At 73.5% G+C, this 55,803-nt stretch carries 55 protein-coding genes (1 of these 55 only partly in view); 30 read left to right on the top strand and 25 right to left on the bottom strand.

The window, feature by feature from the left end; all coding sequences use genetic code 11:
• Together ACI6PP_RS07205 and ACI6PP_RS07200 are read left to right on the top strand one after the other, a co-directional pair.
• On the top strand, nucleotides 1–616 hold the 3' portion of the coding sequence (locus tag ACI6PP_RS07205; RefSeq protein WP_421110345.1) for a proteasome assembly chaperone family protein. 311 nt of this gene lie to the left of the window's left edge; 616 of the gene's 927 nt are visible here — the last part of the coding sequence; its start codon lies off the left edge, out of view; its stop codon occupies nucleotides 614–616.
• Between the two features lie 42 nt (nucleotides 617–658).
• Nucleotides 659–1,543 carry an acyl-CoA thioesterase gene (locus tag ACI6PP_RS07200; RefSeq protein ID WP_421110343.1) on the top strand — a complete coding sequence of 295 codons (885 nt, stop codon included), beginning with the start codon at nucleotides 659–661 and terminating at the stop codon, nucleotides 1,541–1,543.
• 10 nt (nucleotides 1,544–1,553) lie between these two features.
• Here the strand turns inward: ACI6PP_RS07200 and ACI6PP_RS07195 are convergent, their stop codons facing one another.
• The 3 genes from ACI6PP_RS07195 to ACI6PP_RS07185 form a co-directional block, all read right to left on the bottom strand.
• Nucleotides 1,554–1,868 (bottom strand): hypothetical protein, encoded by a 315-nt coding sequence (locus tag ACI6PP_RS07195; protein WP_421110341.1) that lies wholly within the window; start codon nucleotides 1,866–1,868, stop codon nucleotides 1,554–1,556.
• Nucleotides 1,869–2,010: 142 nt separating this feature from the next.
• Nucleotides 2,011–2,895 carry a MaoC family dehydratase gene (locus tag ACI6PP_RS07190; protein ID WP_421110339.1) on the bottom strand — a complete coding sequence of 295 codons (885 nt, stop codon included), beginning with the start codon at nucleotides 2,893–2,895 and terminating at the stop codon, nucleotides 2,011–2,013.
• Nucleotides 2,895–4,259: a 3-oxoacyl-ACP reductase gene (locus ACI6PP_RS07185; protein ID WP_421110337.1), complete on the bottom strand. Its 1,365-nt coding sequence runs from the start codon at nucleotides 4,257–4,259 to the stop codon at nucleotides 2,895–2,897. Before ACI6PP_RS07185 ends, ACI6PP_RS07190 begins: the two co-directional genes overlap by 1 nt.
• 142 nt (nucleotides 4,260–4,401) lie before the next feature.
• Here ACI6PP_RS07185 and ACI6PP_RS07180 point away from each other — a divergent pair, with 142 nt between their 5' ends.
• Nucleotides 4,402–5,721: an acetyl-CoA C-acetyltransferase gene (locus ACI6PP_RS07180; RefSeq protein WP_421110335.1), complete on the top strand. Its 1,320-nt coding sequence runs from the start codon at nucleotides 4,402–4,404 to the stop codon at nucleotides 5,719–5,721.
• A 95-nt stretch (nucleotides 5,722–5,816) separates the two neighbouring features.
• Here ACI6PP_RS07180 and ACI6PP_RS07175 read toward each other — a convergent pair whose 3' ends face one another.
• Nucleotides 5,817–6,518, bottom strand: coding sequence for a TetR/AcrR family transcriptional regulator (locus ACI6PP_RS07175; protein WP_421110333.1), 702 nt, complete (start codon nucleotides 6,516–6,518; stop codon nucleotides 5,817–5,819).
• 124 nt (nucleotides 6,519–6,642) lie between these two features.
• Here ACI6PP_RS07175 and ACI6PP_RS07170 point away from each other — a divergent pair, with 124 nt between their 5' ends.
• Entirely contained in the window at nucleotides 6,643–7,755 is a 1,113-nt protein-coding gene (locus tag ACI6PP_RS07170) for a DUF1266 domain-containing protein (RefSeq protein WP_421110331.1), read from the top strand.
• Between the two features lie 2 nt (nucleotides 7,756–7,757).
• On the opposite strand, the gene ACI6PP_RS07165 is transcribed toward ACI6PP_RS07170, so the two are convergent.
• Nucleotides 7,758–9,284, bottom strand: a complete 1,527-nt coding sequence (locus ACI6PP_RS07165) for an ATP-dependent DNA ligase (RefSeq protein ID WP_421110329.1) — start codon at nucleotides 9,282–9,284, stop codon at nucleotides 7,758–7,760.
• Between the two features lie 62 nt (nucleotides 9,285–9,346).
• Here ACI6PP_RS07165 and ACI6PP_RS07160 point away from each other — a divergent pair, with 62 nt between their 5' ends.
• Nucleotides 9,347–9,970, top strand: a complete 624-nt coding sequence (locus ACI6PP_RS07160) for a hypothetical protein (RefSeq protein ID WP_421110327.1) — start codon at nucleotides 9,347–9,349, stop codon at nucleotides 9,968–9,970.
• An 18-nt stretch (nucleotides 9,971–9,988) separates the two neighbouring features.
• Here the strand turns inward: ACI6PP_RS07160 and ACI6PP_RS07155 are convergent, their stop codons facing one another.
• Nucleotides 9,989–10,534, bottom strand: a complete 546-nt coding sequence (locus tag ACI6PP_RS07155; RefSeq protein WP_421110325.1) for a hypothetical protein — start codon at nucleotides 10,532–10,534, stop codon at nucleotides 9,989–9,991.
• A gap of 232 nt (nucleotides 10,535–10,766) precedes the next feature.
• Nucleotides 10,767–11,489: a GNAT family N-acetyltransferase gene (locus ACI6PP_RS07150; protein WP_421110323.1), complete on the bottom strand. Its 723-nt coding sequence runs from the start codon at nucleotides 11,487–11,489 to the stop codon at nucleotides 10,767–10,769.
• A 65-nt stretch (nucleotides 11,490–11,554) separates the two neighbouring features.
• Here ACI6PP_RS07150 and uvrB point away from each other — a divergent pair, with 65 nt between their 5' ends.
• The 11 genes from uvrB (at nucleotide 11,555) to ACI6PP_RS07095 (ending at nucleotide 24,921) form a co-directional block, all read left to right on the top strand.
• Entirely contained in the window at nucleotides 11,555–13,642 is a 2,088-nt protein-coding gene (gene uvrB, locus ACI6PP_RS07145; protein ID WP_421110321.1) for an excinuclease ABC subunit UvrB, read from the top strand.
• Nucleotides 13,643–13,689: 47 nt separating this feature from the next.
• A complete protein-coding gene (locus ACI6PP_RS07140) occupies nucleotides 13,690–14,370 on the top strand; it encodes a GntR family transcriptional regulator (protein WP_421110319.1) in 681 nt (226 codons plus the stop codon).
• 84 nt (nucleotides 14,371–14,454) lie between these two features.
• A complete protein-coding gene (locus ACI6PP_RS07135; protein ID WP_421110317.1) occupies nucleotides 14,455–15,675 on the top strand; it encodes a threonine synthase in 1,221 nt (406 codons plus the stop codon).
• A 2-nt stretch (nucleotides 15,676–15,677) separates the two neighbouring features.
• Entirely contained in the window at nucleotides 15,678–17,201 is a 1,524-nt protein-coding gene (locus tag ACI6PP_RS07130; protein WP_421110315.1) for an ABC transporter substrate-binding protein, read from the top strand.
• On the top strand, nucleotides 17,198–18,196 hold the full coding sequence (locus tag ACI6PP_RS07125; RefSeq protein WP_421110313.1) for an ABC transporter permease: 999 nt from the start codon (nucleotides 17,198–17,200) through the stop codon (nucleotides 18,194–18,196). Before ACI6PP_RS07130 ends, ACI6PP_RS07125 begins: the two co-directional genes overlap by 4 nt.
• On the top strand, nucleotides 18,193–19,101 hold the full coding sequence (locus tag ACI6PP_RS07120) for an ABC transporter permease (protein WP_421110311.1): 909 nt from the start codon (nucleotides 18,193–18,195) through the stop codon (nucleotides 19,099–19,101). Before ACI6PP_RS07125 ends, ACI6PP_RS07120 begins: the two co-directional genes overlap by 4 nt.
• Nucleotides 19,094–19,885: an SDR family NAD(P)-dependent oxidoreductase gene (locus ACI6PP_RS07115; protein WP_421110309.1), complete on the top strand. Its 792-nt coding sequence runs from the start codon at nucleotides 19,094–19,096 to the stop codon at nucleotides 19,883–19,885. Before ACI6PP_RS07120 ends, ACI6PP_RS07115 begins: the two co-directional genes overlap by 8 nt.
• On the top strand, nucleotides 19,882–20,736 hold the full coding sequence (locus ACI6PP_RS07110; RefSeq protein ID WP_421110307.1) for a polysaccharide deacetylase family protein: 855 nt from the start codon (nucleotides 19,882–19,884) through the stop codon (nucleotides 20,734–20,736). Before ACI6PP_RS07115 ends, ACI6PP_RS07110 begins: the two co-directional genes overlap by 4 nt.
• A complete protein-coding gene (locus tag ACI6PP_RS07105; RefSeq protein WP_421110305.1) occupies nucleotides 20,733–21,710 on the top strand; it encodes an ABC transporter ATP-binding protein in 978 nt (325 codons plus the stop codon). The genes ACI6PP_RS07110 and ACI6PP_RS07105 overlap by 4 nt, the downstream gene beginning before the upstream one ends.
• Nucleotides 21,707–22,687 (top strand): ABC transporter ATP-binding protein, encoded by a 981-nt coding sequence (locus tag ACI6PP_RS07100; protein WP_421110303.1) that lies wholly within the window; start codon nucleotides 21,707–21,709, stop codon nucleotides 22,685–22,687. The genes ACI6PP_RS07105 and ACI6PP_RS07100 overlap by 4 nt, the downstream gene beginning before the upstream one ends.
• Nucleotides 22,684–24,921 carry a penicillin acylase family protein gene (locus tag ACI6PP_RS07095; protein ID WP_421110301.1) on the top strand — a complete coding sequence of 746 codons (2,238 nt, stop codon included), beginning with the start codon at nucleotides 22,684–22,686 and terminating at the stop codon, nucleotides 24,919–24,921. Before ACI6PP_RS07100 ends, ACI6PP_RS07095 begins: the two co-directional genes overlap by 4 nt.
• 10 nt (nucleotides 24,922–24,931) lie before the next feature.
• On the opposite strand, the gene ACI6PP_RS07090 is transcribed toward ACI6PP_RS07095, so the two are convergent.
• From ACI6PP_RS07090 to sppA, 5 genes are all read right to left on the bottom strand, one after another.
• A complete protein-coding gene (locus ACI6PP_RS07090; RefSeq protein ID WP_421110299.1) occupies nucleotides 24,932–26,737 on the bottom strand; it encodes an IucA/IucC family protein in 1,806 nt (601 codons plus the stop codon).
• Nucleotides 26,734–27,279 (bottom strand): GNAT family N-acetyltransferase, encoded by a 546-nt coding sequence (locus ACI6PP_RS07085; RefSeq protein WP_421110297.1) that lies wholly within the window; start codon nucleotides 27,277–27,279, stop codon nucleotides 26,734–26,736. Before ACI6PP_RS07085 ends, ACI6PP_RS07090 begins: the two co-directional genes overlap by 4 nt.
• Nucleotides 27,276–28,568, bottom strand: coding sequence for a lysine N(6)-hydroxylase/L-ornithine N(5)-oxygenase family protein (locus ACI6PP_RS07080; RefSeq protein WP_421110295.1), 1,293 nt, complete (start codon nucleotides 28,566–28,568; stop codon nucleotides 27,276–27,278). Before ACI6PP_RS07080 ends, ACI6PP_RS07085 begins: the two co-directional genes overlap by 4 nt.
• Entirely contained in the window at nucleotides 28,565–30,025 is a 1,461-nt protein-coding gene (locus ACI6PP_RS07075; RefSeq protein WP_421110294.1) for a pyridoxal phosphate-dependent decarboxylase family protein, read from the bottom strand. The genes ACI6PP_RS07080 and ACI6PP_RS07075 overlap by 4 nt, the downstream gene beginning before the upstream one ends.
• Before the next feature lie 71 nt (nucleotides 30,026–30,096).
• Nucleotides 30,097–31,779 (bottom strand): signal peptide peptidase SppA, encoded by a 1,683-nt coding sequence (gene sppA, locus ACI6PP_RS07070; protein ID WP_421110292.1) that lies wholly within the window; start codon nucleotides 31,777–31,779, stop codon nucleotides 30,097–30,099.
• Nucleotides 31,780–32,081: 302 nt separating this feature from the next.
• On the opposite strand from sppA, the gene ACI6PP_RS07065 reads away from it, so the two are divergent.
• Together ACI6PP_RS07065 and ACI6PP_RS07060 are read left to right on the top strand one after the other, a co-directional pair.
• Nucleotides 32,082–33,563, top strand: a complete 1,482-nt coding sequence (locus ACI6PP_RS07065) for a cryptochrome/photolyase family protein (RefSeq protein WP_421110290.1) — start codon at nucleotides 32,082–32,084, stop codon at nucleotides 33,561–33,563.
• Between the two features lie 203 nt (nucleotides 33,564–33,766).
• On the top strand, nucleotides 33,767–34,864 hold the full coding sequence (locus ACI6PP_RS07060; protein WP_421110289.1) for a TerC family protein: 1,098 nt from the start codon (nucleotides 33,767–33,769) through the stop codon (nucleotides 34,862–34,864).
• Nucleotides 34,865–34,918: 54 nt separating this feature from the next.
• Here ACI6PP_RS07060 and ACI6PP_RS07055 read toward each other — a convergent pair whose 3' ends face one another.
• From ACI6PP_RS07055 to ACI6PP_RS07035, 5 genes are all read right to left on the bottom strand, one after another.
• On the bottom strand, nucleotides 34,919–35,797 hold the full coding sequence (locus ACI6PP_RS07055) for a C40 family peptidase (RefSeq protein ID WP_421110287.1): 879 nt from the start codon (nucleotides 35,795–35,797) through the stop codon (nucleotides 34,919–34,921).
• Nucleotides 35,794–36,867: a mandelate racemase/muconate lactonizing enzyme family protein gene (locus ACI6PP_RS07050; RefSeq protein WP_421110286.1), complete on the bottom strand. Its 1,074-nt coding sequence runs from the start codon at nucleotides 36,865–36,867 to the stop codon at nucleotides 35,794–35,796. The genes ACI6PP_RS07055 and ACI6PP_RS07050 overlap by 4 nt, the downstream gene beginning before the upstream one ends.
• A gap of 22 nt (nucleotides 36,868–36,889) precedes the next feature.
• On the bottom strand, nucleotides 36,890–37,657 hold the full coding sequence (locus tag ACI6PP_RS07045) for a serine hydrolase (RefSeq protein ID WP_421110284.1): 768 nt from the start codon (nucleotides 37,655–37,657) through the stop codon (nucleotides 36,890–36,892).
• A 59-nt stretch (nucleotides 37,658–37,716) separates the two neighbouring features.
• Nucleotides 37,717–39,144, bottom strand: a complete 1,428-nt coding sequence (locus ACI6PP_RS07040) for an APC family permease (RefSeq protein ID WP_421110283.1) — start codon at nucleotides 39,142–39,144, stop codon at nucleotides 37,717–37,719.
• Nucleotides 39,145–39,240: 96 nt separating this feature from the next.
• A complete protein-coding gene (locus tag ACI6PP_RS07035; protein WP_421110281.1) occupies nucleotides 39,241–40,458 on the bottom strand; it encodes an MFS transporter in 1,218 nt (405 codons plus the stop codon).
• A gap of 214 nt (nucleotides 40,459–40,672) precedes the next feature.
• On the opposite strand from ACI6PP_RS07035, the gene ACI6PP_RS07030 reads away from it, so the two are divergent.
• The 4 genes from ACI6PP_RS07030 to ACI6PP_RS07015 all read left to right on the top strand — a co-directional run bounded on the left by ACI6PP_RS07030 (nucleotide 40,673) and on the right by ACI6PP_RS07015 (nucleotide 43,628).
• Nucleotides 40,673–41,503 carry a DUF4397 domain-containing protein gene (locus ACI6PP_RS07030; protein ID WP_421110279.1) on the top strand — a complete coding sequence of 277 codons (831 nt, stop codon included), beginning with the start codon at nucleotides 40,673–40,675 and terminating at the stop codon, nucleotides 41,501–41,503.
• Nucleotides 41,504–41,529: 26 nt separating this feature from the next.
• On the top strand, nucleotides 41,530–42,147 hold the full coding sequence (locus ACI6PP_RS07025; RefSeq protein WP_421110277.1) for a class F sortase: 618 nt from the start codon (nucleotides 41,530–41,532) through the stop codon (nucleotides 42,145–42,147).
• On the top strand, nucleotides 42,144–43,331 hold the full coding sequence (locus ACI6PP_RS07020) for a hypothetical protein (protein WP_421110275.1): 1,188 nt from the start codon (nucleotides 42,144–42,146) through the stop codon (nucleotides 43,329–43,331). The genes ACI6PP_RS07025 and ACI6PP_RS07020 overlap by 4 nt, the downstream gene beginning before the upstream one ends.
• Nucleotides 43,332–43,430: 99 nt before the next feature.
• On the top strand, nucleotides 43,431–43,628 hold the full coding sequence (locus ACI6PP_RS07015) for a BldC family transcriptional regulator (protein ID WP_421110273.1): 198 nt from the start codon (nucleotides 43,431–43,433) through the stop codon (nucleotides 43,626–43,628).
• Between the two features lie 16 nt (nucleotides 43,629–43,644).
• Here ACI6PP_RS07015 and ACI6PP_RS07010 read toward each other — a convergent pair whose 3' ends face one another.
• Nucleotides 43,645–44,325, bottom strand: a complete 681-nt coding sequence (locus ACI6PP_RS07010) for a DUF899 family protein (protein WP_421110271.1) — start codon at nucleotides 44,323–44,325, stop codon at nucleotides 43,645–43,647.
• Between the two features lie 52 nt (nucleotides 44,326–44,377).
• Entirely contained in the window at nucleotides 44,378–45,841 is a 1,464-nt protein-coding gene (locus tag ACI6PP_RS07005; RefSeq protein ID WP_421110269.1) for an MFS transporter, read from the bottom strand.
• 114 nt (nucleotides 45,842–45,955) lie between these two features.
• On the opposite strand from ACI6PP_RS07005, the gene ACI6PP_RS07000 reads away from it, so the two are divergent.
• Entirely contained in the window at nucleotides 45,956–46,408 is a 453-nt protein-coding gene (locus ACI6PP_RS07000) for a MarR family winged helix-turn-helix transcriptional regulator (RefSeq protein ID WP_421110267.1), read from the top strand.
• Nucleotides 46,409–46,434: 26 nt separating this feature from the next.
• Here ACI6PP_RS07000 and ACI6PP_RS06995 read toward each other — a convergent pair whose 3' ends face one another.
• Nucleotides 46,435–46,791, bottom strand: coding sequence for a DUF952 domain-containing protein (locus ACI6PP_RS06995; RefSeq protein WP_421110265.1), 357 nt, complete (start codon nucleotides 46,789–46,791; stop codon nucleotides 46,435–46,437).
• 58 nt (nucleotides 46,792–46,849) lie between these two features.
• Here ACI6PP_RS06995 and ACI6PP_RS06990 point away from each other — a divergent pair, with 58 nt between their 5' ends.
• From ACI6PP_RS06990 to ACI6PP_RS06975, 4 genes are read left to right on the top strand one after another with little or no spacing between them, the layout of a single operon-like run.
• A complete protein-coding gene (locus ACI6PP_RS06990) occupies nucleotides 46,850–47,191 on the top strand; it encodes a DUF1801 domain-containing protein (protein WP_421110263.1) in 342 nt (113 codons plus the stop codon).
• Nucleotides 47,192–47,235: 44 nt separating this feature from the next.
• A complete protein-coding gene (locus ACI6PP_RS06985; RefSeq protein ID WP_421110262.1) occupies nucleotides 47,236–47,739 on the top strand; it encodes a hypothetical protein in 504 nt (167 codons plus the stop codon).
• A gap of 23 nt (nucleotides 47,740–47,762) precedes the next feature.
• Entirely contained in the window at nucleotides 47,763–48,107 is a 345-nt protein-coding gene (locus tag ACI6PP_RS06980; RefSeq protein WP_421110260.1) for a DUF2200 domain-containing protein, read from the top strand.
• On the top strand, nucleotides 48,100–48,951 hold the full coding sequence (locus ACI6PP_RS06975; RefSeq protein WP_421110259.1) for a sulfurtransferase: 852 nt from the start codon (nucleotides 48,100–48,102) through the stop codon (nucleotides 48,949–48,951). Before ACI6PP_RS06980 ends, ACI6PP_RS06975 begins: the two co-directional genes overlap by 8 nt.
• An 18-nt stretch (nucleotides 48,952–48,969) precedes the next feature.
• Here the strand turns inward: ACI6PP_RS06975 and ACI6PP_RS06970 are convergent, their stop codons facing one another.
• The 4 genes from ACI6PP_RS06970 to ACI6PP_RS06955 all read right to left on the bottom strand — a co-directional run bounded on the left by ACI6PP_RS06970 (nucleotide 48,970) and on the right by ACI6PP_RS06955 (nucleotide 52,966).
• The gene (locus tag ACI6PP_RS06970; RefSeq protein ID WP_421110257.1) at nucleotides 48,970–50,544 is read right to left on the bottom strand and encodes a diguanylate cyclase domain-containing protein; all 1,575 of its coding nucleotides are present in this window, start codon (nucleotides 50,542–50,544) and stop codon (nucleotides 48,970–48,972) included.
• Nucleotides 50,545–50,632: 88 nt separating this feature from the next.
• Nucleotides 50,633–51,541, bottom strand: a complete 909-nt coding sequence (locus ACI6PP_RS06965) for an NADP-dependent oxidoreductase (RefSeq protein ID WP_421110255.1) — start codon at nucleotides 51,539–51,541, stop codon at nucleotides 50,633–50,635.
• Nucleotides 51,542–51,630: 89 nt separating this feature from the next.
• A complete protein-coding gene (locus tag ACI6PP_RS06960) occupies nucleotides 51,631–52,347 on the bottom strand; it encodes an SGNH/GDSL hydrolase family protein (protein WP_421110253.1) in 717 nt (238 codons plus the stop codon).
• Nucleotides 52,348–52,351: 4 nt separating this feature from the next.
• Entirely contained in the window at nucleotides 52,352–52,966 is a 615-nt protein-coding gene (locus ACI6PP_RS06955) for a TetR/AcrR family transcriptional regulator (protein ID WP_421110252.1), read from the bottom strand.
• 38 nt (nucleotides 52,967–53,004) lie between these two features.
• Here ACI6PP_RS06955 and ACI6PP_RS06950 point away from each other — a divergent pair, with 38 nt between their 5' ends.
• From ACI6PP_RS06950 to ACI6PP_RS06940, 3 genes are read left to right on the top strand one after another with little or no spacing between them, the layout of a single operon-like run.
• A complete protein-coding gene (locus ACI6PP_RS06950; protein ID WP_421110250.1) occupies nucleotides 53,005–54,222 on the top strand; it encodes an MFS transporter in 1,218 nt (405 codons plus the stop codon).
• Nucleotides 54,223–54,225: 3 nt separating this feature from the next.
• A complete protein-coding gene (locus tag ACI6PP_RS06945) occupies nucleotides 54,226–55,122 on the top strand; it encodes an NAD-dependent epimerase/dehydratase family protein (protein ID WP_421110249.1) in 897 nt (298 codons plus the stop codon).
• Entirely contained in the window at nucleotides 55,119–55,574 is a 456-nt protein-coding gene (locus tag ACI6PP_RS06940; RefSeq protein WP_421110248.1) for a hypothetical protein, read from the top strand. The genes ACI6PP_RS06945 and ACI6PP_RS06940 overlap by 4 nt, the downstream gene beginning before the upstream one ends.
• Here the strand turns inward: ACI6PP_RS06940 and ACI6PP_RS06935 are convergent.
• A partial coding sequence (locus ACI6PP_RS06935; protein WP_421110246.1) for a VOC family protein occupies nucleotides 55,553–55,803 on the bottom strand: 251 nt, incomplete at its 5' end. The two genes, ACI6PP_RS06940 and ACI6PP_RS06935, sit on opposite strands and share 22 nt — an antisense overlap.

Here is a 55,803-nt window from a genome sequence, read left to right as displayed (position 1 = left end):
GTACCTGCTGCTCACCGGTCCCGAGCCCGACTACCGCTGGGAGCAGTTCGTCGGCGAGGTCCACGACGTCGTCGACGCCTTCGACGTCTCGCTCTCGGTGGGTCTCGGCGCCGTCCCCATGGGCGTGCCGCACACCCGTCCGCTGATGATCACCTCGCACGCCACGCGCCCCGACCTCGTCGACCGCAAGAACCTGTGGTCCGGCCAGCTCGTCGTGCCCGGCAGCGCGCAGGCCCTGCTCGAGCGCCGGCTGGGGGAGTGGGACCACGACGCCGTCGGCTACGTGGTGCACGTGCCGCAGTACCTGGCGCAGATCGACTACCCGACGGCCGCGATCTCGCTGCTCGAGGCGCTCTCGCACCGCACCGGCCTGCAGCTCGACCTCGAGCCGCTGCGGCTCAAGCAGGCCGACACGCTCGCCGACATCGAGAAGCAGATCGCCGAGCAGGACGGCGGCGCGGTGCTCGCCGGGCTGGAGCAGCAGTACGACGTGTTCACCCGCGGCGCCGAGGACTCCCTGCTCGCCGACGACGAGGAGATCCCCAGCGCCGACGAGCTCGGGCAGCAGTTCGAGCGCTTCCTCGCCCGCATGGACCGCCCGGACGACCGCGACTGACCTGCCACCACGCACGTCCCCGGGCATGACAGGATCCCTGCCATGCCTTCTTCCCTGGACGAGCTCGTCGAGCTGCTCGAGGTCGAGCAGCTCGAGGTGGACCTCTACCGCGGCACGCAGCCCCGCGACTCCGCGCTGGTGCGCGTGTTCGGCGGGCAGGTGGCCGCGCAGGCCCTGATGGCGGCGTCGGCCACCGTCGACGCAGGTCGTCGCGTGCACTCGCTGCACTCGTACTTCATCCTCGGCGGCGACCCGGCGATCCCGATCGTCTACGACGTGCAGCGCATCCGCGACGGCGGCTCCTTCAGCACGCGCCGGGTCTCGGCGCGCCAGCACGGCGAGATCATCTACTACCTGACGGCGTCGTTCCACCGCGAGGAGCCGGGCTGGGACCACCAGGACGTCATGCCCGACGTGCCCAAGGTGGAGGACTCGCTCACCCTCGACCAGCTGTTCGGCGCCGCCGACGGCGAGCGCGCCCGTCGCTGGCGCGAGGAGTGGGCCGCGCTCGAGGTGCGCTACGTGGGCGACAACCGCCCCGAGGGTGGCGCCGACCGCGAGCACGTGCCGGCCGTCCAGCGGCTGTGGTTCCGCGGCAACGGCCAGATGCCCGCCGGCGACGACCCCGCGCTCAACGCCGCCGTGCTCACCTACGCCAGCGACCTCACGTTGCTCGGCTCGGCGCTGGTGCCGCACGGCGTCATCATCGGCTCGAGCAAGGTGCAGGCCGCCTCGCTCGACCACGCCGTGTGGTTCCACCGCGACATCCGGGCCGACGAGTGGATGCTCTACGACCAGACGTCGCCGTCGGCCTCGGGCGCGCGCGGGTTCGCCACCGGCAACGTCTATGCCCAGGACGGCACGCTGGTCGCCAGCGTCGCCCAGGAGGGCCTGGTCCGCCCCGTCGACCCCTCCCGCAAGCGCTGACGCGCTCGCGTCAGGAGTGCAGCTCGTCGAGGTCGTAGCTCGGTCGGGTGGAGGGGGTGCTGAGCAGGTGGCGCAGCACGGCCGTCGCGAGCACCCAGGGTCCGAGCAGGAGCCCGGTGTACCAGACCCCCAGCACCAGCCCGAGGGTGATCTCCGGCAGGGTGACGCCCTGGGTGTCGTGCAGGACCCACGACCAGGTGGCGCCGCCCAGGTACACGGACACGGGGAAGGCGGCTGCGGGGACCCAGACCAGGGCGAGCCAGCGGAGCCGGAACCCTGTCCAGGCCAGGATGGCGGTCGCGACCACGACCAACACCGCAGTCACCGTCGTCGCCTGCCAACCGAGCCGCAGGCCCACGCTCGCCACCGACAGGACGAACGCACCCGCACCGAGACCGGCCACCAGTGTGCGGTGCGGATCCTGCACGTCGTCCCCGATCGACTCGCCCTGACGGCTCGACGTCATCCTAGGCGGGGGTGGCGCGCCCCACGAGGTGCGTCGACGTCCGGTCGCCGCGGGTGCTGGTGACGCCGAACGTGGTGGCGTCGCCGTCCGTGGACGTGCCGAGCTGCACCGTGGTGGGCAGCAGGACGGGCTTGCGGAACTCCACGTCGACGCGGACCGCGTCGGGCAGGCGTCCCTGCAGCGCGGCGAGGGCGCGCGCCTTGGTCCACATGCCGTGCGCGATCTGCCGCGGGAACCCGAAGGCCTTGGCCGTCACCTGGTAGAGGTGGATCGGGTTGCGGTCGCCGGAGACGGCCGCGTACTGACGACCGAGGTCGGCGGGCAGGCGCCACCGGGTGGACCCGACGGGCGCCTCGACGCCGTCGAGCGGCGGCGCGGTCTCCTCGTCCCCACGACCCGACCCGCGGGCCAGCAGCGTGGTGACCTCCTCCCACACCAGCGTTCCCGACGCCGTCACCGAGGTGTCGATGTCGACCAGCCGGCCCTTGGGGTGGGGACGCAGGCGCGCGCCGCGCACCTCGACCTCGAACCTCTCGCCGGTGCCGATCGGGCGGTGCTGGACGATCGTGTTGCGCAGGTGCACCAGGCCCATCGGGGCGAACGGGAACGCGGTGTCGCACATCAGCTGCAGGTGCAGCGCGAACGCGGCCATGTGCGGGTAGGTGACCGGCAGCTCCGAGCCGAGCGAGAAGCCGCAGACCTTGGCGTAGTCGCTGAGCGCGCGGACGTCGGTGCCCACGCCCTCGCGCCGCAGGGTCAGGTCGGGCACGTCGCCCGACGCGTGCCGCACGCCCGGCAGCGAGCCCACCACCGGCAGCGCCGGGAGCGCCGCGCGCAGGTAGAGGGGCAGGGTGGACGGGGCGCCGTCGAGCGTGCGGGTGGCCATCAGGCGCCCAGCAGGCTCTGGCCGCAGACGCGCACGACGTTGCCCGACACCGCCGACGAGCCGGGGTTGGCGTACCAGGCGACGGCCTCGGCGACGTCGACGGGCTGACCGCCCTGCGCCATCGAGTTCATCCGACGTCCGGCCTCGCGGATGGCGAACGGGATCGTCTTGACCATGTCGGTCTCGATGAAGCCCGGCGCGACCGCGTTGACGCGGATGCCCTTGCCCGCCACCCGGGGTGCGAGCTCGTCGACGAAGCCGATCACCGCCGCCTTGGACGTCGCGTAGCTGGTCTGGCCGTTGTTGCCGGCGATGCCCGCGATGGACGAGACGCCGATGACGCTCGCGTTGGGCTTGAGCAGGTCCTGGTCGAGGAGCTCGGCGGTGATGCGCTGGGGGGCGCCGATGTTGATGTCGATCACCGAGTCCCAGATGTCGGTCTTCATGTTGCGCAGCCGCTTGTCGCGGGTGACGCCGGCGTTGTGCACCAGGACGTCGAGGCCCGCGCCGTGCTTCTTGGTGAACGTCTTGGTGCTGACGTGGCGGGCGATACGCTGCGGGGCGTCCTTGGCGGTGATGTCGAGGGCGATGGTGTCGCCGTCGATCTCGGCCATCTGCGTCTGCAGCTCACCGGCGAGCTGGGGGATGTCGAGCCCGATGACGTGCGCACCGTCGCGGTGCAGCGTGCGCGCCATCGCCAGGCCGAGCCCGCGCGAGGCGCCGGTGACGAGCGCGACCTTGCCGGCGAGCGGCGTCAGCGCGTCGTCGACGGTCGCGGCCTCGGTGACGCCGGCGGTGCCCACGCGGACGACCTGCCCCGAGACGTACGCCGACTTGGGCGACAGCAGGAACTCGAGCGTCGAGCGCAGGGCGTCGTGCGCGCCGTCGGCGACGTAGACGAGGTTGACCGTCGAGCCGCCGCCGATCTCCTTGCCGAGCGAGCGGGTGAGGCCCTCGAGGGAGCGCTGGGCGATCGCGCGGGCGTCGTCGTCGGCCTCGGCGGGCGGGGTGCCGACCACGAGCACGCGGGCGCTGGAGCGCAGGCTGCGCAGCACCGGCTGGAAGAACTCCGGGATGGCGGCGAGGCCGGCCGTGGTGTCGATGCCGGTGGCGTCGAGGACGAGCGCCTTGTAGCGCTCGCCGTCGAGACGGGTGGTGGCGGTGGTGACGCCCAGCTCGCCGAGGGCGTGCACCAGCTTGTCGCCCAGCGTGCTGCCGGGGGCGGCGCCGACGAGGACGGTGCCGTCGACGACGGGGGAGCCCGGCGCCCACCGGTCGAGGGTCGGCGGGTCGGGCAGCCCGAGGTTCTTGACCACGAGCCTGCCGATCGTGCTGTGGGCCAGGGCCTGGTAGCGGTCGCTCATCGGGTGTGTCCCATCTCTCGAATACCGACGGTATCTGAAACTCTTCTGCGACTGTAACGTGGTGGCACCAGGCAGTCCACACCCGCGGGTGTGGCGCTGGCAACGCCGAACGAGCCCCGCACCGAGATCACGAGGAGCCCTCATGGCCCAGACTTCGACCACCAAGGCCAAGACGCCCGCCCAGCCGTCCCCGGCGCAGCGAGTGGCCGTCATCGGCGGCAACCGGATCCCGTTCGCCCGCTCGAACACGGTCTACAGCCACGCCTCGAACCAGGACATGCTGACCGCCGCCGTCGACGGTCTGGCCACCCGCTACGGCCTGGAGGGCGAGCGCGTCGGCGAGGTCGTCGCCGGCGCCGTGCTCAAGCACAGCAAGGACTTCAACCTCACCCGCGAGGCCGTCCTCGGCTCGGTGCTGTCACCCGACACCCCGGCCTACGACATCCAGCAGGCCTGTGACACCGGCATCCAGGCCGCGATCCAGGTGGCCAACAAGATCGCCCTCGGACGCATCGAGGTCGGCATCGCGGGTGGCTCGGACACCACGTCCGACGCGCCCATCGCCGTCGGCGAGAAGCTGCGCGGCATCCTGCTGGACGCCAACCGCGCCAAGACGCTGCAGGCCCGCCTCGCGGTGCTGGCCCGCGTCCGTCCCGCGCACCTGGTGCCGGCCATCCCGCAGAACTCCGAGCCCCGCACCGGCCTGTCGATGGGCGAGAGCCAGGCGCTCACCGCCGTCGAGTGGGAGATCTCGCGCGAGGACCAGGACGAGCTCGCCGTGGCCTCGCACCACAACCTCGCCGCGGCCTACGAGCGCGGGTTCGAGGACGACCTGGTCACGCCGTTCCTGGGCCTCGACCGCGACCAGAACCTGCGCGCCGACTCGAGCGTCGAGAAGCTGTCGACGCTGAAGCCGGTCTTCGGCAAGGGGCCCGCCGCGACGATGACGGCCGCCAACTCCACCCCGCTCACCGACGGCGCGTCCGCGGTGCTGCTGGCCTCGGAGTCGTACGCCAAGTCCAAGGGCTGGAAGCCGCTCGCGTTCTTCACCGACTACGAGACCGCCGCGGTCGACTACGTCCACGGGGGCGAGGGGCTGCTCATGGCGCCGGCGTACGCGATGCCGCGGATGCTCGAGCGCAACGGCCTGACCCTGCAGGACTTCGACTTCTACGAGATCCACGAGGCGTTCGCGTCGCAGGTGCTCTCGACGCTGAAGGCGTGGGAGGACCCGATCTTCTGCAAGGAGCGCCTCGGCCTGGACGCGCCGCTCGGCTCGATCGACCGGTCCAAGCTCAACGTCGCCGGCTCGTCGCTCGCGGCCGGTCACCCCTTCGCCGCCACCGGCGGTCGCATCATCGCCAACCTGGCCAAGCTGCTCGCCGAGAAGGGCAAGGGTCGCGGCGTCATCTCCATCTGCGCCGCCGGCGGCCAGGGCGTCACCGCCATCCTGGAGCGCTGACCCGCCCCACCACCCGCCGTCGAGGTACGCGAAAGGCACCACCGCAGCGTCTGCGGTGGTGCCTTTCGCGTACCTCGGCGGCTGATGGGGGAGGTTCAGGCGGGGCGGGGGCCGGTGGCCATCACCAGGGCGGCCTCGACCAGGTAGGTCCTGACCTGGTCGAAGGAGACGCGGTGGATCTCCGGCGAGCCCTCGTCGTCGCCGCTGACGGCGATCTGGTTGCGGCCGAGCTGGAGGGCACCGAGAGCCTGGGCGTAGAGCACGTTGGCCAGCAGGTAGGGGTCGCGCTGGGCGAACTCGCCGGTGGCCTGACCGGCCTCGAGGACGGTCACCAACGACCCGATGGCGCCCACCATGCCCTGTCCGAGGCGCATCATCGCCGCCTCGCTGACGTCGAGCAGCAGCTCGTCGCCGGGGCGGCGCAGCAGCGCCAGGGCGCAGTCGCCGAAGGCGGGGTAGCGCTGACCGTAGTCGAGGAACGCCCCGCTGACGCTCGCCAACCGCTCCGACGGCGACGCCTGAGGGTCGTCCGCCGACTGCATCGCGGCGGTGATCTCCTCGAGGTATCCCACGAGCGTCAGCGCGAAGAGCTCTTCCTTGCCGGAGAAGTGCCGGTAGATGATCGCGCGGTTGATGCCGACGGCGTTGGCGATGTCCTCGATCTGCGCGTCGCGCACGCCGGCGGCGTCGAACAGCTCGCGGGTGGCGGCGAGGATCTCCTCCTCGCGCTCGCGACGGCGCGCGGCGATGGCTCCGGTCCTGCGTCGGACCGGCTGGTCCTGTTCCTGTGAGGCCACCGGTTCATCCTAGGACCTCCCTTTCCTTTCCCCGTCCAGCCCACACCGGCCCGTGACGCCCATTACCCTCAGGTCGACGTCCGGCGGGCCGATCGTGGTCGCGGGCGTCCGGCGAGGGGGATCGATGGAGCGCAGCAGCACGAGGACGGCGGGCAGGGGTCGTCAGAACCAGGTCGGGGAGACCGAGCACCCGGTGCGGTTCAGGCGGCGGTACGTCGAGGCCGGGACAGCCGTCCGCGACGGCGGACGATCGCGGTTCCTGCGACGCGGCTGGATCGTCCTGGCCTGCCTCTTCGTCAGCGGCCTCACCGCCAAGCTCGCCGTCCTGCTCGACGTGGTGCCCGCCGCCCACCGGTACGACGTCCAGCTCCTGCTGTGGGTGCTGGCCGTGGCCGTCGTGGGGGCGTGGCACGTCTACGTCGACGGGTCCGGCCCGCGCCGGGACCAGGACGCCTACCTGGCGGCGTCGGACGCACCCGTCGTGAGCGAGCGCCAGCGCGACCTGCTCGCCCTCGCGTCCGTCACCGACTACGAGGTGGGTGGCTGGAACGACTCGCTCGAGGACCACCCCTCGTGGGCGGTGCTCGACCCTCGGCTGCGTGCCCGGTGGAAGGACGGTGAGGCCGGCACACCGTGGCCGACGATGCCGATGGCCCGACTGTCGAAGGTGCGCGACCACCTCGACTCGGCCTACCGGATCACCGGCGAGGACTCGCTGCGGCTCTACGTCCTCGACCGGCTCGACACCGACTCGTGGTCGCTGTCGTTCCTGCGCGCGGTCCGCGACGGCAACGACGCGGTGGTCACCCGGATAGCCGGGCTCACCGGCACGAGCAACGTCGACGTGCTGGCGTGCACGCACGCGAGGGGCGACAGGCCACCGGTCCTGCTCTGGGGAGAAGACCTCCGCGAGCTGGTCGACGTCGTCCGCGGCGGGTTCGTCGCCGGTTACCTCGACCGCGAGGACGCGTGGGCCATGCTCGGCCAGGTGGGCCAGATCGCCGCGACGCTGTTCGACACCGTCGACGACTACTGGGACAACGTGCGGCTCGGGTACGCGGCGCGGACCGACTCGCTCGCCGCGGTGCGTGGGCTCGACCAGGCCCGCGAGGCGCTCCGGACCAGCAGGTGGCCCGCGGCGAGCCGGTCCATGCCCCGACTGACCGGAGCGCCCGTCCCCGACGCCGTCCGCGACCCGCACGCCCACCTGGACCGGGCTTCCGGGCTCGCTCCCTGACCTCAGCCGCCGCGCAGTGCACGCACCGTCGCGAGCGTGTCGACGTCGTCGAGACCGAGGTCGTCGCGGTACCGCAGGACGCGGGCGAAGCGCAGGGCGACGCCGCCGGGGTAGCGGGTCGAGTCCTGGAGCCCGTCGATGGCGATCTCGACGACGAGCGGCGGGTCGACGTGGACGGTGCCGGCCGTGCGCCGGACCTCGCGGGCGAGCAGCTGCTCGGTCTGCCAGGCCAGGACCGTGTCGGTCAGGCCCTTGAACGTCTTGCCCAGCATCACCCAGCCGTCTCCGTCGTCGGCGCGGGCGGCCAGGTGCAGGTTCGACAGCACGCCGGTGCGGCGACCGTGGCCCCACTCGGCCGCCACCACGGCGAGGTCGAGGGTGTGTCGCGGCTTGACCTTGACCCAGCCGCTGTCGCGCCGCCCGGCTGCGTACGGCGCGTCGGGACGCTTGACCACCACGCCCTCGTACCCGCGGGCCACGGCGTCCTCGAACACCTCGCGCAGCGCGTCGACGTCGTCCACGAGGCGTCGCTCGACGAGCAGGTCCGCCGGCAGCACCCGTCCGGCCTCGGCGACGCGGACCTCGAGCGGCTCGTCCATCAGGTCACGCCCGTCCAGGTGCAGCAGGTCGAAGACCCAGAGGCGGACGGGTGTCCGCTCGCGCGCCTCGGCGACGTCGACCTGGCTGGCGGTGCGTGACGCCACCACCTGGAACGCCTCGGGCGTGCCGTCGTCGCGGTGGGCGATCACCTCGCCGTCGAGGACGAGCCGCTGCTGGGGCAGGGCGCGGACGACGTCGACCACCTCGGGCAGGCGGTCGGTGAGCTCGTCGAGGCTGCGCGACCACAGCCGCACCGAGTCGCCGTCGCGGTGCACCTGCACGCGGATGCCGTCGAGCTTGGCGTCGACGAGGGCGGGCAGGCCGGCCTTGTCGGCGGCGGCCTGCGGATCGGCCGCCGTGGCGGCCAGCATCGGGCTGACGGGTGTGCCCACCTGGAGCCGGACCGCGTCGAGCGCCTCAGGACCCTCGGTGGCGAGCAGCCGCGCGGCCTCGACCGTCGACCCCAGCAGCATCGCCGCCCGCCGGACACGAGGCGCGGCGACGCCGTGGGCCTCGGCGACGGCGTCCTGCGCGACCGACTCGAGCGCCCCCTGGCGCACCTCGCCCGAGACCAGCGCCACGAGGTAGCGCTGCTCCGACGCGGTGGCCCGGGCGAACAGGTCGCGGACGGCGTCGGCCCGGGTGGCGCTGGAGCCCGGCCCCGAGAACCGGGACAGTGCGTCGAACGCCGCGTCCACCTCGAGCACGTCGAGCTGCGGCTCGTCCACCGGGGCTGGCAGGTCGCGCAACGACGCCCAGCCCACGCCGGTACGACGCTGCAGCAGCGAGCCGGACAGGTAGGAGACCGCGAGCGGCACCTCGTCGGGCGTGGCCTCGGCGACCACCTCGGCCACCAGCCTTCGCTTGGCGAGCCGGGACGACGTCGACGCCAGGGCCTCGGAGCAGGCGGCCAGTCGCGCGAGCAGCATGGAACCATGGTGGCCCACCCCGCGTCCCACCGTGGATCGGGCGGACGAGGCAGGGAGCAGGCGTGGCACGAGCATGGCGATCGGTCCCCGCGGCGGTGGTGCTGGCCGCCCTCGGACCGGTGCTCGCGCCGTCCGCCGCGGCTGCGGCCGCGTGCGCCACCGACGACGTCGCCGAGCTGGCCAGCCGCGCAGACGTCGCGTTCGTGGGCACGGTCACCGACCGGCGTGGTGAGATCGCGCGCCTGCGGGTGTCGGACGTGTACGCCGGCAGCCCGGGGTCCGTCGTGGTCGTCGACGGCCGCGACCCCGCGTCGCCGGTGGCGTGGCAGGACGAGCGCCAGTACCTCGTGCTCGCCCGCACCACCGACGGCGACCTCACCACCACGAGGTGCGACGGCACCCGCGAGGTCAGCGACGAGGCGCTCGCCGCCGCGCAGTCGGCGCTCGGACCCGCCACCCCGCTCGGCCGGGGGACGGCCGAGCCGACACCGGCGCCGAGCCCGTCGGCCTCGCCGACGACCTCCGCGCCCGACACGGCCCCTGCGTCCGAGGGACGCGACACCGGCACCTCCCGCCTCGCGCTGGGCATCGGGGTCGGGGCGGTGCTCGTGGCCTCGTTCTTCCTGCCCCAGCTGCGGCGGCACAACCGCGAGCGGCGCCGCGCCCGCGACGACGGGGACGCCTGACCGGTCAGGCCGGACGTGTCACCGCTGACGGATCCAGCCGCGGTCGGGCACCACGTCCTGCCGGGTGATCGGGTCGCCGCCGAAGTGGTAGGTGGTGACCCAGAAGTACTTGCGCGCGCCGATGTCGGCGCGCGGCCCCGACAAGCGCAGCGTCCGCTTGCCGAGCAGCTGCACCGCGACGGGCTTGATGGTCTCGCGGGTGGCGTTCGAGATCAGCTCGGCACGCAGCCTGCCCGCCGGCGCGCTGACCCGGATGTTGCGCTCGGACCCGGGCTCGCCGTCGGTGTCGAGCTCGATCACCACGGTCCGCTTGGTGCGCGACAGGTCGCCGACGTCGAACGGGGTGTAGGTCCTGATCTTGTAGACGACGGTGTCGTCGCTGCGCAGGACGTGCACGGCCTGCTGCACGTCGAGCGGACCCTCGGTGTCGTCACGGTCGGCGACCGTCACCTGGGTGGTCGTGGGGTTGGGCGTCGTGGCCGCGTGGGCGATGCCGACGGCGGGCACGGCGAGGGCGCCGGCGGCGGCGAGCGCGACGAGGGTGGGACGGGGACGACGGGGCACGGGAGCTCCTCGGTTCGGGTGAGTGGTGCCCAGACCTTGGGTCCTCGGGCCGCCGAGGTGCCGCGCGACGTCGCCACCTGTGGACGGACCGGGCGAGCGGGGCGGGATGTGGAGACGGAGCGGCCCGATCGTCGCCGCGGGGGTGCCCGCGCACGGCAGATGTGCCGAAGCACGGAAGATCTCCCGTGCTTCGGACCAACTACCACGTGAACGTGGTGTTTGGTCGACCCCGTCAGGACGCGGTGACGACCAGCACGCGCGCGACCGGCTCGAAGCCCAGCCGGGTGGCCAGGGCCACGGACGCGGCGTCGGACTCCGGGCAGCGCCAGCGGGCGAGGCCGTGCTCGGTGACCGCGAAGCGGGTCGCCGCGGACGCGACCTCGAGCCCGTGGCCGTGCCCCCGGTAGGCGGGGTCGACGAGCACGCCGACGTCGACGGGGACGCCGTCCCACGGGGTGAGGACGGCGGCCGCCGAGACGACCGTGCGGCGCGCGGCCTCGGTCACGCGGTGGGCCCACGGGCTCGGCTCGACCGGCTCGGCGAACCGCGCGAACGCCAGCTCCACGTCGTCGCCGGCGAGGCCGGACGCGACCCAGTCGGCGTCGCCCACCTCGCGGCGCAGCCCACCGAGGCGCCACGGCGGCACCTGCTCGACGAGGGCAGGCTGCGGACCGTCGTCCCAGAGGTCGCGGACGGCCAGGACGCTCGGGCCCACCACGTGCACGCTGGGGCCGGGCAGGGCCTTCCACCAGGCGGGCGAGAGCAGCGAGACCGCGTCGGCGGCCGACGCGGCAGGCACCCACGCGGCGGGCACGCGCGCCCGCGTCGAGCCGGCGTGGACGAGGACGACGGCGGCGCCCGAAGGCCCCTCGACGGCCGTGGTGCCAGGACGCGCGGGGGCGCCCAGCTCGCGCTCCCAGGCGGCGAGCAGGCGCTCGCGGGTGGTGTCGTGCACCTGCGCAGACTAGGGCGCCGGTCACGCGTCCGGCTTCTGTCGGTGGCCGGTCGTAGGCTCGTGGCATGAGCACGTCGACCGTCCAGCGTCAGGTGGCGCCCCTGCACGTCGTCTCCGACTACCAGCCCGCCGGCGACCAGCCGCGTGCCATCGAGCAGCTCGCCGAGCGGATCAACGCCGGCGAGCAGGACGTCGTCCTGCTCGGTGCCACCGGTACCGGCAAGACGGCCACCGTCGCCTGGCTCGCCGAGAAGGTCCAGCGGCCGATGCTCGTCATGCAGCCCAACAAGACGCTCGCGGCGCAGTTCGCCAACGAGCTGCGCGGGCTGTTCCCGCAGAACTCCGTCGAGTACTTCGTCTCGTACTACGACTACTACCAGCCCGAGGCGTACGTCCCCCAGACGGACACGTACATCGAGAAGGACTCCTCGATCAACGAGGAGGTCGAGCGGCTGCGTCACTCGGCCACCTGGAACCTGCTGACGCGCCGCGACGTCATCGTCGTGGCCACGGTGTCGTGCATCTACGGCCTGGGCTCGGCCCAGGAGTACAACGACCGCATGATCCACCTCAAGGTGGGCAAGGAGCACGACCGCGACACGCTGCTGCGCACGCTCGTCACCGCCCAGTACGCGCGCAACGACCTCGCCGCCACGCGCGGCACCTTCCGCGTCCGCGGCGACACGCTCGAGATCTTCCCCGTGTACCAGGAGCTCGCGGTGCGGGTGGAGTTCTTCGGCGACGAGATCGAGCGGCTGATGACGCTGCACCCGCTCACCGGCGAGGTGCTCAGCGAGGAGGACGAGCTCTACGTCGGCGCGGCCACGCACTACACCGTCGGCCCCGACACGATGGAGCAGGCGATCGAGTCGATCGAGGTCGAGCTCGCCGAGCGGCTCGCCGAGCTGGAGCGCGAGGGCAAGCTGCTCGAGGCCCAGCGGCTGCGCATGCGCACCACCTACGACCTCGAGATGATGCGCCAGGTCGGCTCGTGCTCGGGCATCGAGAACTACTCGCGCCACATGGACGGCCGCCAGCCCGGCTCGGCTCCCAACTGCCTGCTCGACTACTTCGCCGACGACTTCGTGCTGATCGTCGACGAGTCGCACGTGACGATCCCGCAGATCGGCGCGATGTACGAGGGCGACATGTCGCGCAAGCGCACCCTGGTCGAGCACGGCTTCCGGCTGCCCAGCGCGATGGACAACCGGCCGCTGAAGTGGGAGGAGTTCCTCACCCGCATCGGCCAGACCGTGTACCTGTCGGCCACCCCCGGCCCCTACGAGATGGCCAAGGCCAAGGACGACTACGTCGAGCAGATCATCCGCCCGACCGGCCTGGTCGACCCCGAGGTCGTCATCAAGCCCACCAAGGGCCAGATCGACGACCTCATCGGCGAGATCCGCGACCGCGTCGAGAAGAACGAGCGCGTCCTGGTCACCACGCTCACCAAGAAGATGTCCGAGGACCTCACCGACTACCTGCTCGAGGCCGGGCTGCGCACCCGGTACCTGCACAGCGAGGTCGACACGCTGCGACGCGTCGAGCTGCTGCGCGAGCTGCGCATGGGCGAGTACGACGTCCTGGTCGGCATCAACCTGCTGCGCGAGGGTCTCGACCTGCCCGAGGTGAGCCTGGTGGCGATCCTCGACGCCGACAAGGAGGGCTTCCTGCGCTCGGGCCGTTCCCTGATCCAGACCATCGGCCGTGCGGCCCGCAACGTCTCGGGCCAGGTGATCATGTACGCCGACTCGATCACGCCGTCGATGGAGCTGGCGATCGACGAGACCAACCGGCGCCGCGAGAAGCAGGTGGCCTACAACCTCGAGCACGGCATCACGCCCACGGCGCTGCGCAAGAAGATCGCCGACATCACCGACATGCTCGCCCGCGAGGACGCCGACACCGAGAAGCTGGTCGGCAGCCGCGGCGTCGAGCAGCGTGGCAAGGCCCCGGTGCCCGGCCAGCTCAAGGGCAAGGGTCTCGACACCGGCAACATGGCCGCGTCCGAGCTCGCCGCGCTCGTCCAGGACCTCAGCGACCAGATGCACGCCGCCGCCGCCGAGCTGCAGTTCGAGCTCGCGGCCCGCCTGCGCGACGAGATCGGCGACCTGAAGAAGGAGCTGCGCCAGATGGTCGAGGCCACCCGGTAGCCGTCAGGGACCGGGCGGCTCCGGCTGCCCGCTGCCATCATGGCCCGATGGCGCCCGACCAGGAGACCTCAGCGCGGCGTGCCTTCGAGCAGATCCGGGCGATGGTCGTCCGCGGCGAGGTCGCGCCCGGAGCCAAGATGGTGGTGCGCCCGCTGGCCGAGCGGCTCGGGCTGTCACCCACACCGATCAAGTCCGCGCTGGCCGCTCTCGAGCGGGACGGCTTCCTCGTCGCCGTGACCAACCGTGGCTACTTCGTGCCGTCGATCGACGACGCCGACATGCGCGAGATCTTCGAGCTGCGCGAGGCGCTCGAGGGGCTGGCCGCCCGGACCATCGCGGCGCGTGACGACCGCGCCGAGGTCTGCCGCGAGCTGTGGAGGCTGCACCACCTGCAGGTCGCCGCCGCCGACGAGGCGCGCATCGACGACTACAGCGAGGTCAACCTCGCCTTCCACCGGCTGGTCTGGACCGCGTCGGGCAACCGGCGGCTCACCCGGGCGGCCGAGAACCTCGTCGGCCAGACCCGCCTGGCGACCCCCGAGACGGCCCAGGTGCCCGGACGGATGGCCGCCGCCATGCGGGAGCACGCGGCGCTCGTGTCGGCCGTCGAGCGCGGCGACGCGGCGGCCGCCGAGGCTCTGGCCCGCGACCACGTGCGGGCGTCGGGAGAGGCCTTCACGGCCCGGGCCCCGCGCGACGAGGGCGTCCAGATGACGGACGGGTCTTGATCGTGGAGCATTTTGGATCCAAAGTGAGGGATCGTCCGGTTCGTCCGACCCGGGCCCTCGCCCAGGCGTCTGGAGTCCCCGACCATGACCGCATCGGCCCTGTCGCACCTGGAGTGCTCCCGCACGGGTGAACGTCTCGACGCCGACCTCGTCCAGGGTCTGAGCGCCGTCGACGCCCCACTGCTGGCGCGGTACGACCTCGAGCGCGCGCGAGCGAGCGTCACGCCCGAGCAGATCGCCTCCCGTCCGCCCGACCTGTGGCGCTACAGCGAGCTGCTCCCGGTGCGCGACCGCCGGTTCGTCACGACGCTCGGCGAGGGCATGACGCCGCTGCTGCAGCTGCCCGCGTACGGCCCGTCGATCGGCCTGCCCCACCTGCTCATGAAGGACGAGAGCGGCCTTCCCACGGGCTCGTTCAAGGCCAGGGGCGCCGCGGTCGGCGTGTCCCGCGCTCGCGAGCTCGGTGTGAGGTCGGTGGCGATGCCCACCAACGGCAACGCGGGTGCGGCGTGGTCCACCTACGCCGCGCGCGCCGGGATGAGCAGCCTGGTCGTCATGCCCGTCGACGCCCCCGAGATCACCCGCCGCGAGTGCAAGGTGACCGGCGCCGACCTCTACCTCGTGGACGGTCTGATCAACCACGCCGGTGCCGTCGTCGGGCGCTCGGTCGCCGGGCGCGAGGGCTGCCAGGAGGTGTCGACCCTCAAGGAGCCCTACCGGATCGAGGGCAAGAAGACGATGGGCTACGAGATCGTCGAGCAGCTCGGCTGGCGGGTGCCGGACGTCATCCTCTACCCGGCCGGCGGCGGTGTCGGGTTGATCGGCATCTTCAAGGCGATCCTGGAGATGCAGGAGCTGGGCTGGATCGACGACCGCCTCCCGCGCCTGGTGGCGGTGCAGGCCAGTGGCTGCGACCCGATCGTGAGGGCGTGGGAGGCGGGCGAGGCCGAGAGCACCCTGGTCGAGGACTCGTCCACCGTGGCGTTCGGCATCAACGTGCCCAAGGCCCTCGGCGACTTCCTGGTGCTCGACGCGGTGCGCCGCAGCGAGGGCTGCGCGGTGGCCGTCGACGACGACGACCTCCTCGCCGAGCTCGTCCACCTCGCCACGGCCGAGGGCACCTTCATCTGCCCCGAGGGCGCGGCCTGCATGGTGGCCGCCCGCCGACTGCGGGAGTCCGGCTGGCTCGCCGAGGGCGACGAGGTGGTGGTCCTCAACACCGGGGCCGGCATCATCTATCCCGACACCGTGCCCATCGACGACGTCCCCGTGCTCGGTCGCGACGCCACGGTGCCGGCGGTCTGACCGTGGGCCGCCGACGCGTCACCGTCCGCGCGCTGCTGGCCGTGTGCCTGCTCGCGCTCACGGCGTGCGGACTGACTCCGGCGAGCGAGTCGCGCAGCCCGTCGAGCGTGGTGGTCGACATCGTGAACTACCCGGCCACCCTCGACCCGGCCCGGCAGTACGACACCGACTCCTACACCGTCTACCGGAACATCTTCGACCAGCTGCTGCACCGCGACCCACGGACCAACGAGGTCGTCCCGTGGCTCGCGACCGCGTGGACGCAGGTCGATCCCACCACCTGGCGCTTCACCCTGCGCGACGACGTGCGGTTCAGCGACGGGACGCCGCTGCGGGCCGACGACGCCGCGTACAGCCTGAACCGGATCCTCGACAAGCAGTTCGGCAGCGAGCAGCTGTCGAACTTCTCGGCCGTCGCCGAGGCGTCGGCCGACGGCGACGACACCCTGGTCGTCCGGACCAAGGCGCCCTCGCCGACGCTGCTGTCGTACCTGACGACGCTGTCGGTGGTGCCGCGCGCGTACGTCGAGCGGGTGGGGGACGAGCGCTTCAACGAGGCGCCGGTCGGCTCGGGGCCCTACGCGCTCGCCGGCGCCACGAACGGCTCGGAGGTGCGCCTCGAGCCCAACCCCTACTGGTGGGGTCCAGAGCCCGACGTGCGCACCGCGGTGTTCCGGTCGGTGCCGAACATCGCGAGCCGGGTCGCGGACCTGCAGGCGGGCAAGGCCGACCTGATCACCGCGCTGACGCCCGACGCCGCCGGTGAGGTCGAGCGCGATCCCCGCCTGCAGGTGCTCTCGACACCCACCGAGCGCGTCGCCTACGTCGCGTTCAACACGATCAACGGTGGCGCGGTCGAGGACGTCGACGTGCGGCGGGCGATCGCGCTCGCGATCAACTACCGCGCGCTGATCCGCAGCCTGCAGCTCGGCGAGGCAAAGCCGGTCAACAGCGTGCTGACGCCGCTCGCGACGGGCTACCCCCAGGCCCTGCCCGACAGCCGCTACGACCCCGACGAGGCCCGCAGGATCATCGAGAAGGCCGGCGCACGCGGGGCGACCGTCGTGATGGCGACGTCGCCGTCGTTCAACCCGCAGATCGTGCAGGCGATCCAGGCCAACCTCGCCGACGTCGGCCTCACCGTGAAGATCGAGGCCACCGACCAGCCGACCTACCTCAAGAAGGTGCAGGACCCCGCCCACCGCTGGGGCGGCATGCGGTTCGGCAAGTGGTCGTGCGCCTGCCTGGACGCCGACGGCGTGGTCTACCCGCTGTTCCGCACGGGGACGATCTGGAGCTCGTGGTCGAACCCCACGTTCGACGGGCTGGTCGACGACGCCCGCGACGAGCTGGACACCGCGGCCCGCGACCGCCTGTACGCCCAGGCCTTCCAGATCCTCGCCCGCGACGTCCCCGGGATCGGCCTGTTCCAGGACTACGCCGTCTACGGGGCCGCCGAACGGGTCCGCTGGACGCCGAACGCGCAGGAGCAGCTGTTCCTCGCCGACGTGAGGCTGCGCCCGTGACCGCGGTGGTGGCCCAGGCACCGGGACGCCGGGGCGTGCGCGTGCCCGGTGCCGCGCGCTGGCGGTACGGCCTGACCCGTCTCGCCCAGGCGGTGCTCACGCTGTTCGGCGTCGCCACCATCGTGTTCTTCGCGCTGCGGCTGTCGGGCGACCCGGCCCAGGCGCTGGCACCGCAGGGCGCCACCGCCGCCGACATCGACCGGCTCCGCGGCCAGCTCGGCCTGGACGCGCCGCTGTGGGAGCAGTACCTGACCTACCTGCGCGGCCTGGTTCAGGGCGACCTCGGCTACTCCTACGTGCAGCGCCGCCCCGCGCTCGGGCTGATCGGCGAGCGGCTGCCCTACACGGCCAACCTCGCGGTGGCCGCCTTCGTGCTCTCGCTGGTGCTCGGCGTCGCGAGCGGTGCCGTGATGGCGCTGCGACGCGGGCGGTGGCCGGAGCGGGTGCTGATGCCGGTCGTCCTCGTCGGTCAGGCGATGCCCGCGTTCTGGACCGGGATCCTGCTCGTTCTCGTGTTCTCGGTGACGCTGCGCTGGTTGCCGTCCACGGGGTACGACGGACCGTCGTCGCTGATCCTGCCGGCGGTGACGCTCGCCTCGCTGTCGGCGGCGACCACCGCGCGCGTCACCCGCGGGGCGATCCTCGAGCAGCTGTCCCGCGACTACGTCCGCACGGCCCGCTCCAAGGGCGCCTCGACCTCGCGGCTCGTCCGCAGGCACCTGCTGCGCAACGTCTCGATCCCGGTGCTGACGATCTCCTCCCTCGAGCTGGCGAACCTGCTCGGCGGCGCCGTCGTCACCGAGCTGATCTTCGCCTGGCCCGGGATCGGGCAGCTGACGGTGCAGTCGGTCCAGGCCCGCGACTTCCCGGTGGTCCAGGCGATCGTGCTGTTCGCCGCGGCCGTGTACGTCGTCATCAACCTGCTCGTCGAGCTGGCCTACGGGTTCATCGACCCGCGCGTCGCCGTGGCGACCGGCGACGGGGAGCAGCGATGAGCGTCGTGACGGCCGCGGTGGGCCGTCTGCGCGGACGCGGGCTGGCGGTGCCGGGGGCGGTGCTCCTGGTCTTCGTCCTCCTCGCGGTGCTGGCGCCGCTCGTCGCGCCGCACGACCCGAACGCGACCGACCTGAACTACCGGCTCCTGGGCCCGTGGAGCCACGGCGACGGGCTGTACGTGCTCGGCACCGACGGCCTGGGACGCGACGTGCTGAGCCGGGTGATCTTCGGGACGCGCATCTCGCTGGTCGTCGCCGCGGCCGCGGTGCTCGTGGCGGGCACGGTCGGCGTCGGGCTCGCGCTGCTGGCCGGGTGGCGCGGTGGCTGGGTGGCCGCCGTGGTGCTGCGCGTCTCCGACGTGGTGCTGTCCGTCCCGTTCCTGCTGCTCGCGATCCTCGTCGTGGCCGTGCTCGGCCCGAGCCTGGTCAACGTCGTGGTGTGCCTGGCACTGGTGCGCTGGCCGCGCTACGTCCGCGTCGCCTACGGCAGCGTGCTGGAGGCCCGTTCGCGCGGCTTCGTCCAGGCCTCGACCTCCGTGGGGGCCTCGGGCTGGTGGATCGTCACCCGGCACGTGCTGCCCGAGGTGCTGCCGGTCGCGATCGTCGTCGCCACCCTCGAGCTCGGTCTGATGGTCCTGTTCGAGGCGTCGCTGTCGTTCATCGGCCTCGGCATCCAGCCGCCCACCGCGTCGTGGGGCTCGATGCTGTCCGACGGCCAGCAGTACATCTCGTCCGCCTGGTGGCTGGCGACGTTCCCCGGCCTGGCGCTGTTCCTGCTCGTCCTCGCCGCCAACCTCCTGGGCGACCGAGCCCGGGACGGCCTGGACCCCGCCCGACGGGCCGAGCTGCGCACCCGCAGCCTCGCCACCCGTGCCCGCCTCCGACCCGAGGAGCCCCGTGCTTGACTACTCCGCCCAGATCGCCGGCCGCCGCGTCGTGCTCACCGGAGCCTGCGGGGTGATGGGCCGATGGATGGCCGAGGCGTTCGCCGGCGCCGGTGCCGACCTGCTGCTCACCGACCGCCGGGCTGAGCCCCTGCAGGCGCTGGCCGCCGCGCTGGGCGCGCACCACGTGGTCGCCGACCTGGCCGACGACGGCGGGGTCGACGCCGTGCTCGCAGCGTGCGACGACCGGTGGGACGCGCCGGACGTCGTGGTCAACAACGCCGGCATCTACCCGCGCACGCCGGTGACGGGCACCGACCGCGAGCTGGCCCGCACGGTGCTGGACGTCAACGTGCTGGCGGTCTTCGAGCTCACCCGCCACGCCGCGACCCGCATGGTCGCCGCCGGCCGGGCCGGGAGCATCGTCAACATCAGCTCGGGTGCCGCGGTCCGCCCCGGGCCCGGCGGCACGGTCTACGCGGCGAGCAAGGCGGCGGTGGAGTCGCTCACCCGGGGGATGGCGCTCGAGCTGGCGGCCGACGGCGTCCGCGTCAACGCCGTGCAGCCGGGGTTCGCCCCGGGCAGCGAGGTCAGCGACCTCAGCGACGAGCACGTCGCCCGGATGCTCACCCGCATCCCGCTCGGACGCACCTCCGGCCCCACCGACGCGGCCTCGGCGGTGCTCTGGCTCTGCTCGGACGACGCGTCGTTCGTCACCGGCGCCACGATCGCCGTCGACGGCGGGCGCACGGCCGGCGACGCGGCCCCGCGCCCGACGTCCCACGAAGGGAGCGGCACCCGATGAGCCCGCAGGACACCTACCCCTGGCCCGGGGACACCACCGCCGGCCTGTGCGTCACCGTCGACTTCGACGGCGAGTCACCCCACCTGTGGCGCACCCGTGCGGAGCCTCCGCGCGGCGTGGCCGAGCTGGAGCAGCGTCGCTACGGGCCGCACCGAGGCGTGTGGAACGTGCTGGCCGCGTTCGCCCGCCTCGGGCTGAGGGCCACCTTCTACGTGCCCGGCTGGATCGCCCGCACCTACCCCGACGCCGTGCGCGCCATCCACGACGACGGGCACGAGATCGCCCTGCACGGCTGGCTGCACGAGCCGCCGACCGACCTGACCACCGCCGAGCTCCGCGACACCCTGGAGCGGGCGGCCTCCGAGCTCGAGGGCCTGACCGGACGCGCGCCCACCGGGTACCGCTCGCCCAGCTGGCAGATGACGCCGGAGACCTTCGACGTGCTGCGGTCGCTCGGGCTGGAGTACGACAGCTCGCTGATGGGCGAGGACCGTCCGTACCTCGTGGAGGGGCTGGTCGAGGTGCCCGTCGACTGGGCCACCGACGACGCGCCGTACTACCGCTACGCCGCGGGCGACCCCCGTCCGCCGGCGTTCCCGCACGCGCTCGTCGCCGCCTGGCGCGACGAGATCGCCGCCGCCGAGCGACACGGGAGCCTGTGCATGCTCACCATCCACCCGTTCCTGTCCGGACGCCCGGCACGGCTGTCGCCCCTGGAGGACCTCCTCGCCGAGGTGCTCGACCACCCGGGGCTGCACGTCGACACGGTCGCGAGGCTGGCGAGCCACCACCGGGACGTCTCCGCAGGGCACCCGTCGCGCTCGCTCGACCGTCCCGAGGTGCGGTCGTGAGCGCCGCGGGCTCCGAGGCGGTGCTCGACGTCCGCGACCTCGGGGTCTCGTTCGGCCCGGGCCGCGACGCGGTGAGCGACGTGTCGCTGCAGATCGCCCGCGGCGAGCTCGTGGCGCTCGTGGGGGAGTCGGGGTGCGGCAAGAGCGCGACCGCGCTGGCCCTGATGGGCCTGCTGCCCGACACGGCCACGAGCACCGGCTCGGCCACGGTCGACGGGCACCAGCTGGTGGGTGCGAGCGAGCGCGAGCTGCGACGCCTGCGCGGAGCGTCGATCTCGATGGTGTTCCAGGACGCGTCGACCGCACTGAACCCCCTGATGCGCATCGGCGCGCAGATCGCCGAGTCGCTGGCCATCCACACCTCGATGTCGCGGCGCGAGCGTCTGGCGCGTGCGGTCTCGCTGCTGGAGCAGGTCGGCGTCCCCGACGCCGCCACGCGGGCCCGGCAGCTGCCCCACGAGCTGTCGGGCGGCACCCGTCAGCGCGCCATGATCGCGCTGGCACTGGCGGGCTCGCCCGACGTCGTCATCGCCGACGAGCCCACCACGGCGCTCGACGTCACGGTGCAGGCGCAGGTGCTGGACGTCCTGCGCGAGACGACGCGCGACGCCGCCGTCCTGTTCATCACCCACGACATGGGCGTCGTCGCTCAGACCGCCGACACCGTCGTGGTGATGTACGCCGGCTCGGTGGTCGAGTCGGGCACCGTCGTCGACGTGCTGGACGACCCGCAGCACCCGTACACCGCGATGCTGCTGGCCTCGATCCCCGATCCCGACGTGCCCGAGACCGGCGATCTGCCCACGATCCCCGGCCGGGTGCCACCGCTGGGCAGCAGGCCCGACGGCTGCCGCTTCCGGGACCGCTGCCCCCGTGCCACGGAGCGCTGCCTGGAGCGTCCCGAGCTGGCACCGAGCCCGCACCGTGCCGCCGTCCAGGTGGCGTGCTGGCACCCCGGCCGGGCGGCCTCGTGAGCGCCGACGTCCTCGTCCGGGCGACGGGGCTCACCAAGCACTACCGCGTGCGCACGGTCGACGGACCGCGCCGCCTCACCGCGGTCGACGACGTCGACCTGCAGGTGGACGCGGGGACGACGACCGCGCTGGTGGGCGAGTCGGGGTGCGGCAAGTCGACCACCGGCCGGCTGCTGCTCGCGCTGGAGCGTCCCACCGCGGGCAGCGTCGAGATCGACGGCACCGACCTGTCGACGCTGTCGGGCCGGGAGATGCGTCGGGCGCGTCGCGACTTCCAGGCGGTGTTCCAGGACCCCTACGACTCGCTGAACGGCCGCATGAGCATCGCGCAGATCCTCACCGAGCCGTCCCGGGTGCACCGGGTCGCCGACGGCGACCACCGCTCGGTGGCGGACCTGCTCGAGCTGGTGGGGCTGGGCGCGTCGTTCGCCGACCAGTACCCGCACGAGCTGTCCGGCGGACAGCGGCAGCGGGTGGCCATCGCCCGTGCGATCGCGCTCGAGCCCAGGTTCGTGGTCTGCGACGAGGCCGTCTCCGCGCTCGACGTGTCGGTGCAGGCGCAGGTGGTCAACGTGCTGCGCGCCCTGCAGCGCGAGCTGGGCCTGGCCTACCTGTTCATCAGCCACGACCTGGCCCTGGTGCGGCACGTGGCCGACCGGACCGCCGTGATGTACCTCGGACGCGTCGTCGAGCGCGGCCGCACCGAGGCGCTGTTCGGCGACGCCCGTCACCCGTACACCCAGCTGCTGCTCGCCGCCGCGCCGCGCCCCCGTCCGCGCGAGCGCACCGACAGGCGGGCGGTGGCACAGGCCGGCGAGCTGCCGAGCCCCCTGCACCGCCCACCGGGTTGCGTGTTCTCGAGCCGGTGCCCGCTCGCGACCGAGCGCTGCACCACCGAGGTCCCGGCGCTGCGCGAGGTCGCGGGCCGCGAGGTGGCGTGCCACTACGCCGAGACCGCCCAGGTGACCGCCTCGTGAGCGACCCGGGACGCAGCACGCGTGTGGAGGTCGGCCGTCGTCGGGCCACGGTCGCCCGTGACGACCTCGGGGTCGCCCACGTGAGCGCCGTCGACGAGGCCTCGGCCTGGTGCGGGCTCGGCTGGGCCGCCGCCACCGACCGGCTGTGGCAGATGGAGCACGACCGACGCCGGGCCGCGGGAACGCTCTGCGAGGTCGTCGGGGCGACGGCTCTGTCGGCGGACCGGCTGGCCCGGAGGCTCGACCTCGTGCGCGCGGCTCGGCGTGACGTGGAGGCGATGGACGACGCCACCGCGGAGACGTTCGACGCCTACGCCGCCGGGGTCAACGCCCGGGTGGCCGAGCACGGCGTCAGCGAGGAGATGGCCGAGGCCGGGGTCGGCTGGACGCCGTGGACTGTCGTCGACTCCGTGGCGGCGTTCAAGGTGCGGCACGTGCTGATGGGCGTCTGGCAGTACAAGCTCGCCCGTGCGACCGTCCTGGCGCGCTCGGGTCTGCAGGTCTTCGACCTGCTCGACCCCCGGGTGCGCCCGGGGATGCGGGTGAGCGTGCCCGCCACCGCCCGCCTCGAGGACACCGCCGCCCGCGACGCGCTCCTGGACGAGGCGCGCCGCGACGTCGAGGACGCGGCCGAGCACCTGGGTTTCCTCGCGGAGGTGGAGGCCGGGTCGAACGCCTGGGCCGTGGGGCCCGGACGGTCCGCCACCGGCGCGGCGATCCTCGCCAACGACTCCCACCGCGCCCTCGACGCCCCCAACGTCTACTGGCAGGCCTACCTGCGGTGCGACGCGTTCGACGTCGCCGGCGCCACCTTCCCCGGCATCCCCGGGTTTCCGCACTTCGGCCACAACGGCCACGTGGGCTGGGCCATCACCAACGCCGCCGCCGACGCCCAGGACCTCTACGTCGAGCAGGCCGACCTGTCCGGTGCCGAGCCCCGGGTGCGCTCCGCCGACGGGTGGGACGTGCTCGAGCGTCGCACCGAGACGATCGTGGTGCGCGGGGGCGACGACGTGGTGCAGGACTGCTGGCGCACCCCGCGCGGCCCGGTGGTGCACGGCGACCCGGCCACCGGCAGCGTCCTGTCGCTGCGCTGGACCGCCGCTGACCGTCCGTGCCGCCAGTTCGGCGTGCTCGCGGCGATGCTGCGCGCCCGCACCGTCAACGAGCTGCTCGACGTGCAGGACCCGTGGGTCGACCCGGTCAACAACCTGTTGGCCGCCGACACCGCCGGCCATCTCGGGTACCGGCTGCGTGGCGAGCTGCCGCGGCGCCGCTCCGACGCCTCCACCCAGGTGCCCGTCCCCGCGTGGGGACCCTCGGCGGTGTGGGACGGGCTGGTGGCGCCGGGCGACATGCCGCGCCTGGAGGACCCGCCCGAGCAGGTGATCGTCAGCACGAACAACCTGGCGTCGACCAACCCGTACCCGCTGGTCTCGCACGCCGTCAACGACGCGTACCGGGCCGAGCGCGTGCACGAGCTGCTGGAGGGCGACGGCCACACCCCGGCGTCGATGGCGGCCGCGCAGGGCGACACCGTTTCAGTCGCCGCACGGCGGTGGGCCGAGCACCTCGCGACCCGCGGCCCCTACGACGGGGACGCCGAAGCGGCCCGGCTCGCGATCGTCTCGACCGCCGGCGACCTGCGGGGCGACGGCACGGCGGCGGTGGTGCACGCGTGCTTCCGTCGCGAGCTGCTCGCCGACGCCCTGGCCGTCGAGGTCGGACCCGTCGTGGCGGGCGACCTGCTCGCCTCTCGGCAACCCGGGACCCCGGTGCTGCTGCGACGCTGGTTCGCCCAGCTCACCTGGCCGCGCGGCCCCGGTGAGGACGTGCCGGCGGCCCGGCTGGGCGACGACCTGGTGGAGCGCTGCCTCGCCCGGGCACTGTCGCGCGCGCGGAAGCTCGACGCGACGTGGGCCGAGGTGCACACGACGCAGGCACGCCACCCTCTCGGCCGGCACCTCGACCCCGCCCCGGTGGGGCTCGGCGGCGACAACGAGACCGTGGCCAACGCCGCGTACGGCTGGGTGGTGGGCATGCCGTTCACGATCACGAACCTGTCGGTGTACCGCCAGGTGCTCGACCTGTCCGACCTCGACGCGTCCGGGTGGATCGTGCCCGGCGGCGTCGACGGGCGGGCCACGGCGCCCCACGGGTCGGACCAGCTCGAGCCGTGGCGCGACCACCGGCTCGCGCCGATGCGGCGGTCCGCGGGCCCGGACCCGACCTGACCTCTCGCGGTCAGTGCGTGGCCGAGGGGCGGTGGCGGGCCAGGGGGTTGGCCAGCCTGCCGTGGTCGCGGGCGGTGACGTCGGGGGACTCCAGGTCGACCATCTGCCGGTTGTCGGCGAGCTGGAGGCGGTTGAGGCAGACCAGCTCGAAGTCGTCGCCGAACAGGTCGATGCGGGCGAACCGGTCGGCCAGGTGCGGGTGCTCGGCCTGGTACGCCAGCACGGTGTCGGCGACGGCGCGCCACAGCAGGTCCTCCTCGTAGCCGGGCACGTGCTCGACGCAGATCGCGTTGACGAACCGCAGGAAGCAGTCGACCACGTCGGTCTGGATCGCCAGGGCTCGTGCCTCGTCGGAGACGTCGTGCTGGATGCGGCGCACGTCCTCGGACAGCGTCACGGCGGTGTTCATCACCACCATCTCCTCGCCGGTGTCCTTGAGGATCACCCGCACCGGGACGGCGTCCTCGAGCACCACGATCATGTTCTCGCCGTGCGGCATGAACGCGAGGTCGTGCGTGTAGATGCAGTGCAGCAGCGGTGACAGGTAGAGGTCGAGCCACCGGCGCAGCCACGCGTCCAGGCCGATCCCGGACGCCTCGACGAGGGCCAGCAGGAACGGCTCGCCGTCGTCGTCGCGGTGCAGGAACGACGCCATCGTCACCAGCTGCTGGCCCGGCTCGAGCGACGGGACGGGGCTCTCGCGCCACAGGGCGGCCAGCATCTTGCGGTGCGCCGAGCCCGCGGGGAGCGAGTCGACGTGGCGGCGGTGATAGCCGATCGCGGCCACCTCGCGCAGCGCGGTGAACCGCTTGGACACGAGGTACTCGTCGCTGGTCAGCAGGTCGTGCAGCCAGTCGTCGATCGCCGGGGTGACGCTCATGTACGCCGCCGACAGCCCGCGCATGAAGCCCATGTTGAGCACCGAGATGGCCGTCTTGACGTAGCGGCGGTCGGGCCGGCTGGCGTTGAAGAAGGTGCGGACGGACTGCTGCGGCCGGTGGTCGTCGTCGCCGTGCCCGAGGCAGACGACGTCGCGGTCGGCGACGTCGGCGGCGAAGGTCACCGCGAGGCGGTCGAACCACTGCCAGGGGTGGGCGGGCAGCAGGTGGTAGTCGGACGGGTCGAGGCCGAGGTCGCGCAGCCGGTCGTCGAAGCGGGCGCGGGTGGCGGCGTCGAGCTCGGAGGCCACCAGCTGCTCGTGGTCGAGCCCGCGCACCGCGGCGAACACCGACCGCTCACGGCGCACCGCGAGCCACACGAGCCGGACGGTCGAGCCGGTCTCGGGTGCGTACGCCCGGTAGTCGTCGGCGCCGAACCCGATGCGGCCGTTGTTGGCGACGAAGCAGGGGTGTCCCTCGCTCATCGCCGACTCGACGGTCTGGAAGTCGGCGTGGACGAGCGCCTTCGACCCCGGGACGTCGCGCGCCTGCTTGTAGGCGTGGCCGAACAGGGTGCTGCTGATCTCGTCGAGGTACACCGGGAGCACGTCGGCGCCCATGCCGAGCGTGCCCTGCAGCTCCACGACGAGGTCGGACGCGTCGAGCGGCAGCAGGTGCCCGTCGCGCTCCCGCTCGATCGACGACGCGTCGACGAGCCAGTGGTCCAGCGACAGCCGGCGGGCCCCGAACCGGTAGGTGACGGCGCCGTCGTCGCTGGTGACGGCCCAGCGTCCGCCGCCGAGGTCGACGGGGGAGAGCAGCCGCTCGTGCGACCACTCCGACAGCGCCTTGGCGACCAGGGCGCGCTGGGCGCGGGCGAACGCGCCGGGCGTCAGGTGGGACGCGAAGTCCTGGGGCTCCTCGGTGGTGCGGCTCATCGGGCGGTCCTCTCCTGCGGCCGCGCCGTGGCGGCCGCGAAGTCCTCGCGGGTGCAGGACGACAGCAGGGCGTCCTTGGTGGGCAGGCTGACGACGCGCTCCTCGCAGAAGCCGACCGACGCGTTGAGGCGGTGGATCGCCTCGTTGCGGACGTCGGGCTCGACGACGACGCGGCGCACGTCGGGGTCGGTCAGGACGAAGGCGACGACCGCCTCCATCACGCGTCGGGTGTAGCCGTGGACGGGCGTGTCCGTCGGACCGACGAGCAGGTGCATGCCGCGGTCGCCGGGCTGCACCTCGTACGCCTCGCCCACCGGGTCGTGGGCGGGGTCGTAGACCTCGGCCAGGAAGGTGGGCAGGCCGTCGTCGAGCCCGAGGAACGCGCGGTGGTGGCCGGACGCCTCGATGCGGCGGTACTCGTCCTCGACGTCGGCGCGCGAGGCGCCCTGCATGTCCCAGAACCGGGCACGCTCGGCGGTGACCCACGTGTGCAGCAGTGGCACGTCGTCGGGCAGCAGGACGGGACGGAACGTCAGGCTCATGCGTGCACCGCCCGGGCCGGCGCGCCGAACTGCTGGAACGCGATGCGCTTCTCGACCGGGTAGACCTCGCGGCCGAGCATCCGGGCGATGATCACCGAGTTCCGGTACGACGCCATGCCGAGGTCGGGCGCCACCAGCCCGTGGGTGTGTGACTCGGCGTTCTGCACGAACACCTCGTCGCGGCCGCGGTCGACGGCGTAGGTGCGGTCGACGTCGAAGCGCCCGCGGTCGTCGAAGCAGAGCCGGTCGGCGATGCCGTCGACGAAGTCCGGACGACGCCAGCGGTGGCCGGTCGCCAGCACCAGCCCCTCGGTGCGCAGGTCGTACGCGACGTCCTGCTCCACCTGGCGCAGCCCGAGCGTGAACGCCGACCCGTCCCACGACGCCGACTCCAGCTCGGTGTTGGTGAGCAGCTCGGTGTCGGGCTCGCCGCGCAGCCCGGCGGCGTACAGCAGCTCGTGGATCTCGTCGACGAGCTCGCCGTCGATGCCCTTGTAGAGCTGCTTCTGCGACTCCAGCAGCTCGTCGCGCGTGGCCGGCGGCAGCGCGTGGAAGTAGTCGGTGTACTCCGGCGAGGTCATCTCGAGCGTGAGCTTGGTGTACTCCAGCGGGAAGAACCGGGGCGAGCGCGTGGCCCACGTCAACCGGTAGCGGTGCCGCGGCAGGTCCTGCAGCAGGTCGCGGTACACCTCGGCGGCGCTCTGGCCGCTGCCCACCACGGTCACCGAGCCGAGCGCCTTGAGCTCGTCGGCGCGGTGCAGGTAGTCCGAGCTGTGCAGCACCGGTCCCTCCAGCCCCTCGGCGGCGGCCGGGACGTGCGGCGGGGTGCCCGTGCCGATCACGAGCCGGCGGCCGCGGTGCTCGTGCGCCCGTCCGGACGAGTCGCGCGAGCGCACCACGTAGACCCCGTCCTCGTGGACCACCTCGGCGACGGCACGGTCCCACTCGATCGTCCGCAGCCGGTCGGCCGCCCAGCGGCAGTACTGCACGTACTCCTCGCGGAGCAGGTAGAAGTTCTCGCGGATGTAGAACGCGTACAGGCGCCCCTGCTCCTTGGCGTACGCCAGGAACGAGAACGGCGACGTCGGGTCGGCCATCGTCACCAGGTCGGCCATGAACGGCGTCTGCAGGTGCACGCCGTCGAGCATCATCCCCGGGTGCCAGGAGAACGACGTCTTCGCCTCCAGGAACACCCCGTCGAGGTCGTCGACCGGGTCGGTGAGGCAGGCCAGGCCGAGGTTGAACGGGCCGAGGCCGATCGCGACGAAGTCGTGGACGTGGTCGCTCACGCGGCGCTCCTCTCGTCGAGGTGGGCGTCGCCGGCGCGGGCGACGAGGTCGAGCACGCGACGCAGGTCGGCGGCCGTCGTGCGGGGGTTGAGTAGGGTGAGCTTGAGGTGCACGCGGCCGTCGACGACGGTGCGCGCGACCATCGCCCTCCCGGAGGCGAAGAGCTCGTCACGGATCGCGGTGTTGAGGTCGTCGACCTCGGCGGGCGACGCGGCGGCGTCGGGGCGGTAGCGGAACACCACGGTGCTCAGCGTCGGCCTGACGACGACCTCGAACCGCGGGTCGTCGTCGAGGTGCCGCCAGGTGGCGTCGGCGAGGTCGACGACGGTGTCGAGCATGGCGCCCACGCCGTCGGCCCCGGTGAGGCGCAGCGTCAGCCACAGCTTGAGCGCGTCGAACCGGCGGGTGGTCTGGATCGACTTGTCCACCTGGTTGGGGCGCGCGTCGGGGTCGGTGTCGGCCGGGTTCAGGTAGTCCGCGTGGTGCGTGACGTGCCGCAGCGTCGACCCGTTCCGCACGAGCACGGCGCTGGAGCTGACCGGCTGGAAGAACGTCTTGTGGAAGTCGACGGTCACCGAGTCGGCGTGCTCGATGCCGTCGAGCAGGTGGCGCCGGGTGGTCGAGCAGAGCAGACCGCCCCCGAACGCCGCGTCGACGTGCATCCACACGCCGTCGCGCCGGCACAGCTCGGCGATCTCGGGCATCGGGTCGATGCTGCCGAAGTCGGTGGTGCCCGCGGTGGCGACGACGGCCATCGGCACCAGGCCATCGGCCCGGCACGCGGCCAGCGCCTCGGCGAGCGCGTCCGGACGCATCCGCCGCCGCTCGTCGCACGCGACCGGGACGACGGCGTCCTCACCGAGCCCGAGCGTCCGCGCTCCCGTGCGGACGCTGAAGTGGCTGACCTCCGAGGCCAGCACCCGCAGCCTGGGGAGCAGGTCGGGCAGGCGGACGTCGTCGCCCGCGGCCAGCCGCTCGGTGGCGACGCCCCGCGCGACGAGCAGCGCCTGCAGGTTGGACTGCGTGCCGCCGCTGGTGAAGACGCCGTCGGCGGCCTCGCCGAGCCCGGCGCGGTCGGCCGTCCACGTGACGAGGCGCCGCTCCATCAGGGTGGCGCCGATGCTCTGGTCCCAGGTGTCCAGCGACGGGTTGACCGCGCTGAGCAGCAGCTCGCCGAGGAGCGCGGGCACCTCGACCGGGCAGTTCAGGTGCGCGGCGTAGTCGGGGTGGTGGAACCAGACGGCGTCGTCGAGCCACAGTGGCCCGAGCTCGGCGATCGCCTCGGACGGGTCGGCGAGCGGCGCGTCGAGGTCGACGTCCCGGACCAGCTTGTCCAGGTCGGCCGGGGCGGCGCCGGTGCAGGGGCGGGAGACGCTGGTGACGCGGGCGTGCACCTCGTCCAGGCCCAGGGCGAGGGCCTGGCGGTAGGACGTGGCACCGTCGGGGTCGAGCAGCACGGAGGAACCTCCTGATGGTTTAGGTAAGGCTCACCTTACGTACCCGTCAGGATGTCCGGTAAACGGATCGGTCAGGTGATCCGGGTCACGCCCGTCATCGTCAGCACGCCGTCGGCGGGGAGCCCGAGCTGTCGCGCGAGGCCGGCGACGAGGCCGCCGCCGCTGCCCGAGCCCACCGCGTCGAGCGCGTCCTCGCTCGAGTCGGGACGGCCGAGCCGGTCGAGCAGGCCGAGGTGCGGCACCCGCCGTACCTGCACGTCGTCGCGGGTGCGGTCGATCCGGGCGCAGGCACGCTCGACGGCCGTGGCCAGGCCGCCGCTCGTGTCGACGAGTCCACGCTCGCGGGCGTCGGCGCCGGTCCAGACCCGTCCGCGGGCGAGCGGCTCGAGGTCGTCGAGCGCCATGCCGCGGTCGGCCGCGGCCTTGGTGGTGAAGTCGGCGTAGACGGCGTCGAGCCAGCCGTCGACGCGCGCCTGCTCGTCGTCGTCGAAGCGGCGGAGCGAGGTGAACATGGTGGCGTGCGCGCCGGCGCCGACGGCCTCGCGCGCGAGCCCGACCTTGTCGGCGACCTCGGTGGTGACCAGCTTGCCGCCGAGCACGCCGATGGAGCCGGTGAGCGTGGTGGGCAGCGCGACGATCTCGTCCGCGGGCATGGAGACGAAGTACCCGCCGGACCCTGCCACGGCCCCCATCGACGCGACGACGGGACGCCCGGTCTCGCGCAGCACGCGGATGCCGTCGCGGATCGCGTCGGAGGCGACGTACGACCCGCCGGGGCTGTCGACGCGGAGCACGACGGCCTTGACGTCGTCGTCCTCGCGGGCCAGCCGCAACGCGGCCAGCACCTGGTCGGACCCGACCGAGCGGCCGCCGAGCGGCGAGGAGCCGCCGCGGCCGGTGACGATGCCGCCGTGCACCTCGACGACGGCGACCACCGGCCGGCTGCGACGACGGACCTTGTCGACCACGCCGGAGGCAGCGGCCTTCGCCGAGTGCGCGTACCGGTGGGCGTACTGCAGGCGCACCTCGCCGTCGCGGCCGTGCTCGCGCCGCACCGCGGCGTAGACGGCGTCGCGGTAGCCGAGGTGGTCGACGAGGTGTGCAGCGTGGGCGCGTCCGGCCTCGATCGGCGCCTCGGCCACCAGCGCGTCGACCTCGGTGGGGGTGAGCCCGCGGGTGCGGCACACCTGCGCGGTGACCTGCTCGAGGACGGAGTCGGCGAGCCGCTGCGACATCTCGCGGTTCGCGTCGGACACCTCGGTGGCCGTCAGCCGCTCGGCCGCGGTCTTGTACTCCTGGCGCTGACCGATCTGGGGCTCGACCCCGATCTTGTCGAGCGCCCCGCGGACGGTGCTGAGCTCGAGGCTGACGCCCGTGAGCCCGACCTGTCCGGTGGGCTGGAGCCAGATCGTGTCGGCGTGCGCGGCGAGGTAGTACGGCACCGTGCCCGGACCGAGCTCGCCGAAGCTCTCGCTGAAGGCGACGGTGGCCTTGCCGCGGGCCGAGAACTCCGTGAGCGCCTGCCCCAGCTCGTCGGCGACGGCCGCCGTCACCGTCCCGCCGACGTGCACGACCGCGGCCACCACGTCGTCGTCCTCGGCCCCGCGCCGCAGCCCGGCGAGGACGTCGGTCAGCGTCGGGGTGGCCCGCGCGCGCAGCATCTCCAGCGGGTCCTGCGGCGCCTGCGTCAGCAGCCCCCGCGCGAGGTCGATCTCCAGCACGAGCGGGACACGGTTGCGGCGCCTGAGGTCCATGTCGTCCAGCCTAGGTGGGGTGGTGTCCTGGGGCTTCGGGTGCGGCGCCGCTGGGGTGCTCGCCGACAGGCACCGACGGACTGGGTGGGCGGGGGTGCTCGTGTCGAGCGGGTGCGTCTCGACAGGTGGACCGGGCTCTCCCATCCGCCCCAGACGTCACACCGACCGTGGCAAACGGTCGCGAACCGTGGTGAATTCACCACGGTTCGTGATGGTTTGCCGTGGTCGGCACCCCGGTCGTCCCACCCACCGAGACCCGAGCCCGTCCTGCGCCGGCACCCCCGCAGTGACAACCTGGCACGGTGCCGAACCGCCGATGGCTCTTCGCCGACCAGCTCGGGCCCCACTTCACCTCCGACCGACGGCCGGTGCTGCTGGTGGAGTCGCGTGCGGTGCTGCACCGACGGGTCTACCACCGCCAGAAGCTGCACCTGACGCTGTCGGCGCTGCGGCACCGCGCGGCCGAGCTGGGCGACCGCGCCGTGTTCATCCAGACCGGCACTTACCGCGAGGCCCTGGCCGAGCTGGGGGAGACCGTCGACGTCTTCGAGCCCACGTCGTGGAGGGCCCAGCAGCTGGTCGAGCGGCTGCAGGACGAGGGGCTCGTCGGCGCGATCGACCCCACCCCCGGTTACTCGATGCCCAAGGACGAGTTCACCGCCTGGACCGGCGGACGCAAGCAGCTGCGCCTGGAGGACTTCTACCGCCACCAGCGCCGGCGCCTGGAGATCCTGGTCGACGGCGGCGAGCCGGCCGGCGGGCAGTGGAACCACGACCACGACAACCGCGAGCCCCCGCCCCAGAGCGCGACGCTCGACGTGCCCCGGCCCTACGTGCCACGCGAGGACGACATCGACGCCGAGGTCCGCGACGACCTCGACCGCTGGGCCCGCGACGAGGGCCTGGAGATGGTGGGGGAGGACGCACCCCGCCAGTTCGCCGTGACCCGGCGCGAGGCGCTCGCGGCCGTCGAGCGGTTCTGCGACGAGCGGCTCGCGGCGTTCGGGCCGCACGAGGACGCCATGCTCAAGGCCGACGACCGGATGGCGCACAGCCTGCTGTCGGTCCCGCTCAACCTCGGGCTGGTGCACGCCCACGAGGTGGTCGAGGCGGCCGTCCGTCGCCACGACGACGGGACGGCGCCGATCGCGAGCGTCGAGGGGTTCGTCCGACAGCTCGTGGGGTGGCGCGAGTGGGTGTGGCAGCTGTACTGGCACTTCGGCGAGGACTACCGCGCGCACAACCACCTGCACGCCGGCAAGCCGCTGCCCGCGTGGTTCGACGACCTGCGCGCCGACGACGTCGACGCCGCCTGCCTGTCGGGCGTGCTGCGCGGCGTCCGCGACCACGGCTGGGTGCACCACATCCCGCGGCTGATGGTGCTCGGCAACTGGGCGCTGCAGCGCGGGTACGACCCCGACGCGCTCACCGAGTGGTTCCAGACCCGGTTCGTCGACGGCTACGACTGGGTGATGCCGGTCAACGTCGTCGGCATGAGCCAGCACGCCGACGGCGGCCTGATGGCCACCAAGCCGTACGCGTCCGGCGGCGCCTACATCGACAAGATGAGCGACTACTGCGGCGGCTGCCGCTACGACCCGAAGAAGCGGGTGGGCGACGACGCGTGCCCGTTCACGGCCGGCTACTGGTGGTTCCTGGACCGCAACGCCGACGTGCTCGAGGGCAACCACCGCCTGGCCCGCCCGCTCACCCAGCGGCACCGGCTCAAGGACCTCGACGAGCTGGTGGCGCAGGAGGACGGCCGCGGAGCGACCGCCCCGTGACGACCGCCTCGCCCGTTCGCGGAGGCGTGCGGGCCCCCCTCGTGAGATAGTTCTCCGGTTGGAGGGGAGTATTCCTTCGCCGTGACGTCGTCAACACGACCGCCTCAGCGCGGTCCGGCGCCACGGGTCGTCAGCGCAGGTCACCGCGCGTCGGCGGAAGAGACCTCCGGTGCCCCGATCATCCGACCAGAGGAACCCTCCACGTGACCGTCTCCACCACCGAGTGGGCCATCACGGTGTTCGTCACCGTCGGCGTCATCATCGTCGACCTGATCATCGTGTCCCGTCGCCCCCACGAGCCCAAGACCAAGGAGCTCGTGACCTTCCTGTCGTTCTACGTCGGCCTGGCCGTCGCGTTCGGCATCTGGACCACCGTCTACCACGGCGGTTCGTACGGTGTGCAGTTCTTCACCGGCTACCTGACCGAGTACTCGCTGAGCATCGACAACCTGTTCGTGTTCATCATCATCATGAGCGCGCTGCAGGTGCCCAAGAAGTACCAGCAGGAAGCGATCATGGTCGGGATCATCCTGGCCCTGATCTTCCGTACGATCTTCATCGCCGTCGGCTACCAGCTCGTCAGCAACTTCTCCTGGGTCTTCTACATCTTCGGCGCCTTCCTGATCTACACGGCCTACGGCCTGGTCAAGAGCTACCGCGCGGACGACGACGGCCACAACGAGGAGTCGGCCATCCTCAAGTTCGCCCGCAAGCGCCTCAACGTGGGCGAGGAGTGGCACGGCCTGAAGCTCTTCGTCAAGGAGAACGGCAAGCGCGTCGCCACCCCGATGCTGCTCGTCCTGGTCGCGCTCGGCGCCACCGACATCATGTTCGCGCTGGACTCGATCCCCGCGATCTTCGGCATCACGCAGGAGCCGTACCTGGTCTTCGCGGCCAACGTCTTCGCGCTGATGGGCCTGCGCCAGCTGTACTTCCTGCTGGGTGGGCTGCTGCAGAAGCTCGTCTACCTGTCGCTCGGCCTGTCGTTCATCCTGGCCTACATCGGCGTCAAGCTCGTCATCCACGCGCTGCACGAGAACGAGCTGTCGTTCATCAACAACGGCCAGCCGATCATCGACTGGGAGATCCCGTCGCTGCTCAGCCTCGCGGTCATCATCGTCACGATCGCGCTGACGGCGATCCTGAGCCTGCGCAAGACCAAGGGCCAGGACGTCGACGGCGACCCGGCCAAGGTCTCGGCCACCCAGAGCAACGAGACCGACGCGGACGGCACCCCCGACGTGCCCTCGCGCCGCACCGCGGCCCCGGGCGTCGAGGACGCGGACGACACGCACCGCTGACGCACCACGCACCGACGCCCCGTCACCCTCCCGAGGGTGGCGGGGCGTCGTCGTTCAGCGCAGCAGGCGGCCGGCGGAGACCAGCGACGCGCGCCGGTCGTCGGCCATCGGGGCGTCCTCGACCAGGCCGCCCCCCTCGGGCGCGTGCAGCATCCGCAGCGGCTCGCCCGGCTGGTTGGTCACGAACCCGACGTGGGTGACGCGGCCGTCGGGCTTGGCGAAGAAGAACAGGTCGCCCGGCCCGGCGGCGTCGATCTCGACGGGTGTCGCGACGGGCTGCTGGTCCGACGCGTCCCGCGGCACGGTGACGCCGGCGACGCGGTGCGACAGGTGCACCAGGCCCGAGCAGTCCAGGCCCCATCCGCTGGTGCCGCCCCACAGGTAGGACAGCCCGAGGTGCTGACGGGCGCCGGCGAGCAGGGCGTCGACGCTGCGGTCGACCCGGCCGAACGGTGCGACGTGCACGTCGGCCGCCGCGACCCACGGGCTGCCGCCGGTGACGGCGACGCGCACCCGCTCGTCCTCGCGGTCGAGCACGGGCAGCACCGTGCCGCGCGAGAGCGGCGTGCCCGCGTCGGTGGTCGAGGTCGGCACGACGACGGTGGCGTAGAGGACGGCCGGCTCGGGCGACGGGCCCAGGTGCGCGCGGGGCACCCAGCCGCGGTAGCCGCGGGGGTGGGTGCGCGACGGCTGCCAGGGCAGGACCACCTCGGCCCAGTCGCCGCGCTCCTCCAGCACCATGACCGGCTCGCCGAGCAGTCCCTGGGTGGACGTGAGGCCGTGCAGGCCGAGCCGGAGACCGTCGTCGAGCGACGCGGCCCAGGCGGCGACGTCCGGGGGATCGGCGACCGCCGCGGAGTCGAGCGGGCGCGGCGCCTCGGGCGAGGTCCAGACCGTGGTGACGGGCACCGCGACGCCGACGTGGCCGCTCATGCGCGCACCCCCTCGACGCCGAGACCGGGGGCGTCGGGCAGCACGAGCGCCGGCCCGTCGTAGGTCGGGCCGCCGACGTACGGCGACGCCGCCGCCCACCACGCGGCGTCCAGGTCGTCGAGCAGCGGGGTGCCGTGCGCGGACGCCAGGCTCGCCGCCGCACCCACGCCGACGTGCGTCTCCATCATCGTGCCGACCATCGCACCCACCTCGTGCGCGGCGCACAGCTCGAGCATCGCGGCCGCGGGCACCAGTCCGCCGCACTTCGCGAGCTTGACGTTGACGAGGTCCGCCGCGCGTCGCGACACCACCCCGACGAGGTCGCGCAGCCCGAACACCGACTCGTCGGCCATGACGGGCGTGTGGACGTGGTCGGTGACCCAGGCGAGCCCGCCGAGGTCGGCCGCCGCGACCGGCTGCTCGACCAGCTCGACGTCGAGACCGAGGTCCTCCATGCGTCCGATCGCGGTGACGGCCGCGCGCGGCGTCCACCCCTGGTTGGCGTCGAGCCGGACGGCGACGTCGGGGCCGACGGCCTCGCGCACCTGCCTCACCCGCTCGACGTCGGCGACGGCGTCGGTGCCGACCTTGACCTTGACGGCCGTGAAGCCGTCGGCGAGGCGCTGCCCGGCCGTCCGGGCGAGGTCGGCGGGCTCGGCCACCGACAGCGTGACGTCGGTGGGCACGCGTCGCTCGGTGCCGCCGAGGAGCACCACCAGCGGCACGCCGCGGCGACGCGCGACGAGGTCGTGCAGCGCGACGTCGACGGCGGCCTTGGCCCCGTGGTTGGCCGCCACCGCGCCCCGGACGTCGCGCAGCAGGGGACGCAGGTCGTCGGGGTCGCGACCCACGAGCACCGACGCCAGCGGACCGTCGACGCACGCCCGTGCACCGGCGAGCGACTCCCCGGTGACCTGCCAGACCGCCGGGGCCTCGCCGAGGCCGACGACGCCGTCGGCGTCCTCGATCTCGACGAGCACGGTGGACGTGGCCTCGGTGCGGCGGAGCGCGGTGACGAACGGGGTGTGCAGCGGGACGTCGAGCACCCGCGTGCGGACGGCGGAGATCACCCGTCGACCCTACGGCGAGCCGTCACGACCGCGGCCGGTGGTCCCAGCAGGCGCGGGAGACGTCGGCGACGAGCCGGTGCCCGGCCTCGTCGTCGAACGGCCCGGTGGTCAGCACCGCGACGACGAGGGGCGGACCGTCCGGCGGCGTCACCAGGCCGACGTCGTGGCACGAGCCCTCGATCCACCCGGGCTTGTGCCACACGGGGGTGCCGCGGGGGAGCCCGGCGGGGAGCCCGTCGACGTGCTCCACCTCGCCCAGCACGCCCGTGGCCCAGGCCGTGTGCGCGGGGTCGAGCAGCCGACCGGCGGCCAGTGCGCCGACGACCGACGCGAGGTCGCGGGCCGTCACGTCGTTGGTCAGGCCCGCCTCGCGCGCCGGTCCGTCCTCGATGCCCTTGCGGATGCTCGACCGGGACGCGCCCGCGCGCCTCCAGACCTCGTCGACGGCGCTCGGCCCCACCTGCTCGAGCAGCAGGTTGGTGGCGAGGTTGCTGGACCGGACGACCGAGCGACGGGCGAGCCAGCCGACCGACGCCCGGCCGCCGAGCAGCGCCCAGGGCTCGGCGTCGTTGTCGTACGCCGGCGTCGACGCGAACGTCGCCCCCGGCACCGCGGACGCGAAGTCCGCATGCACCTCGATCTCGTCGTCGAGGTCGATTCGTCCCGTCTGCGTGGCGGACAGGACGGCGACGAGCAGGGGCAGCTTCAGGGTGCTCGCCGCGTGGTGGACGGCGTCGGCGTCGCGTGCGAGGAGGGCCGGGCCGTCGACCGGGCCGGCCCACACCGACACGCGCGCGCCCGCGTCGGACGCGAGGGCGTCGACGCGGGCGGCGAGGTCGGTGACGGTGCTCAGTCGAGGTCGGTGGGGTCGCGGATGACGGTCTTCCTGGCCCGCAGCGCACGGTTGGCGAACCAGGTGATCGCCCACAGGACGATGCCGAGCACGAGCAGGATGCCGGCGATGCGGTACTGCTCGGGGTCGCGGCCCGACGACCACGGCAGCACCAGGTAGACACAGGCGATCGCGCCGATGACCGGCAGGGCGGTGCCCGCTCGGAAGTGCTTGTGCTCGACGGGCTCGCGTCGCAGCACGAGCACCGTGACGTTGACGACCGCGAACACCGCGAGCAGCAGCAGCGAGGTGGTGCCGCCGAGGATGGCGACGACGGGGCTCTCGGGGTCGAGCGAGACGTAGGTGATCAGGCCGAGCGAGATGACCGTGGTGAAGATGATCGCGTTGTACGGCGTGCGGTTGCACGGGTGCACCTTGGACAGGAACGGCGGCAGGACGGCCTGCTTGCTCATGCCGTAGAGCAGTCGGCTGGCCATCATCATGTTGATCAGCGCGGAGTTGGCGACCGCGAAGATCGAGATGAACGGGATCAGGTCGGAGATCGGGAAGTCCGGCGCCGCGGTCTGCACGACCGTGACGAGCGGCGTCTCGTTGCCGGCCAGGTCGCCGATCGGCACGACGGCCACGGCGCACACCGACACGAGCACGTAGATGACCGCGGTGATGCCGAGGCCCGTCAGCATCATCTTGGGGAAGATCCGGCTGGGGTCCTTGGTCTCCTCGGCCATGTTGACCGAGTCCTCGAAGCCGACCATCGCGAAGAACGCCAGCGACGTGGCGGTGCTGAGCGCCATGAAGGTGCTCTTGTCGCCGGGGCTCTCGAAGATGAGCACGCGGGAGAAGTCGATCGAGTCGCCGCCGCCGGCGATGGCCCAGAAGCCGATCAGGATGACGAGCAGCAGGCCCGACAGCTCGATCGAGGTGAGCACCACGTTGGCCTTGACGCTCTCGCTGACGCCGCGGAAGTTGACGGCCATGACGAGCAGCATGAAGGCCAGGGCGACGAGCAGGATGGCGGTGTTGTTGCCCGACTCGGTCCAGCCCAGGCCGAAGCCGGCGTCGAAGTTCGCCGCGACGGCGCGCGCGGCGGTCGAGGCCGAGGTGATGCCCGAGCACATCACGGTGAAGCAGACGATGAACGTCACGAAGTGGATGCCGAACGCCTTGTGCACGTACAGCGCCGCACCCGCGGCCTGCGGGTACTTGGTGACGAGCTCGAGGTAGGAGAAGGCGGTGACCAGCGCGACCGCGAACGCGATGAGGAACGGCGCCCAGGCGGCGCCTCCCACCTCCGCGGCGACCTGGCCGGTGAGCGCGTAGACGCCCGTGCCGAGGATGTCGCCGACGATGAACAGCAGGAGCAGGCCGGGGCCCATCACCCGCTTGAGCTCCGGCTGCCCGGTCTCCTGGGTCGTCTCGCTCATGTCCCCTCGCTCACCTGGGGGACGCACGCCCCGCGGTGGGTACACCCTGCTGCCTGCCGCCAGAACGAGCAAGTACACGACCCGGCGCGGCGTGCGTCAGGCGCGTGAACGGGTGTCGCGCACGCTGAGGGCCGCGACGAGCCCCACCGCCACGAGGACGCCGACGGCGAGCACCGTCCCGTCCCACCCGTCGCGCGCCCACGCCACGCCCACGAGCGCGCCGAAGGTGCTCGAGCCGGCGTAGTAGGCGAGCAGGTACAACCCGCTCGCGGGCGCCGTCGCGACGTCTGCGTCGCTGCGCCGGGCGATCGCCGGCACCCAGCCGCTCGCCACCGCGTGCGCGCCAAAGAATCCTCCGGTGAGCACGACCAGGCCGGCCACCACCACGACGATCTGGTCGGGCACCGTCATCGCGACGCCCGCGCCCATCACCAGGATCCAGCCCACCAGCGATCGGCGGCGGTCCGAGCGGGCCGCCAGCCGTCCGGCCAGGACCGACGTCGCGGTGCCGCTCAAGTAGGCCAGGAACACCGCGCCGACCACCGCGACGGGCAGCGAGAACGGGGGAGCGACGAGCCGGAACGACAGGTAGTTGTAGACGGCCACGAAGGCGCCCATGAGCGCGAACGGCACCACCAGCAGCCGCAGCAGGGCGGCGTTGCGCAGGTGCGGCAGCAGGATCGAGGCGGACGACGGCCGCGCCCCGACCTCGCCCCGGACGACCCGGGGCGCGGGCAGCAGCCACCAGAAGGCCGCCACCGCGACCGCGACGAACGCGGCGAGCGTCGCGTCGGCCACCCGCCAGCCGGCGAGGTCGCCGGCGACGGCCGTCACCACCCGTCCGCCGACGCCGCCCAGCGTGTTGCCCGCGACGTAGAGGCCCATGGTCGCGCCCACCGCCCGCCGGTCGACCACCGCGCCGACGTGGCCCATCGCCACCGCGACGACGGCGGCGACCGCGACGCCGAGCAGCGCCCGCAGGCCCACCAGCACGGCCAGGGACGGTGCCGCGGCGCTCAGCAGGAGCAGCACCACCGCGGCCACGAGCCCCCACCGCATCACGCGCACCCGGCCCACCGCCTCGGCGAACAGCGTCATGGGCAGGACGCAGACCGCGAGCGCGCCGGTGGCGGCCGAGACGGTCAGGCTCGACGCGGCGGCCGAGACGCCGAACTCGTCGGCGATCTGGGGCATCAGCGGCTGGGTCGCGTAGAGCATGCCGAAGCCCGCGAGCCCGGCCGCCAGCATCGCGCCGTTGAGGCGCCGCAGCTCGGGCGAGCCGGGTGTCAGTGGTTCGTCGGCGGCGGAGGACATCGCCGCCGACATTGCCACGGGTCGCTCGCCGCGCAATCCCCGGGGCCGAACACGTGTACTACGCGCAGGTAACGGACCCACCTGGGGGAGAAACCACCCGCAGATGGGTGTTCGTGCCCATTCTTCGGTATTGACTGGCTCGGGGGGTCTCGTGACTCACTCGACCTCCGACGTGCGTCCGCCCGTCCCGGGAGAGCACCAGCAGGAGGCACCAGTGAGCACCGCACCACGCCGTCGCCCGCGCAGGGCGACCGCCGCGCTCGTCGCCGCCGTCGTCGCGATCGGGGTCGCCGTCCTGGTCGCGCCCGCCACGGCGACGGCCAGGGCCGCCACCGTCCTGGTCGCGCCCGCCACGGCGACGGCCAGGGCCGCCACCGGCCAGGTCGCGCTCGTCCAGGCCGTGCCGGGTGCCACCGTCGACGTCGTCGTCGACGGCAAGACGCTGCGCGACGGGGTGGCCGGCCGCAAGGTCGTGGGACCGATCCGGCTCAAGCCGGGCAAGCACACCGTGGCGTTCCGCGGCGACGGTGCGCCCGTGCGCGCCGACGTGCAGGTCGCCGCCGGCGGCAACAGCGACGTGGTGTTCCACCGTCCGGCGTCCGTCGACGAGAGGCCCGTCGTCACGGTCTACACGACCCCCGACGAGCCGATCGCGCCCGGACGCTCGCGCGTGCTGCTCGCGCACACCGCCCTGGTGCCGCCCGCCGACGTCGAGCTCGACGGCAAGACCGTGTTCACCAACATCGCCAACGGCGAGTACGCGACGGCCGACGTGCCGGCCGGCAAGCACGAGGCGTCGCTCGTCCTGTCCGGCGCGGGCACCAACCTCCTCGGTCCGCTGCCGCTGGACCTCGGCTCCGACACCGCCACGATGATCTACGCGGTCGGCAGCCCCGACGCCGGCTCGATGGACGTCGTCGCCCGCACGGTCAGGCTGCGTCGCGACGGCACCGTCGCGCCCACGAGGGTCGACACGGGCAGCGCCGGGCTCGTCTCGGACGTGCACGTCCGCACCTTCGGCCCGGGGACCGCAGGCACGTCGTGAGGCGTCCGGCCCGTCCGCTCGGCGCCGTGACCGCGGGTGTGCTCGCGGTCCTGCTCGCGGCGTGCGGCGGGCCGTCCGGAGGCGTCCAGGTGCCGGACGAGACGTCGGCCCCTCCGACCTCCGAGGGCCCGGCGCCCCAGGCGCCCGTCGCCCCGCGGGCGGCCGGCAACGTGCTGCCCGAGGTGCCCACGGCGGTGCGGCTGCCCGACGGCCGGCGCGTGCCCGTCGCGCCCGCTCCCACCGACGACACCGGGCGTCTCGCGGTGCCCGACGACCCCGACGTCGCCGGCTGGTGGGACGGCGGGGCGCGCCCGGGCGACCCGTTCGGGGCGACCGTCGTCGCCGCGCACGTCGACTCGGTCGAGCGCGGGCTCGGGCCGTTCGCGTCGCTGCTCTCGGCCCGGCGCGGCGAGCGCGTCACCGTCACCTCGGCGGGCCTCACCACGACGTACCGCGTCTCGTCCCTGCGGACGATCCCCAAGGAGCGTCTGCGCACCGACGGGTCCGTGTTCGCCGGCGACGGCGACCCGCGGCTCGTCCTCGTCACCTGCGCGGGCCCGTACGAGCGCGCCCGCGGCGGCTACCAGAACCTGCTCGTCCTCACCGCCGTGCCGGTGGGTCCGACCACGGAGCGTGAACGATGACCGACGACCCCTTCGAGAAGCTGCGTCTCGACCTCGACTCGGCGCTGTCCGAGCTGACCGCCTCCACCCGTGCCCGCCTCGACGGCATCGCGGTCGTCCCGCCGCCGCGAGTCGACGCGGTGTCGGCCCTGCGCCGGCAGGACGGCGACGGCCCCGCTCCGCGGCCGGAGCCGGTCGAGGAGGAGGCGGCCGCGCCGGTCGTCGACGAGCCCGCCCCACCGCTGCCGGGGTCGCCTCCGGTGCGGGTGCGCCGCTCGGTGCACACGGGACCGGTGCGGGTGGTCGTGCCGGACGCCCCGCCGGTCGTCCCGGTCGAGCGGGCGCGCCCGTCGACCGTCCGCGCCGAGGAGCCCGCCGCTCGCGTGCGGGTGCCGCGCGAGCAGCGCGTGCCGGTGCCCGCGGGTCGCGGCGGCGGCGGGGCCGGACCCGTCCGCCCTCCGGTGCCCCCACGGGCCCGGCCCGTCGCCCTGCCGCCGTCGCGGCGTCCGCTGAGGACGCCGCCGCCGGAGCGTCCCGGCGGACGCCGACGGGTGGTCGTGGCCGTCGGGGTCGTCGCGGTGCTCGTCCTCGTGGTGGCCGGAGGCTTCCTGGCCTCGCGTCCCGGTCCGGTGGCCGACCAGCCGACGGCCTCGGCGGCGTCCGACACCCTGCCGGCCGCCCCGGCGGCCGCGCCCGACCCGGGACGGCTGGTGCGGGTCGAGCCCCAGCCGGACGGCTCGGTGCAGGTGACCCAGTGGCTCGCGTTCGCCTCACCGGTGCGCTCGGTCGAGGTGGCCGCGCCCACCACGCAGCGCGACGACCGTCGGCTGTCGACGGCGAGCGTCGAGGGCCGGGGCGTGGCCACGGTGCAGCTCACGGGCGTCGCGGCACCGCAGGTGGTGACGTTCCGGTCGGCCACCGACCGCGTGCGGATGCGCTACACGGTGCGCGACGCGGTGGAGGTCAGCGACCGGGACCCGCAGCGCGCCCTGGTCGACCTGCCCACCGTCAGCATCTCGTCCGAGGGCTCCGACGCCGGCCCGACCGTGGTCCGCATCGCCGGGGCCAAGGTCCGCGGCGTCGCCTGCGGTCGCGTCCTGCGCACCGTCCGTCCCTGCGGGAGCGAGGACGGTCGCGGCTGGTCGCTGGAGAAGCCGTCGGTCGACTCCACCTCCGTCCTCGCGACCGTCGACATGAGCCGCTGACCCCGGTGCGGACGGGCGAGCGGCGTTCACAGGAATTCTTGAGTTCAAGAATGTCCGGTTCCGCTGACAGGGCGTGGTCTGGTCGTTGAATCTTTGACCATGACCGTTCGCACACCCACTCCTCAGCTCCTGACGCCCGCCGAGGTCGCCGCGATGTTCGCCGTCGACCCCAAGACCGTGACCCGCTGGGCCGACGCCGGCAAGCTGCCGTTCGTCAAGACCCTCGGCGGCCACCGTCGCTTCCCCACCGACGAGGTGCTGCACCTCGTCGGCACCCCGCTGCCCGCGCGAGGCTGACGACGCCCGGCGTCGCTCAGCCGTAGGTGGGGTACTGCGGCCAGCCCTGCGGGCTGTCCTCCCAGTCCTGCTGGCGCCCGTAGACCGTGCGGTCCATGACGTGCGCCGTCGGCAGGATCGCCTCGGTGCCGCGGGCCGTCGTCATGTAGGTGAGGTACGGCCTGCCGTCCACGCGCAGGTAGTAGGAGTACCCCGGCAGCTGGCCCTCGCGCCCCTGGTCGTCGGCCTGCGTCCAGCCCCAGTCGTGGTGGTACGTCGTGTCGTGCGACGAGACCCACAGGTGGTCCCAGCCGCGCTGGGCGCGCCACGACTCGAGCTTGTCGATCGGGGCCTGCGAGACCATCGCGAACGCGATGCCCTCGTCGGCCACGCGGCCCATGTTCGCCGGCAGGTTGTCGACGGCCCAGGTGCAGCTGGGGCACCCCGCGTCCCAGCCGGGATCGAACATGACGTTCTGGACGAGCAGCAGGTAGTGGTCGCCGAACAGCTCGGTGAGCCGCACGGGTCCGTCCGGACCGGCGAACACGTAGTCGTCGACCTCCACCATCGGCAGGCGGCGCCTGGCCGCGGAGACGCGGTCGCCGTGCCGCGTCAGCTCCTTCTCGCTCGCGACCTGCTCGGCGAGCGCCGCGTCGAAGGCGGCACGGTCGACGACCGGCGGGGTCGCCTCGGGCTGGGTGTGCTTGTCATCGCTCATACCGGTACAGACCGGGCGCAGAGGCCGGACTCATCGGGGTGCCGCGGACGACTCAGTCGCGCGTCGCGACCAGCGCGTCCTGCGACGCAGGAGTCGCCGCGGCCGGCGTGCGCGGTGCCGCGAGCGCGATCAGGACGCCGACGAACGCGGCGGCGGCACCGATGACGAAGCACAGCTGGAACGCGCCCTCGGTGGGCACCTGGACCGGGCCGAGGCTCTGGGTGTTGCTGCTCAGCAGGGTGGCCATGACGGCCGCGGCGAGCGTCGTGCCGAGCGAGCGCATCAGGGCGTTGAGGCCGACGGCGGCGCCCGCCTCGCCGGACGGCACGGCGTCCAGGATCAGGGTGGGCATCGCCGCGTAGCCGATGCCGACGCCGGCCGACGTCACGCACGAGGCGACGAGCAGCTGCCACGGCGCGCCCATCAGGGCGAGCGCGACGAGGTAGCCCGCGCCGAGCACGGCCGCGCCCAGGACCAGCGTGGTCTTGGCGCCCGCGCGTCGGATCAGCTGGCTCGAGACGGGCGCGAAGACCATCATCATCAGACCCGCGGGGGCCATCCACAGGCCCGCGGCGAGGATCGACTGGCCGAGGCCGTACCCGGTGGCCTCGGGCAGCTGCAGCAGCTGCGGCACGACGATCGACTGCGCCATCATGCCGAACCCGATCGCGACGGCGGCGAAGTTCGTCAGGAGCACCGTGGGCCTGGCCGAGGTGCGCAGGTCGACCAGCGGCTCGGGGTGGCGAAGCTCGTACGCGCCCCACACCAGGCCGACGACCAGGCCGAGCGCGATGGCGCCGAGCGTCCTGGGGTCGCTCCAGCCCCACTCGTTGGCCTTGGACACGCCGACGAGGAACGACACGAGGGCGACGGCCAGGAGCCCGGCACCCAGCAGGTCGAGGCGGCCCGAGGTGGCCGGACGGGTGTGGGGGACTGCGAACCAGGTCGCGACGGTGATGACGACGGCCAGGCCCGTGGCGATCCAGAACAGCGCGTGCCAGTCGCCCGCCTGGACGACCCAGGCCGACAGCGGCAGGCCGATCGCACCGCCGACGCCGAGCGTGGCGCTCATCGCGGCCACCGACGTGCCGGCCAGCCTCGGCGGGCAGATGTCGCGGATGATCGAGATGCCGACGGGGATGAAGCCCATGCCCATGCCCTGCAGCACCCGGCCGGTCAGCATCGGAGCGAGCGAGTCCGACATGGCCGCCACGGCCGAGCCCACCGCGAGGATCGAGGCGCTCGTGACCAGGACGCGCTGCTTGCCGAACAGGTCGCCGAGGCGGCCGGCGACGGGCATCGTCACCGCGGCGGCGAGCAGCGTCACCGTCACCACCCAGCCGGCGTTGCTCGCCGACGTCGACAGCAGGCGCGGCAGCTCGCTCTGGATCGGGATCACCATGGTCTGCGTCATGGCCGCCGCGAGGCCGCCGAGGCAGAGCACCACGACCGCGAGCAGCGGGGCGTCGCTGCGCTCGGTGGTGTCCGGGGGAGTGTCGGTGCTGTCGATGTGCATGATGCACATGCTGGCACGTCCGCCCCTGGTTGTGCGACGCAACCGGCTGCGACCTGCGTCACGTCGGTGGGGGTGCTGCGATCATGGGCGGGTCCGCACGCGAGGAGGCGCCAGGTGTCAGAGGTCCGGCCGGGGGTCGACGACGAGGTGCTGCGCGCGCTGGGCGACCAGATCATGCGGATCAGCCGGCGCCGACCCACCTCGTACCCGGGCTCGGAGCTCGACGGGTCGGCGTTCAAGATCCTGTGGCGCCTGGTGAACGCCGGGCCGCGGACGCTGCGCGAGCTGTCCGACGACCTCGAGCTCGACCGGTCGACGATCAACCGCCAGGTCAGCGCCTGCCTGGCCGACGGACACGTCGAGCGCTTCGAGGAGCCGGGGCAGGTCAGCCGTCCGGTGCGCGCCACCGAGGCCGGCACCCGGGCCTACCGCCACGACGCCTCCCTGCGGGCCGACGCGCTGCGCGACGCGCTCGGGCGGATCGGCCCCGACGCGTCCGCCACCCTGATCGACGCGATGCGGGCGTTCAACGACGCCCTCGACGCCGCGCACGCCCGCCACGACTGAGACGGCGCCTCGGGCGGCGGTCGTGCCTACCGTTCGACGATCTCCGGCGTGCCGTCGTCGGGCCACCGCACCTCGCGGACGTCGACGACGGCGTCGTCGTCGACGGGCCCGTAGACGTGGGGGAACAGGGTGGACGCGTCGACGCCCGGCGGCGGCGCGGGGGCGGCGGGCTCGGCGACGCACCGCGAGGTGAGCCGGTCGGGGTCGATGCCCAGCACCAGCAGCGGGCGGGGCGCGCCACGGTAGAACGCGGCGGCGACGGCCAGCGTGGTGGCGTCGTCGGGGGAGCAGTGCACGAACCCCTCGGTGGCGAGCGACGCGGGCGCGTAGCCGGACGCCGGACGTGCCGACCACTCGGGCTCGGGGACGAGGTGGAAGATCATGGCACCACGATCGCGCACTGCTCCGTCGGCGTCCGCGGACGGGGCTAGGGTGCTGCCCGTGACCGACGACTGGCGCCCGGGGACGCTCGCCACGCTGCGCTCCCTCGTCCTGCAGGCCGACCCCGACATGGTCGAGGAGGTCAAGTGGCGCAAGCCGTCCAACCCCGACGGGGTGCCGACGTTCTCCTGCGACGGCCTGGTCTGCACGCTCGAGACCTACAAGGACAAGGTCAAGGTCACCTTCGCCCGCGGCGCCTCGCTCGACGACCCCACCGGGGTGTTCAACGCCAGCCTCGACGCCGGCACGCGACGCGCCCTCGACCTGCGTCAGGGCGACGAGCTGGACCAGGACGCCTTCCTCGCGCTGGTCCGCGAGGCGGTCGCGCTCAACCGGTCCTGACGCCGGACCACGAAACTGTCCGACCGGTCGGCGACCGTGGTCGGGTGACCGACCTCCTCGAGACCCCCCTCGCCGCCGAGGCCCGACGGGCCGCGTACGACGACGTCGACGCGTTGGCCGAGTGGTCGTCGTGGGCCTCGTTCCTCCAGGCGCTGCCCGAGGCGCCACGCAGCCCCGGTGTCTACCTGTTCCGCGAGCCCGACTCCGGTGTCGTCCGGTACGTCGGCATGGCCGGCGAGCGTGCCGGGAGTGGGCGTCCCCAGGGCCTCTACGGGCGGCTGTCGGTCCACCGGACGGGCAACACCGCGGTGTCGGGCTTCGGCGAGGCCGCCCTCGACCTCGCGCTGGCCGACGAGGCCTGGGTGGAGGCCCGGCTCGAGCGGCTGCGCACCCGCGGGCCCGAGCGTTCCAGGCACTGGGCCCGCGACGCCGTGGCGCGCCTGGCCCCGGAGGTGCGGTGGTCGGCCCAGCCCGACGCCGCCGACGCCCGCCTGCTCGAGGCGCGTGCCGTCCAGCTGCTGCGGCCGTTCGGACTGTGGAACCGATGAGCCGGGGCCACTAGCCTCTGGCCATGACCCACCGCATCTTCACCACCAGCGTCGCGTCGGTCTACCCCCACTACGTCGCCAAGGTCGAGAAGAAGGGTCGCTCCAAGGCCGAGCTCGACCAGGTGATCGAGTGGCTGACCGGGTTCGACGAGTCGGAGCTCGACGGCCACCTGGAGGCCGGCACGACCTTCGAGGAGTTCTTCGCCGCCGCCCGGCTCAACCCCGCCACCTCGATGATCACCGGCGTGGTGTGCGGGGTGCGCGTCGAGGACGTCGACGACCCGCTCATGCAGAAGATCCGCTACCTCGACAAGCTGGTCGACGAGCTCGCCCGCGGCAAGGCGATGGACAAGGTGCTCCGTGGCTGACCACCGGCGTGCCGCGCGCGTGCTGGTCACGGCCGACGAGCTGGCCGACCTGCTCGACCACCCCGACCGCGACGTCGTCGTGCTCGACGTCCGCTGGACGCTGGGCGGCCCGCCGGGGCACCAGACCTACCTGACGGGCCACGTGCCCGGCGCGGTCTACGTCGACCTCGACACCGAGCTGGCGTCGCACGGCGCGCCGACCGACGGGCGCCACCCGCTGCCCGAGGCCCGGGACCTCGAGCGGTCGGCACGACGCTGGGGCGTGCGCTCCGGCAGCACGGTGGTGGCCTACGACGGCGGGGGCAACCTCGCCGCCGCCCGGGCGTGGTGGCTGCTGCGCTGGGCCGGCCTGTCGGACGTTTATCTGCTGGACGGCGCGCTCCCGGCCTGGCGGGCCTCGGGCCGTCCGCTCGCCACCGACGACGAGGTGCCCGTGCCCGGCGACGTCGAGCTCGTCGGCGGGGCGCTGCCCACCGTGGACGCCGACGGTGCGGCCGCGCTCCCGGGCGCCGGCACGCTGCTCGACGCCCGGGCGGGCGAGCGGTTCCGTGGCGAGGTCGAGCCGGTCGACCCCGTCGCCGGTCACGTGCCCGGTGCCGTCAACGCCCCCACCGCCGACAACCTCGCCGCCGACGGCACCTTCCTGCCCGCCGACGAGCTGCGCGCCCGCTTCGAGGCGCTCGGCGTCAGCCCCGACGCCCCGGTCGCGGCGTACTGCGGGTCCGGGGTGACCGCCGCCCACCAGGTCGCCGCGCTCGAGATCGCGGGGTTCGACGCCGCGCTGTACCCCGGCTCGTGGTCGCAGTGGAGCGCCCAGGGACGTCCGGTCGCCACCGGCGCCTGACGGCTCCCGTGCCGCCGGTCAGACGGCGTCGAGCTCCCGCACCAGCGGCACGACGACGTCCTGCGCCACCTGCGACTGGTTCCGGCCGGCGGTCTTGGCCGCGTACATCGCGCCGTCGGCCCGCTTGAGCAGGCTGCCCGCGAGCTCGCGCCGGTGGGCGCGGTCGCGGTCGTCGCGCGGCCCGGTCACGTGCCGGACCCGTCCGATGCTCACCGACACCGAGGCGCGCACCGGTCCGGCGTCGACGTCCTGGGCGATCGCCTCGAGGATCATCGCGGCCACCAGGTCGGGGTCGGAGCAGTCGTGCAGCAGCACGGCGAACTCGTCGCCGCCGAGCCGGGCGACGGTGTCGGTGTCGCGCACGCAGTCGAGGAGTCGGTCGGCCACGACCTTGAGCAGCTCGTCGCCGACGTCGTGGCCGTGGTCGTCGTTGACGCGCTTGAAGCCGTCGAGGTCGCAGAACATCAGGTTGACGACGGTGTCCGGCGCCGCGAGGGCACGGTCGAGCCGAGCCGAGAACAGGATCCGGTTCGGCAGGCCCGTCAGCGGGTCGTGGGTGGCCTCGTGCTCGAGGTGTCGCTGGGCCTCGGCGAGATCGATGATCAGCCTCTGGTTGTCGAGCATCGCCAGCAGCTGACGCAGCAGCACCATCGAGACCAGGACGCCCGCGAGCAGGATCGCGGTCGTGGGCGTGCCAGGGTCGCCCAGCAGGCGCACGCCGAGCGCACCGAGGGCGACCACGAGCGCGAGGTAGGGGACCGAGAGGCGGAGCGTCGCGTCGATGGTGCCGGCGATCTTCTGGTGCCGGTCCGACCACGTGTCGTGCTGCTCGCGGCCGGCGTGCGGCGCGGCCAGTCCGGCGAGACCGACGACGAGGAACCCGACGAACCAGCCGACGTTGCTCGGCAGGTCGCTGGAGCTGAACGACGAGGTGGCCTCGAGCAGCATGAACGAGCTGTCGGCGACCGCGATGCACGACAGACCGACCACCATCAGCCAGAGCGAGCGCCGCTGCTCGTGCTCGACGTGCAGGAAGGCCAGCAGCACCAGCGTGCCGAGCACGAGGTCGCCCACCGGGTAGGCGAGCGACAGCGTCAGGGAGAACCAGCCGTCCGCACCGGCCGCGCGGGCGATGGGGCCGAGCACCGTGAGCCACGACAGCATGAGCAGCGACCCGGCGATGATCAGCCCGTCGAACACGTCGCGCCCGCGGGCGGCGCCGTGCCCGCGGAGCCCCATCCACGTGACGAGCCCCCAGCCGGCGACGACCGGGAAGAGCAGGTAGCCGACGTCGGCGGCGGACGGGAAGGGCACCGGCTGGCGGAGCACCGACTCGTAGACGGTCCAGACCACCTGGCCGACGCCCCACGTCGCGGTGCCCGCGGCGAGGAACGCCCACCCGCGTCGCCGCTCACCGATGGAGCGCCGCGCGGCGACGAGGCACCCGGCGCTGCCGGCGAAGGCGGCCAGGATCTGGCCCCAGTTGGAGACGTCGTCGGCGTGGACCGACCCGGCTGCGGCCGCCTCGCCCAGCAGCACGGCGAACGCCACCGACGCCAGCACGCACGCAGCGAGCGGCGCCAGTGTGTTCATCCTCCTCCGAGTCATACCTCATAATGACGAGAGATGGGGGCTGCCGTGACCGTTTCTTGATATTCGACGGCGGGCGCACCGCGGAAGGTCAGTCGACGGTGAGCACGATCTTGCCGCCCGTGCCTCCGGCCTCGGCGAGCCGGTGTGCCTCGGCGGCCCGCGCGAGCGGCAGCACCCGGGCGACCCGGGGCGTGTAGCCCCCGCGTGCCCCCAGCTCGGCCGCCGCCTCCAGGAGCGTCGAGTCGTTCTCGGCCGACGCGAGGACGACGCCCAGCCGCGCGGCGCCGGCGAAGTCGGTGACCGTGACGACGTGGTCGGGTCCACCGGCGATCTGGACCAGGTCGTCGAGCGAACCGGCCCCGGCGGTGTCGATCGCGAGGTCGACGCCCTCGGGGGCGAGGTCGGCGACGCGTCCGGCCAGGCCGTCCCCGTACTCGGTGGGCACCACGCCCAGGTCGGCGAGGAACGGGTGGTCCGCGGGGCGGGCGGTGCCGATCACCCGGGCGCCGCGGTCGACGGTGAACGCGGCGACCGCGCTGCCCACCGCGCCGGACGCGCCCTCGACGAGCACCGTTCGACCGTCAACCGGCCCGACCGCCGCGAGCGCGCGCAGCGCCGTGGCCACCGCCAGCCCGGCCGCAGCCGCCTGCGGTGCGTCCCACGCGTCCGGGGGAGTGGCCCACGCCGTCAGCACGGCGTGCTCGGCGTACACGTCCTGGATCCCGCCCAGCCCGAAGACGAGGTCACCGACGGCGACTCCCTCCACGCCGTCCCCGACCTCGTCGACGACGCCCACCGCGTCGCGTCCCGGGACCACGGGGAACGTGAGCGGCATCGACTCGCGACCGTGGCCGGCGCGCAGCTTCCAGTCGATGGGGTTGACGCTGACCGCCTGCGTGCGGATGCGGACGGCGCCCGCCGGCGCGTGCGGCTCCGGGGCGTCCTCGACCCGCAGGACCTCGGCGTCGCCGTACTCGTGGTAGCGCACTGCCTTCATCGGATGGGCCTTCTCTCTGTCGTCGTGGTGGGGCCCTGGTGCAGCACAGCGCAGGGACGGGGCATTCCCCGTCGACGCCGACGGCCGCGCTACGTGCGGTCGGCGACGGCCTCGCGCAGCGCGGGCTCGACGGCGTCGGCGATGGCCGCGTACCCGGCGTCGTTGGGGTGGAAGAAGTCGCCGGCGAGCCGTCCCCGCCAGGAGGACGGCCCGGTCTCGCGCAGGTCGACCATGACGATCCGCCCCGCAGCCGCCGCCCGCTCGACGTGCACGTTCGCCCGTCCCGCGGCGGCGGTCGGCTGCGGCAGGGTGCAGACGAGCGTCCCAACGGGTACCCGGGCGACGAGGTCGGCGAACGCGGCGGGCAGGCGCTCACGGGCGCTGCGGCCCCCGAACAGGTCGTTCGAGCCCACCATCACGGTGACCACGTCGTCCTCGCGCGACCCGAGGCCGTCGAGCGCGGCCAGCTGCTGGTCGAGGACGTCGTCGGCGCGGGCACCGGTGGCCGAGAGGTTGACGACCTGCAGGTCGTGGCCGTCCTGCGCCAACCTGCCGGCGAGCTGCCCCACCCAGCCCGCGTCGTGCCGCGACGCGCCCACCCCCTGCGCCATCGAGTCGCCGAGGACGATCCAGCGCCGTCCCGGCCGGTCGAGCGTCGCGACGTTGTGGGCGTGCCAGGCGTCGGCGTACGGCTCGACCCGGCTCCAGACGTCGGCCACGCCGGGCAGCACGACGCTCATCGCGCGGACGGTGCGACCCGGGCGGCGACCGGTGCGGTTGTCGTAGCTCAGCCTGCTGTCGGTCACGTCCTCAGGGTCGCAGCCCGGGACGGTCCGCGCCGGTGTCGTCCCGGCCCCGACGGGCGGACTCGACCACGGCCGACGCGAGGTCGCGCGCCAGCCCGACCGGGTCGTCGGGCGTGCCGCGCAGCAGGCTGCCGAGCACGCCGTTGTAGACCAGGAGCAGCCGCGACGCCACGGCGGCGGGATCGTCCAGGTCGGCCTCCGCGGCCAACCGGTGCAGCCGCTCGCCCACCAGCTGCGAGTCCTGGTCGACCAGGTCGTGGACGGGGTCGGACGCGTCGCCGGCGGGCCGCGGACGTTCGGAGGCGGTGGCCAGGAAGCAGCACCACTGGGTCGCGCCCGCCGAGGCGCGGAAGGCGGCGACGGCGTCGAAGACGGCCAGCAGGCGGTCGGTCGACGACCCCGCCGCCTCGATCGCGGCGTCCCAGTGCTCGGTCCACGACCGCAGCCGCCGCGCGAGCACCGCCTCCAGCAGCCCGTCCTTGCTGCCCACGTGCTTGTAGAGCGTGGCGATCGCGACGCCCGCGGACTCGGCGACCCGGTCGATGCCGGTGACGGCGATGCCGTCGGTGAAGAACAACGACTCCGCGGAGTCGAGGATGCGGTCGGTGGTCGTGGTCACGGGAGCAGCATAACGCTCGTTATGGTAGAACGGTCGTTATGCCTTCGCTCGCGGTGCCGCCTCCCGTCGTCCGTCGCACCGCCGGCCTCGGGGTCGCCCTCGCCGGCACGGCCCTGATCGCGTCGACATACGGGATGGCCCGGTTCGGCGTCGGCCTCTTCGCGCCCCGGCTCGCCGTCGAGCGGCCGGAGCTGGCGCAGGTGGTGGGTCTGGCCGCCGCCGCCCAGTTCGTCGCGTACTCGCTCGCGGCAGCCGCCGCCGTGCGGGTCACCGACCGTCGCCCGCGCGTCGGGCTGGTGCTGGCGGGTGTGACGGCGACGGCCGGCTGCGTCGGGGTCGCGGTCGCGTCGTCGCCGGTGACGTTCGTCGCCGCGGTGTTCGTCGGCGGGACGGGCGCGGGGCTCGCGTCACCTGCCCTCGTGCGGGTGGTCGACGCCGTGGTGCCGGGGCACGCCGCGGCGACGGCGCAGTCGTTGGTGAACACCGGGACCGCCGTCGGGGTGATCGGCGCCGGGCTCCTGGCGTTCGCCACCTCCTCGACCGCGCCCGCCTGGGTGCTCATGGCCGCGGTGTGCGCCGCGTCGGCTGCGGCCGTGCTGCTGCTCGTCCGCGGGCGGACCGACCTCTCCGGACCCACAGCCACCGTCCCGCCCGCGTCGCCCTCCTCCGAGTTGTGGCGCCTGCTGGTGCTGCCGACCGTCGCTGCGCTCGTGGTCGGCGCCGGGTCCGCGCTGATCTGGACGTTCGGCCCGCTGCTGGCCACCGGCTCGGGCCCGGTCGAGGACGGACGCGTCGGGTGGCTGTGGATCGCTCTCGGCCTCGGGGGCCTGGTCGGGCCGGCCACGGGCGTCGTCGTCGAGCGTCTGGGACCCCGTCGTGGGTGGACGGCGTTCGCCGGCGTCCTCGTGCTCGCGAACCTGACGCTCGCGGCGGCACTCGGCCTCGGCTCCGCGGTGGGCGCCTTCGCGGCGATGGCGCTGTTCGGCGCCGGCTACATGTGCCTGTCCGGGGTCCTGATCCTGTGGGCCCGGTCGGTCTGGCCCACCGCGGCCGGTGCAGGCACGTCGGTGCTGTTCATCGCCCTGGCGGTGGGGCAGGCGGCCGGCTCGCTGGGGTTCGGCGCGGCGCGTGACGGTGCCGGTGCGGCCGCCGTGTCGCTCGCAGCGGCCGTGCTGTGCGCGGTCGGTGGCGCGCTCACGTCAGCGCGGCTCCGACCCCGCCGGTGGATGGATCGGACCGGCCGACTGGTTGGGTGAGGCATGCGCATCTTCTTCACCGGCGGCAGTGGCAAGGCCGGCAAGCACGTCGCCACGTACCTCGCCGAGCAGGGGCACCAGGTCACCAACGCCGACCTCGTCCCGCTCGGGCACCCGGGCGTCGCCGACCTGAAGGTCGACCTGACCGACACCGGTGAGACCTACTCGGCGATGGCCGGGCTCGCGACGATGGACGAGCTCGAGCTGGCCGAGAAGCCCGCCTACGACGCGGTGGTCCACTTCGCGGCCGTCCCGCGGATCCTGCTCGCCACCGACAACGCGACCTACGCCACCAACGTCCTCAGCACCTACAACGTGCTCGAGGCCGCGACCCGGCTCGGCGTGCCGAAGATCGTCTTCGCCTCGTCGGAGACGACCTACGGCGTGTGCTTCGCGCAGGGCGAGCGGCGTCCGCTCTACGTGCCGGTGGACGAGGAGCACCCGACGGTCCCCGAGGACGCGTACGCGATGTCGAAGGTCGCGGGCGAGGTGACGGCGCGCTCGTTCCAGGCCCGCACCGGCGGCGACGTCTACGGCCTGCGGATCAACAACGTCATCGAGCCCGACGAGTACGCCGACCTGTTCCCGGCGTTCCTCGACGACCCGTCGCTGCGGCGGCGCAACATCTTCGCCTACATCGACACCCGCGACCTCGGGCACCTCGTCCAGCGCTGCCTGGAGGTGGACGGCCTGGGCTACGAGGTCTTCAACGTCGCCAACCCCGACATGTCCGTCGCCGCGACGACCGAGGAGGTCCGCGATCGCTTCTACGACGGCGTGGAGGTGCGCCGCGAGATGGGTCGCGACGAGACCTTCTACGCGATCGACAAGGCCCGCGACCTCCTCGGCTACGACCCGCAGCACTCCTGGCGCGACGTCCTGGCCGACCCTCGCGCGTGACGCCCGCACGGGCGGTGGTCGGGTTCGACGTCCGCCGCGTCGACGACCACGTCGAGGTCGACCCGCTGGTCGACGGGGTGTCGCTCGGCGACGCGATGGACCTCGACCTGGCGGGGATCTGGGTCGTGGACGAGGCCGGCGCCGACCGGATGAGCGACCGGCTGCTCGGCCGCGGGTCGGTCTGGGGACGCAGCGGCCTCGCGGTCCTGCAGGTGTGCGGGTGTGGCGTCGAGGACGACGACCTGCTCGCCGCCGAGGTGGTCGTGTCGGACGACCACGTCGAGTGGCGCGACCTGCAGCAGCAGACCGAACCGCCCCTCACGCACGCCGCCGTGGGCCCGTTCTCGTTCGACCGCGTCGCGTACGAGCGGGCGGTGGGCCGGGCCCACGACGACGTGGTCGCGCTCGTCGGGCGCGACCGGTCAACGCGTCAGGACGCGGGCGGGGCGTAGAGCTGCAGGTCGTTGCCCTCGCTGTCCCTGAACGGCAGGATGCGGCCCCACGGGTGGTCGCTGACCTCGCCGGTGAGGGTGACCCCGGCGCCGGCCAGCCGCTCGGCCTCGGACTCCAGGCTGTCGTCGGGCTCGAAGGTGATGACGGCGCCGCCCTCGGCACCTGAGGTGGCGGTCTCGCGCGCGTTCAGGCCGATGGTCAGGCCGTCGGCGGTGACCTCGGCCCAGT

The sequence above is a fragment of the Solicola agrisoli genome (assembly GCF_049059935.1).
Classification (GTDB): domain Bacteria; phylum Actinomycetota; class Actinomycetes; order Propionibacteriales; family Nocardioidaceae; genus JAURVT01.
This window is presented reverse-complemented; position numbering and strand designations above follow the sequence as displayed.

Bases quoted from the DNA above. Each gene is read 5' to 3' on its own strand.
- ACI6PP_RS07200 (WP_421110343.1), top strand. From the start codon at position 659: ATGCCTTCTTCCCTGGACGAGCTCGTCGAGCTGCTCGAGGTCGAGCAG.
- ACI6PP_RS07190 (WP_421110339.1), bottom strand. From the start codon at position 2,895: ATGGCCACCCGCACGCTCGACGGCGCCCCGTCCACCCTGCCCCTCTAC.
- ACI6PP_RS07185 (WP_421110337.1), bottom strand. From the start codon at position 4,259: ATGAGCGACCGCTACCAGGCCCTGGCCCACAGCACGATCGGCAGGCTC.
- ACI6PP_RS07180 (WP_421110335.1), top strand. From the start codon at position 4,402: ATGGCCCAGACTTCGACCACCAAGGCCAAGACGCCCGCCCAGCCGTCC.
- ACI6PP_RS07170 (WP_421110331.1), top strand. From the start codon at position 6,643: ATGGAGCGCAGCAGCACGAGGACGGCGGGCAGGGGTCGTCAGAACCAG.
- ACI6PP_RS07165 (WP_421110329.1), bottom strand. From the start codon at position 9,284: ATGCTGCTCGCGCGACTGGCCGCCTGCTCCGAGGCCCTGGCGTCGACG.
- uvrB (WP_421110321.1), top strand. From the start codon at position 11,555: ATGAGCACGTCGACCGTCCAGCGTCAGGTGGCGCCCCTGCACGTCGTC.
- ACI6PP_RS07140 (WP_421110319.1), top strand. From the start codon at position 13,690: ATGGCGCCCGACCAGGAGACCTCAGCGCGGCGTGCCTTCGAGCAGATC.
- ACI6PP_RS07135 (WP_421110317.1), top strand. From the start codon at position 14,455: ATGACCGCATCGGCCCTGTCGCACCTGGAGTGCTCCCGCACGGGTGAA.
- ACI6PP_RS07120 (WP_421110311.1), top strand. From the start codon at position 18,193: ATGAGCGTCGTGACGGCCGCGGTGGGCCGTCTGCGCGGACGCGGGCTG.
- ACI6PP_RS07110 (WP_421110307.1), top strand. From the start codon at position 19,882: ATGAGCCCGCAGGACACCTACCCCTGGCCCGGGGACACCACCGCCGGC.
- ACI6PP_RS07090 (WP_421110299.1), bottom strand. From the start codon at position 26,737: ATGAGCCGCACCACCGAGGAGCCCCAGGACTTCGCGTCCCACCTGACG.
- ACI6PP_RS07085 (WP_421110297.1), bottom strand. From the start codon at position 27,279: ATGAGCCTGACGTTCCGTCCCGTCCTGCTGCCCGACGACGTGCCACTG.
- sppA (WP_421110292.1), bottom strand. From the start codon at position 31,779: ATGGACCTCAGGCGCCGCAACCGTGTCCCGCTCGTGCTGGAGATCGAC.
- ACI6PP_RS07055 (WP_421110287.1), bottom strand. From the start codon at position 35,797: ATGAGCGGCCACGTCGGCGTCGCGGTGCCCGTCACCACGGTCTGGACC.
- ACI6PP_RS07040 (WP_421110283.1), bottom strand. From the start codon at position 39,144: ATGAGCGAGACGACCCAGGAGACCGGGCAGCCGGAGCTCAAGCGGGTG.
- ACI6PP_RS07035 (WP_421110281.1), bottom strand. From the start codon at position 40,458: ATGTCCTCCGCCGCCGACGAACCACTGACACCCGGCTCGCCCGAGCTG.
- ACI6PP_RS07020 (WP_421110275.1), top strand. From the start codon at position 42,144: ATGACCGACGACCCCTTCGAGAAGCTGCGTCTCGACCTCGACTCGGCG.
- ACI6PP_RS07015 (WP_421110273.1), top strand. From the start codon at position 43,431: ATGACCGTTCGCACACCCACTCCTCAGCTCCTGACGCCCGCCGAGGTC.
- ACI6PP_RS07010 (WP_421110271.1), bottom strand. From the start codon at position 44,325: ATGAGCGATGACAAGCACACCCAGCCCGAGGCGACCCCGCCGGTCGTC.
- ACI6PP_RS07005 (WP_421110269.1), bottom strand. From the start codon at position 45,841: ATGCACATCGACAGCACCGACACTCCCCCGGACACCACCGAGCGCAGC.
- ACI6PP_RS06995 (WP_421110265.1), bottom strand. From the start codon at position 46,791: ATGATCTTCCACCTCGTCCCCGAGCCCGAGTGGTCGGCACGTCCGGCG.
- ACI6PP_RS06980 (WP_421110260.1), top strand. From the start codon at position 47,763: ATGACCCACCGCATCTTCACCACCAGCGTCGCGTCGGTCTACCCCCAC.
- ACI6PP_RS06970 (WP_421110257.1), bottom strand. From the start codon at position 50,544: ATGAACACACTGGCGCCGCTCGCTGCGTGCGTGCTGGCGTCGGTGGCG.
- ACI6PP_RS06965 (WP_421110255.1), bottom strand. From the start codon at position 51,541: ATGAAGGCAGTGCGCTACCACGAGTACGGCGACGCCGAGGTCCTGCGG.
- ACI6PP_RS06950 (WP_421110250.1), top strand. From the start codon at position 53,005: ATGCCTTCGCTCGCGGTGCCGCCTCCCGTCGTCCGTCGCACCGCCGGC.
- ACI6PP_RS06945 (WP_421110249.1), top strand. From the start codon at position 54,226: ATGCGCATCTTCTTCACCGGCGGCAGTGGCAAGGCCGGCAAGCACGTC.